We start from the raw sequence: 54,822 nt of genomic DNA, 5'->3' as shown, positions 1-54,822 counted from the left end.
ATCAAGGAGGAGCCTATGCCCCTGACCAAAGAGCAAATCCTCGAAGGCATCTTGCAACTGCCCGTGATGGATGTGGCGTGGCTGGCCAAGCAGTTGGAGGAGAAGTTTGGCGTGAGCGCGGCGCCGGCGGTAGCGGTGGCCGCCCCTGTGGACCCAGCCGCCCCCGCCGCCGCTCCTGCGCCTGCGGCCGCCCCCGCTGCGCCCCCCGCCGAGGAGAAGACCGAGTTCACCGTCGTCTTGAAAGAGGTGGGCCCCAACAAGATCAACGTCATCAAGGCGGTGCGGGAGGTGGTGCCCGGCTTGGGCCTGAAGGAGGCCAAGGACCTGGTAGAGGCGGCCCCCAAGCCCGTCAAAGAGCACGTCTCCAAAGAGGAGGCCCAGAAGATCAAGGAGAAACTGGAGGCTGCGGGCGCCAAAGTGACCCTGGAGTAGGGCTGTTCAGACCACTCCCTGCGCCCTGCTGAAGCCCGTGCGCGGGCGCTGGCCCTATACCTTCGTCGGCTCCTTGGACCGACGGCGTGCGCGGGGGGCGGACTGCTCCTCCTCGCGGGCGGCCTTGCGGAAGGCCTTCACGGCCCTGCCCATGGATTCCGCCAACTTGGGCAGGCGGGTCGCCCCAAACAGGAGCAGGACAATTACCAGGATGATGATAAGTTCAGGAAGCCCGATACCGCCCCGAAACATGGCCCCTCCTGTGGGTATCTGCTTCCAGAATACCCCAGGGGAGCCCAAGGTGCAAGGGCGACGCACCTCCTGCCCTGTGGGCCTCTGCGCACACGGCGCGTGGGGCCAGGTAATGGAAGGCCTTTAGGCTGACACACGGTATTCGTGGGGGCTGACCAGGGGCTGCCCTTCGGCGAAGCGGGTGGGGCGGAAGGCGGTAATGTCCACCGTGTGCGCCCGCCCCTCCACAATCACCTCCGCCATGCACAGCCCCACCGCCGGCCCTGTCTTGAAGCCGGTGCCACTGCTCCCCCCCGCCACATACAGACCCTGCACCTCTGGCACCGCCCCCAGCACCATATGCCCATCGGGCGTATAGCCGTCCACCCCGCACCAGGTGCGCTTCCAGTAAGCATCGGCCATGCCAGGGATACGGCGCACCAGCCGTTGGATGGTCAACTCTACCTCCTCGTACGTCGGCTCACGGCGGAAGGCGTCGGGGTCGGCAGGGGTGCGGTGCTCCCGCCCGTGCACCCCCACCAGGGTCAAGCGTGCCTCCTGCACCCCGTCGGGGCGAAAGTAGAACCCGATGGAGCGGTCAATGACGACGGGGTGGAAGGGCACCTGCGCCGGACGCACCACGATCCCCGCCCCGATGCGCATGGGCGTAATGGGCAGGGTGACGCCGGCCGTGGCCAGCAGGGGAGCGGCCCACGCCCCCGCTGCGACCACCACTGTCCCTGTGGCGATGGGGCCCTGAGGCGTCTCCACACCGGTGATGCGCCCCTTCTCCACCAGCAGGCGCAGGGCGGGGGTGCCCAGGCGCACCTCCACCCCCTCCCGTCGCGCCGCCCGCAGGAGGCTGTGGGTGGTATCGGAGCCGTCGGCGTATCCGCTCTCCGGCTCGTAGGCTGCCCCGGCCAGGTCGTCAGTGACCATATACGGGTAGGCCAGGCGCACATCCTCCGGGGGCAGGTAGCAGGTGTTCACCCCTATTGATTGGAGCATCTGGATGTTGGCCAGCAGGTGCTCCCGGTCGTGGTGGGCGGCCAGCAGAAGGAACCCCGTCGTGCGGAAGCCACATTCGCCCCCCACCAGGTCGTTCCAGTGTTGGAACATCTCCCAACTGCGCAAGGCCAGCAGGGCGTCCCAGGGGTTGGTATAGTGCATGCGCACCAGGGCAGCCGAGCGCCCCGTGGCCCCCGATGCCACCCCCTCCCGCTCCAGCAGAAGGACGCGCTTCACCCCCTTGCGTGCCAGGAAATAAGCCGTGCTCACCCCGTTCACCCCCGCCCCGATGACCACCACATCACGCCTTTCGCTCATACCATCCTCCTGATAGGGCTATTCTATCCCAAAGGCTCCCCCGTATACTGAGAGTGGGGGGCACCCTATGGATGATGCCGAGTTCCTGCGCCGACTACAGGAGCGCATCGAGCGCTCCACCGGCCGGAGCATAGCGTTAGAGGTGGACTACGACCACCCTGGGCGCATCGCAGTGGAGTTGGACAAGCCTATCCCCCGGGTGGTCATCGGTTCCCATGCCCTCAAATACCCTGGCCTGGCCCGCATGTTCATGCAATACGCTATCCTCGCCTTACGGCGGGGCCGTCCTGTGGAGGAGCAGGAGTTTCTCCTCTACCTGCGGCGCAACTAGGTGCCCGCCAGAAGCCCCGCCAGGGAAGATATGTCCCCCTCTGCCTCCAGGTGAGCCACCTTCTGCACTACGGCCTGGGTCCTCTCCTCCCCGAGCACGGGCACCGCACACGCCCGAAACTTCTGCACCACCCCCTCCCAGGGCAAAGGATGCCCCGGCGCACCGGGGAAGGGCCACCCGCAGAAGCGCCGCACGCCGAACGCGGTCTCCACCGTAACCTCCGAGCCGAGGAAGGACAAGGGAGGCGTGGCGAAGGCTTGGGCGTCCACCTCTATCTCCACCCGCTGGGCCAAGCCCAGGTAGGCCGGCTCCGTGAGCAGAGCCTCGGTCAATGACCACGGGTCCTCCGGGTTGCCCAGCAGCGCCCACGCCACGCAGAAGGGGAGGCTCTCCTGGGCAGCCAGGAGGGTGCGGGGGGTCTTTTCGGCGTGGCGGTGGAGCAGACGGGGCGGCCCCACCACTCGCACCCGCTCCACCTGCTCCGCCCGCAGGCCCTCCCGCCGCAGGCGCACCAGCCCCTCCACCACCCCCTGGATGCTGGCGTGGCAGGGGTAGCGCTTCACAAAAATGCCCTCCAAACGCCACACCGTCCCCAAGCCCTCGGTAACCTGCTGGGGGCGGGGAGTGGGCGAAAAGGCGTGGAAGAAGCCCCGTGCCCCCTCCAGCACCTGACTGGGGCCGGTGAACCCCTCCTGCGCTAGCAGGGCACACTCCAGCCCCGTCTGGGCCGACCGCCCGTGGTGCAGGCGCTTGGTCATGGCCCCCTCGGCGGCGAAGGCCATCAGCCCCGCCCCGTGGGAGCCGGCGTTCCCCAGTGCCCAGGCCATCTGCTGGGGCGTCAGGCCCAGCAGAACCCCCGCTCCCACGGCCGCCCCCAGGGGGCCGTTGGTGCCGGGGCCGTGGAAGCCCCGCTCGTCCTCCACCCCCCGCCCGACCGCCAAGCCGATGCGGCACTGGGCCTCATAGCCCAGCACCAATGCCCGCACAACCCGCTCCCCCGATGCCCGCAAGGCCTGCCCCAGGGCCAGCACCGCCGGCCCCACCGCACTGCTGGGATGGGCCGACGCCTCCCCCAGGGCGTGGTCCAACTCAAACCCTCCCACCGCGCACCCGTTCACCAGCGCCGCCAACGAGGGGGCCGTCGTCCAGGGATAGCCCACCACCGTGCACGGCCCCTGCGCCCCCATCCCCCGCACCATCTGGGCCACCTTCTGCGTCCACCGTTGGCGGCTCCCAATGCAGGCACACGCCAACGCATCCAGGAAAAGCCCCTTCACCCGCTCCCGCACCGCCGGCGGGAGAGCCTCCCCTCGGCATGCCGTTACCCACTCCACCAGCGTCGCTGTAACGCTCATAGCCTTTGTAGTGTAGCAGAGAAAGGGTCCGGATACAGACGAGAGCGGAAGGGCAAACCGCCGAGGGGAAACAGCCTGCACCTAACGGCCCATCCCAGAGGGGGGGTGGACACGCCCCCGCCCGTTATTCCTCCCCCAGTTCCACCAACAGGTCGCCCGCCTGAACGGTTTGGCCGGGCTGGATGTGGACAGCCTTCACGACGCCCCCGTGGGTGCAGCGGATGCTCTGCTCCATCTTCATGGCCTCAATGACGCAGACCTCGTCCCCCGCCTGGAGACGGTCGCCCACCCGCACCGACACTCCTACCACCCGCCCGGGCATGGGGCTGACGATGCGCCTCTCCTGGGGGGGATGAGGGGCAGGGCCAGAGCCAGGGGAGGCCACCGGCATCCCCCTGGGGGACACGCTCCCTTCGGGGAGCACCTCCACCTCCACGGGCTGTCCCTCCACCCACACCAGGGGTTGGCCGGCAGGGCCGCGGCGCACCTCTACCGTCAGCCACCGCTGGCCCACCCGCACGCGGAAGCGGCGCGGGGGGAAGGTCATAGCCCCACCCCCAGACGCGTCAGCATCTGGTGCATCTTGCCCTGCTCCCGCCACGCCGAAGGCGCCGGGGCGGAAAACCCCTCCCACGCCCAGGCCACGGCCAACGCTGCCGCCACCGCCTCTGCTCTGCCATCCCAACGGGGGTCCAGGAAGGAACGGCGCTCCGCCTCGTGGAGCACCGCCTCGGGGTCAGTGGACACCGCCGCAGAGGTGGGTGTGGAGGCCACGCGCCGCTGGGGCACCGCCGTCAAACGGGCCAGCACCTGGGTGGTATAAGTGCCCAGGAGGAAGGTCGGATCCCCCAGCACCGCCCGCAAGGTGGGGATGTTGGTGCGCACCCCCTCCACCACGAGGCCCTTCAGGGCGGCGTCCAGGCGCGCAATGGCCTGCTCCCGCGTGGGTGCCCAGGCGATCACCTTGGCCAGCATAGCGTCGTAAAACAGGGGCACCTGGTACCCCGGCACGAGGGCGCTATCCACCCGTATCCCCTCCCCCTGGGGCTCCACCACTCGCTCCACTGTTCCCCCCGTGGGGACGAAGGTGTCGGGGTCCTCGGCATACACCCGCCCCTCCACACTATGCCCCCTCGGCACCACGTCCTCCTGGCGGAAGGGGAGAGGCTCTCCCATCGCTATGCGCACTTGCAACTCCACAATGTCCAGCCCGGTTACCATCTCCGTCACGGGGTGCTCCACCTGCAGGCGGGTGTTCATCTCCAGGAAGTAGAACTCGCCCTCGGGCGACCAGAGGAACTCCACGGTGCCGGCGTTGGTGTACCCGATGTGGCGGGCCAGGGCCAAAGCAGCCGCCACCAGGCGCTGGCGCTGGGCGTCGTTCAGTTTGGGACTGGGTGTCTCCTCCACGATTTTCTGGTTGCGCCTCTGCACCGAGCACTCCCGCTCCCCCAGGTGCACCAGGGTGCCGTGCTCATCCCCCAGCACTTGCACCTCAATGTGGGCGGCGTCGCGAATGTACCGCTCCACATAGACCTTGTCCGATCCGAAAGCGCCCTGGGCCAATCGGCGCGCCCGAGGGAGCAGGTCGCGCAGGTCCGCCAGGGAGGTAGCCACCCGAATACCCACACCCCCACCCCCCGCCGCCGCCTTGATCATCACCGGGAAGCCGATGGCCTGGGCGATGCGCACCGCCTCCTCGTCGGTCACAGCCTCGGGGCTACCAGGGGCCAGGGGTAAGCCGGCCTCCCGTGCCAGGTGCCGTGCCAGCACCTTATCCCCCATACGCTCCATCACCTCGGGGCGGGGGCCAATGAACTTCAGCCCCGCCTGGGCGCAGGCGCGGGCGAAGGCGGGGTTCTGGGCAAGGAAACCCCACCCAGGGTGCACCGCCTGGCATCCTGTCGCCCGTGCCGCCTCCACCAGGCGGGGGATGTTCAGGTAACTCTGGGCAGGCTCGGGGGGGCCAATGGGCACCGCCTCGTCGGCCATCTGCACATGGCGGGCGCGGGTATCCGCCTCCGAGTAGACGGCAACAGCGCGTATGCCCATCCGCTTCAAAGTGCGGATGATGCGGCAGGCGCACTCCCCACGGTTGGCAACAAGCACCGCACGGAACATGGCTGGTGGTGTCTTCTCCCTTACCATACCCAAAGAGCGCAGGGGTGTCAAAATGCCCGTCCCCCGACGGGGGGGTATCCTCCCACCCGCTCCCCGAAGGCGGCAGCCCGCACCTCCCGCTCCAGATGCCAGCGGAAGGTCTCCCGCAAGAGGCGCTCCACCTCGGCCCCCACCGGCCCCAAGCGCAGGGTGCGCACCTGGGCGTAGTCGTGGCGGGCCAGCCAGCGCAGCACCTTCAGCCCCTCCAGAGAGAGGGATAAGAACGCCCCCCCGTGGGAGGTGCATCCCCCACACACAACCCCCACCGGCACGCGAAAAGTATACTGGGGCTGGGGGAAAAGGGGTGCCCCACACTCTGCGCAGGCGAACAGGTGGGGCACTACCCCCAGGGCATCCAGCATCTGCACCTCATACCAGCGCAGGAGCACTTCCCCCTCCCCTGCCTCCAACCCTTCCAAAGTGTGCAAGAGGAGGTGGTAGATGCGGGGATTGGCCTGCTCCTCGGCGGTGAGGCCCTCCACCACCTCGGCGCAGGCTAAAGCCTGGGCCAAGCGCCGCAAATCCCCCCGCAGGCCAGGGAAGGTGTGCAGGGCCTCCGCCTGGGAGACCACATCCCGCTCCCGCCCCCGCGCGAGGAGCACGCGGCTGTGGCAGAGGGGTTGCAGGTGGCCCCCCAGCCGGCTGGTGGGCTTGCGCACGCCGGCGGCCCGTGCCCACACTTTCCCCCGTTCCAGGGTGAACAGACACACCAGGCGATCCGCCTCGCCCACCTCCCTGTCCTTCAGGATGATGGCCTGCACCTGGGTCAGACGGGGATTCCCCATAGGAGACCTCTACCCTATGCTAGCAGACGCCTCACGGGGGCGGGGTATGGTTTCCGGGGGGAAAGGGCCTGGGCCCGCATGCCCGTGCCTTTCAAAGCACCGCGCACATCTGCTACAATAGAATTGTGCGCGAGACGCAGAGCGCCCCAGCGGGGGCCATTGACTCTTTGGGCTTGGGGTTTGCGTTGGTGGCCCGTCGCCCCTATTTGGTCCTGCTTCCTGTAGGTGTTGCCGCCGCCCTGATGCTTCTCCCCGCGTGGACCGCCCCCACCCAAACCCGACAGGTGTTGAGCGTGGTGGAAGATGTTCTGCTCACCCGCGCCCCAACCCCCGATCACGTTCTTGGCATCTTCACCCAGGCCGACACCCTGGGAAGGGGCCTCTCCCAGGCGAATATCCTGCGCCTGATAGTGTGGCAACTCCCCATGCTGAACATCCCCGCCTCGGGGGCAAGCGTCCTGTGGGGAGGGGGTCTGCCCCTTCTGGTGGGGTTCATGGGGGGGTTGGCCCTGGCGGGGCTTCTGCTGGCCTCCTGCTACCTGGCCCCCCTGGGCCAGGCAGTGGTGGGACGCCCTCGGCCCTTGGCACCCGCCATCCTGAAGGGGTGGCTGGCCCTGGTGGGGTATCGGCTTTTGCTGGGGACGCTGGCAGTGGTGGGCCTGCTGGGAGGAGGCCTGCTGGTGGCGGTGGCCCTCCTCCTCTCCCCCTTCGTGGCCGCCCTGCTGGGGGGGCTGATCATTGGGGGTGCCTTCCTGGTGCTGTTCTACCTCTTCCTGGTGGAGGAGGCGATCTTCATCGACGGACTGGGGCCTGCCCAGGCCATGCTCCGCAGCGCCCAGGTGGTGTTTGGCCACTTCTGGGCTTGCGTGCGCTTTTGGCTGTTGACGGCCATCATCAGCCTGGGGGCACGTCTGCTCCTGGAGCGCTTCACCGAGACGCTCCCCGGTGCCCTGGCGGCCAGCGCAGTCTATGCCTTCATCGCTACGGGCATCACGGCGGCGGGCATGGTCTTCTATAGGGAACGGGCGAGCCGTCTCCCCGTCCGAGCGTGAGGAGGCCCCACGCACCCACAGGCACAGCACAGGGGATATCCCCCTCATCGCACGATAAGGGCGCTGCCCTTCGGAAGGAGGTAGATATGGTCGACCTGAAGGATAAGGCGGCAGGCGTGCAGGAGTATACAGCCGAGTCCATTCAAGTGCTGGAGGGTCTGGAGGCGGTGCGCCGCCGCCCGGGCATGTACATAGGGAGCACCGACCAGCGAGGCCTCCACCACCTGGTCTACGAGATCGTGGACAACGCCGTGGACGAGGCCCTGGCGGGCTACTGCAACCGCATCCTCGTCACGCTCGGAGGGGACGACTCGGTGCGGGTAGAGGATAACGGGCGGGGCATCCCTGTGGAGCCCCACCCTGTCACGGGCAAATCGGCCCTGGAGACGGTCATGACCACCCTGCACGCCGGGGCCAAGTTCGGCAACGGCACCTATAAGGTCGCGGGGGGGCTGCACGGGGTCGGGGCCTCGGTGGTCAACTTCCTCTCCGAACGCTTTCAGGTGGAGGTGCGCCGCAACGGTCGCCTCTACCGCCAGGAATACCAGCGGGGACGCCCCATCACCCCCGTTCAGGATATCGGCCCCGCCGAGGGCACAGGCACCACCGTCACCTTCCTGCCCGATAGCACCATCTTCGCTAAGCGGGATTACGACTTTGACACCCTTGCCCAGCGCTTTCGGGAGGTGGCCTACCTGGTGCCCGGCCTGGAGATCACCCTGGCCGACCAGCGCACGGGGGAGGAGAAGACTTTCTACTTTGAGGGGGGCGTGGCCAGCATGGTGGCCCACTATAACCGCACCCGCCAGCCCTTGCACCCCGTGCTGGCCTTCTCCCGCACGGTGGAGGGGGTGCAGGTGGATTGCGCCCTGCAGTACACCGACGAGGTGAACGAGGCCATCTTCACCTTCGCCAACTGCATCCCCACCCCCGAAGGGGGGAGCCACCTCACCGGCCTGCGCTCGGCCCTCACCCGCGCCATCAACGACTACGCCCGTAAGCAAAAACTCCTCAAGGACGACCAGCCCAACCTCCAGGGGGAGGATGTGCGGGAGGGCCTCACGGCGGTGCTCGCCGTGCGCCTGCCCAACCCCCAGTTTGAGGGGCAGACTAAGACCAAACTGGGCAACCCCGAGGTGAAGGGCATCGTGGACTCGGTGGTGGGGGAGGCCCTCACCATCTACCTGGAGGACCACCCCGCCGACGCCGCCCGCATCGTGGGCAAGTGCATTACTGCCGCCAAGGCCCGCGAGGCGGCGCGGCGCGCCCGGGAGATGGTTTTGCGCAAGAACGCCCTGGACGGCACCTCCCTCCCCGGCAAACTGGCCGACTGCTCCGAACGGGACCCCGCCCTGTGCGAACTGTTCATCGTGGAGGGGGAATCGGCCGGCGGCTCCGCCAAAATGGGGCGCGACCGGCGCTTCCAGGCCATCCTCCCCCTCAAGGGCAAAATCCTCAATGTCGAGAAGGCCCGCCCCGACAAGGTCCTCTCCCACGAGGAGATACGCGCCCTGGTGGCCGCCCTGGGCGTGGGCATGGGCGAGGACATCAACCTCGCCAAACTCCGCTACCATCGCGTTATCATCATGACCGACGCCGATGTGGACGGGAGCCACATCCGCACGTTGCTGTTGACCTTCTTCTTCCGCACCATGCGCCCCCTTATCACCCACGGCCACCTCTACATCGCCCAGCCCCCCCTCTACCGCATCCAGGCGGGCAAGCAGGTGGAATACGCCTACAGCGAGGCCCAGAAGGACACCATCCTCAAGCGCCTGGAGAAGGCTAAAGGGGTGGTCATTCAACGCTATAAGGGCCTGGGGGAGATGAACCCCGAGCAGTTGTGGGAGACCACCCTCAACCCCGCCACCCGTTCCATCCTCCAGGTAACCCTAGAGGACGCCCGTCGCGCCGACGAACTGTTCACCATCCTGATGGGCGACCAGGTGGAGCCCCGCAAGAACTTCATCTTCGCCTATGCCCGTCAGGTGCGCAACTTGGATGTGTAATCGCCCTGGGGATCGAGGGGGCGAGGTTCTGCACTGCAGAGAGGGAGCACCATGCGCATCATCTTATTCACCGGCAAAGGGGGAGTAGGCAAGACCAGCATCGCCGCCGCCACTGCCGTGCGCGCCGCCGATATGGGCTACAAGACCATCGTGATGAGCACCGACATCGCCCATTCCCTGGCCGACTCTTTTGACCACCCCCTCGGCCCTGACCCCACGCCTATAGCCCCCAACCTGTGGGGACAGGAGATAGATGTCCTCAAGGAACTGGAGCGCTACTGGAGCACCGTGCGGGATTGGCTCACCGCCCTGCTCCAATGGCAAGGGGTGGACGAGGTGGTGGCCGAGGAAATTGCCATCTTCCCTGGCATGGATGAACTGGTGGGCCTCCTGTACATCACCCGCCACGCCCAAGCGGGGGCGTGCGATGTGCTGGTGGTGGACTGCGCCCCCACAGGGGAGACCATGCGTCTGCTCAGTTTCCCCGACATGGCCCGCTGGTATATGCGGCGCCTTTTCCCCATCGGCAAGCGCACCGCCCAGACCTTGGGGCCGTTGGCCAGAGTAACCCTGGGCCTCCCCGTGCCGGGGGAGCCGGTGTTCGCCAGCATTGAAAGCCTCTACCAGCAGCTGGAAGCCATGCAGGCCCTCCTCACCGACCACCAGCAGGCCTCGGTGCGCCTGGTGGTCAACGCCGAGAAGATGGTGGTCAAGGAGACCCAGCGCTCTTTCACCTACCTCAACCTCTACGGCTACAATGTGGACATGGTGGTGTGCAACCGCCTCATCCCCCCCGATGTTACCGACCCGTACTTCCAGACCTGGCGTTCCAGCCAGGCCAAGTACTTCCAAATGATTCAGGAGGCCTTCTCCCCCGTCCCCATCTTCACTGTCCCCCTGTTCAGCCGGGAGGTGGTGGGGATAGAGGCCCTGCGGGAGATGGCCCGCGTCCTTTACGGGGATAAGAACCCCATCCACATCTTCCACCTGGGCAACCCCCAGGAAATCCGCCGGGAGGGGGAGGACCACCTGCTCTTGCTGAAACTGCCCTTCGCCGCTCGGGGCGACATCGCCCTTCTGCAGAGCAGTGTGGAGGAACTGGTGGTGCAGGTGGGGTCGTATCGGCGCACTGTGTTCCTGCCCCGCATGCTGGTGGGCCTGGGGGTGAAAGACGCCACCTTGGAGGGCGACACTTTGCGCATCCGCTTCCAGGGGCGCGCCTCGGCCCACGCCCCGCAAGCCACCAAAGGCCCACACCCGCATACCAGAAAGGAGGGGACATGAGCGAGCGTTTGGTGGAGGTGCAGCTCGGCCCGGGGGGAGAGGTGTGGGTGCGCTTCCGCACCCGCCGCCTACGGGAGATGGTGCCCCCTCAATCCCGTGCCCACTGGCGCGCCGCCGGGCGCGAGTTTCTCCTGGGTTTGCGCGCCTTGCTGGACCGCGCCATTGAGGAGTTGGAAATGGCTGAGCGGGAGGCGGCCCCGCGCCAGCGCAAGCGCATCGAAGTGAAGGAGGAGCCCCCTCCCCAGCAACCCGCCAAGGAGGGCTAGGTGTCCGACGCCACCTATAAGGCGGCAGGGGTCGACCGGGATGCCGCCACTTTAGCCAAGGAGCGCATCCGCAGCCTGGCCCGCTCCACTTTCACCCCCGGCGTGGTGGGCGACATCGGCTTCTTCGGGGGGTTCTTTCGCCTGGAGGGCTTCCGCCGCCCCATCCTGGTGGCCCACACCGACGGGGTAGGCACCAAACTGAAAATTGCCGCCCTCCTGGGGCGCTACCAGGGCGTAGGCCAGGATGTGGTCAACCACTGCGTGAACGACATCTTCACCTGCGGGGCACGCCCCCTCTTCTTCCTGGACTACATGGCCTTCGGACGTCTGCGCCCCGAGCGGGTAGAGGCCATCACCCAGGGGATGGTGGACGCCTGCCGCGCCGCCGGGTGCGCCCTTATCGGCGGCGAGACGGCCGAAATGCCAGGCGTCTACCAGGGCGACGACTTTGACCTGGTGGGTTTCATCGTGGGGGCGGTGGAGGAGGAGGCCCTCCTGACCGGTCAGACCATCCGCCGAGGCGATGTGCTCCTGGGCATCCCCTCCCACGGCCTGCACACCAACGGCTACTCGTTGGTGCGCCGTCTGTTCCGCATTGACCAAGACCCGTCGGTGCTGGGGCGCTGGTTCCCCGACCTGGGCACCACCCTGGGGGAGGCGCTTCTTGTGCCCCACCGCCCGTATTATCCCCTGCTGGTTCCCCTGCTCCCCTATGCCAAAGGCATGGCCCACATCACGGGCGGGGGGCTCATAGAGAATGTGCCCCGCATCCTTCCCCCGGGGCTGGGGGCCCGTTTCCACCGGCGAGCGTGGGAGGTGCCCCCCCTCTTCCGCCTCATCCAGCAGCAAGGCCCCGTGGAGGAGGGGGAGATGTTCCGTGTGTTCAACATGGGCATCGGGATGGTGGTGGCCGTGGCTCCCGAGGCCGTAGACGCCGCCCGTCGTGCCGTTCCCGAGGCCATCCCTGTGGGGGAAGTGGTAGAGGGCGAGGGGGTTACTGTGGCCCCATAGGGGGTGCCAGCACCATGCCCAGGGCGCGCCACCCGTGCGCCAGGGGAGTGAGGGCATAGAGCACCCGCACCCCCCGTGTGGCCACCACCTGCCTCTGCACCAGCCCCAGAGCCTCCAGCTTGGCCAACCGCTCCGCCAGCACCTTGTTGCTGATACCCCCCAGGGCGCGCTTCAGTTCGCTGGGGCGATACGGACGCTCCCGCAACAGGCGCAAGATGCACCCCATCCACTTACACTTGAGCACCTCCGCCACCACCGCGGGGGGGATGCCGTCCCCGAGCAGAGCCTCCACCACAGGGCGCAGGGCCATCCCCCGCTCGGTGGGGTGATACTCCACCCGCAGGGGATATCCTCCTCCCGTTACGGCCACCACCAACCCCTCCCCCTGCAGTTTGCGCAGGCGGTCGTAGAGCACCTTGCGCCTCAGGCCGGGGATGTGCCGTTGCAGTTCCGACGGGCGGTGCCGCCCCTGGAACAACGCCCACAGGATGGTCAGCGTCCACCGACACGCCAGCAGGGGCGTGGCTACCCTATCCTGACCAACACCCACAGGCACCGAGACACCCGACAGCAGGGTCATGGACGGTCTCCTTTTGGTAACCAGGTTACCGAAAAGTGCGGAATTGACCTTGGGAAGCTCGGCTTTTGCAATAGGAATTGTAGCCCTTCCCCAAGGAGGTGGCCATGACCGGCACGGCTATCCCCGGCTATACCTACGGCACCCCCGCTGTGGCCAAGTCGCCCATCACCCTCAAGGAGTTTGACGACCTCAAAAAGGCCGTCATGTTCACCGAGGAGGACGAGCGCTACCTGCGCATGGCGGGGCAGGTGCTGGCCGACCAGATTGAGCAGGTGCTGGACCTGTGGTATGGCTTCGTGGCCTCCCATCCGCACCTCGTGTACTACTTCACCGGCCCCGATGGGAAGCCCCTGCCCGACTACCTGGGGGCGGTGCGCAAGCGCTTCGGCCAGTGGATCCTGGACACCTGCAACCGCAAGTATGACCAGGCCTGGCTGGACTACCAGCACGAAATCGGCCTGCGCCACCACCGCACCAAAAAGAACCAGACCGACAAGGTGCAGTCGGTGCCCCACATCCCCCTGCGGTACCTAATCGCCTTCATTTACCCCATCACCGCCACCATCCGCCCCTTCCTGGCCAAGAAGGGGCACCCGCCCGAGGTGGTGGACAAGATGCACCAGGCGTGGTTCAAATCGGTGGTGCTGCAGGTGGCCCTGTGGAGCCACCCCTACGCCAAGCCGGGCGACCATTAAAGGGGGGCGCGCCTCTTACGGGGGGACGATGAGCGCCGGCAAAGCCTGGGGCACCTCAACCGCCGCCGGGCGGGAGAGGTGTATCTGCCCGATGGTGGCGGAGGCCTCCAGGGCGATGCGTCGGCTCTGCTTCTCGTAGTCGGGGGTGCGCAGGGTCAGGGAGCGGTTGATCCCCTCCCACCGCTGGCCAAAGGCCACAATCTCCCCCAACCCCACCCGACACGACACGGCGACCCCCACATCGGCGGGGAGCACCACCCGCACACTGCCCAGAATGCAATCCACCAGCAGGTGGTGCTCCCCAGGGGGCACCCGTGCGCCCGTCAAGTCCAGGCGCACCTGCCCGATGCCCACAGCAAACTGGGCCGAGGTAACCTCCCACTCGGAGCCCCGCCGAATGCTCCCCATTAGGATGTCCACGAAGGGCTCCCGTCGCACCCAGCGGGAGCGCCGCAACAGGCGCAACCCCATAATGATCAACACCACCGCCCCCGCCCCGATAAGCACATCCACCACCGCCACCAACGCGATGCCCAAGGCGTTGAGGAGGAGCACCATCCCCACGGCGATGAGAAACACCCCCGCCAGTTGCGCCCAGAACGGCGGCCGCATCCCCGTCTACCTCCGCAAAAGACCACCCAAGAGCACAGCTACCCCAAGCACGATGAGCAGGGCGGGCCACCCGATACTCCACGCCCCTTCCACGATCCCCAACCGCTCCAAGAGCAGGAGCGTGCCCAAAGCCACTAATGCCAGGCCGATGAACAGACGCACCACGGCCCTCGCTCCCCTGGGTTGTGGGGGTCAAGGGCGGGGGCCCCTTACCGCACCCCCGCCTCCACGTCCAGCACACGGCGCAAAAACTGGCCCGTTGCGCTCGCCGGGTGGCGTGCCACTTGTTCGGGGGTGCCCGTGCACACCACCCTGCCCCCCCGCTCCCCTGCCCCCGGCCCCAGGTCAATAATCCAGTCGGCGTTCTTGATCATATCCAGGTGGTGCTCAATCAGGATGACCGTGTTCCCCCGGTCCACCAGGCGGTGGAGCACCCGCAACAGGTAGGCGCAGTCCTCAAAGGAGAGGCCAGTGGTGGGTTCGTCCAGGATGTAGAGGGTGCGCCCCGTGGCCCGGCGGGACAGTTCCGCCGCCAGTTTCACCCGCTGGGCCTCGCCCCCCGACAGGGTGGTGGCGGGCTGGCCCAGGCGGATGTACCCCAGCCCCACATCCCGCATGGTCTCCAGTTTGGAGCGGATGCGGGGGATGTCCTTGAACACCTCCAGGGCCTGCTCCACCGTCATGTCCAGCACATCGGCGATGGAGTAGCCCTTGAACTTGACCTCCAGGGCCTCACGGGTGTAGCGTCGCCCCTTGCACACCTCACAGGGAACCGTCACATCGGGCAGGAACTGCATCTGGATCTCGGTGTAGCCCTCCCCTTCGCAGGCCTCGCAGCGCCCGCCCCGCACATTGAAGGAGAAGCGCCCCGGCCCATAGCCCCGCATCTTGGCGTCTGGCAACTGGGCGAACAGTTCCCGAATGGGGGTGAACACCCCCACATACGTCGCAGGGTTGGAGCGGGGCGTCCGCCCGATGGGGGACTGGTCCACCAGCACCACCTTATCCAGGTGCTCCATCCCGATGATAGCCCGATGGGGGCCGGGCTTGTCCTTAGCGCGGTAGAAGTGCTGGGCCAGGCGCTTGTAGAGCACATCGTACACCAAGGTGCTCTTGCCCGACCCGGACACGCCCGTTACGCAGGTCAGAGTGCCCAGGGGGAAACGGACGGTGATGTCTTTCAGGTTGTTGGCTTGGGCCCCCTGCACCTCCAGGAACAGGCCGTTGCCCGGCCGCCTCTTGGAGGGGAGGGGAAGGCGCCGACGCCCCGACAGATACGCCCCCGTGATGGACTCGGGGGAGGCCATAATGTCCTCCACCGTCCCCTCGGCCACGATGCGTCCCCCGTGCTCCCCCGCGCCGGGGCCCAGGTCAATAATCCAATCGGCAGCGCGGATGATGGCCTCGTCGTGCTCCACCACCAAGATGGTGTTGCCCATATCCCGCAGGCGCTTCAGGGTGGCGATGAGGCGATGGTCGTCCACAGGATGCAGGCCAATGGACGGCTCATCGCACACATACAGCACCCCCGTCAGGCCCGAGCCGATTTGGGTGGCCAGGCGGATGCGCTGGGCCTCGCCCCCCGACAGGGTGCTGGCCATGCGGTCCAATGTCAGGTAGTCTAGGCCGATGTCTAACAGGAACTGCAGGCGGGTGGCGATCTCTTTCAGCACCTGGCGGGCGATGAGGCGCTGGCGGGGGGTGAGCACCTCTCCCCGCACCTCCCGCTGGGGGTCCTCCTGCTGGATGGCCTGCACCCAACGGCTGGCCTCCTCGATGGTCAGGGCGCACACCTCCATAATGTTCTTGCCGCACACGGTTACTGCCAGGGCTTCGGGCTTCAGGCGCTTCCCCTGGCACTGGGTGCACGGGCGCTGGGCCATGTAGCGCTCAATCTCCGAGCGGATATAGTCGGACTCCGTCTCCTTGTAGCGGCGCATTAAGTTGGGTATGACCCCTTCAAAGGTGGTCTCCCACTTGTACACCTTCCCCTGCTGGGTGCGGTGGCGCATGGTGAAGGAGCGTTCGTTATCGCCGTAGAGCACCAAGTCCTGCACCCAGGGGGGAAGGTCCTTCCACGGGGTGTGGAGGGAGAAGTCGTAGGCCCGCGCCAGGGACTCCAGCAGGCTCCGATACCAGGGACTGGAGGCACCCATGCGCGTCCAGGGGATGATGGCCCCCTCGGCCAGGGTCAGGTCGGGGTTGGGGACGATGTAGTCAGGGTCCAGTTCCAGGGTGAAGCCGAGGCCCGTGCACGCCGGGCAGGCCCCGTGGGGGCTGTTGAAGGAGAAGGTGCGGGGCTCCGGCTCGGGCATGCTGATGCCGCAATAGGGGCAGGCAAACTGTTCGGCGAAGATGAGCTCCTCTTTGCGGTCCACCAGGGAGATGCCCACCACCCCATCGGCCAGGCGCAGGGCCGTCTCCAGCGAGTTGTGCACCCGCCCCCGCTCCAGCCCCTCCCCCGTAACTAGGCGGTCCACCACCACCTCTACCGTGTGGCGCTTATCCTTGTCTAGTTCAATGCGCTCCCCCAGGTCGTACAGCACGCCGTCCACCCGCACCCGCTGGTAGCCCTTCTTGCGAGCCGATTCCAGCACATCCTTGTGCTCCCCCTTGCGGTCACGCACCACAGGGGCCAGCACCATCAGGCGGGTGTTCGGGGGCAGGGCATACAGGGCATCCACGATCTGGTCTACGGTCTGCTTCTGGACGGGGCGGCGGCACTGGGGGCAGTGAGGCACCCCCACGCGGGCAAACAGCAGGCGCAGGTAGTCGTAAATCTCGGTGATAGTGCCTACCGTGGAGCGCGGGTTGTGGGAGACGCCCTTCTGGTCAATGGAGATAGCGGGGGAAAGGCCGCGAATTTCCTCCACATCGGGCTTCTCCAAGCGTCCCAAGAACTGGCGGGCATAGGAGGAGAGGGATTCCACATACCGCCGTTGAGCCTCGGCATAGATGGTGTCAAAGGCCAGGGAACTTTTGCCCGACCCCGAGACCCCCGTGATGACCACGAACCGGTTGCGGGGGATGGTGACATCAATCCCCTTCAGGTTGTGCTCCCGCGCCCCGCGCACGATGATGGCGTCCATGCGTAGCGCCCCGCTCGTTGGTAATCCCTCCATGGTAGCCCATCACCCCCCTGTTGCCCAGGATCAGAGGGAGAGGGTTATCCCGTTTTCGGCGGGGTCTGCAGGTTGTGCGAAAGGCGTCATCGGTGCAGATGCTCCCGTGCAGGGTGCTCGCACGCCCCAAGCGTTACACTGAGGGGGGAGGGGTCATGCGTCTGGTCTTCATGGGAACCCCTGCCTTTGTCATCCCTGTGCTGGAGACGCTGGCAGAGGCTGGGCACGAGGTGGTGGGGGTGGTCACCCCGCCCGATAAGCCTGCCGGCCGGGGCCAGCGCACCGAACCCTCGCCGGTGAAGGTGTGGGCAGTGGAGCGGGGGCTCCCCGTCTTCCAGCCCCCCACCCTGCGCCGCGCCGAGGCTCAAGAGACCCTGCGCCGCCTAGCCCCCCAGGTCATCATCGTGGCCGCCTATGGCAAACTCCTGCCCCCCGAGGTGTTGGCCATTCCCCCTTTGGGTTGTTTGAACCTGCACCCCTCCCTGCTCCCCAAATATCGGGGGCCGTCGCCTGTGGCCACAGCCATCCTCAACGGCGACGCGGTTACGGGGATAACGCTTATGCTGCTAGACCCGGGGATGGACACCGGCCCCATCCTGGCCCAGGTGGAGGAGCCTATAAGGGACGAAGATACGACCCGCACTCTGACGGAGCGCCTGTTCCGTCGGGGGGCGTCTCTGCTGGTGCAGACCCTGGAGCGTTGGGCGCGGGGGGAGATCTCCCCCCGCCCCCAAGACCCCACCCAGGCCAGCACCACCCGCCTGCTTACCAAAGAGGACGGCTGGCTGGACTTCACCCAGTCGGCGGTGCAGTTGTGGCGGGCGGTGCGGGCCTATGACCCCTGGCCGGGCACCTTCACCCGCTGGAAGGGGCAGGTGCTGAAGGTGCTGGAGGCGCGACCCTGGCCGCAGGACACCGCCCACCCCCCGGGCACTGTGGTCGCCCTGCCCACCCACGCCCCCGCCCCCGTGGGCCTGCAAACGGGCCAGGGCGTTCTGGCCCTTCTGCGCCTGCACCTGGAGGGGAAGCGCCCTATGGGGTGGCGGGAGTTCCTGGCGGGCTATAGGGACTTTATCGGCTCCCGCCTGCCCTCATAGGCGGGCGTGCCCCTGGTGGGGCGTGTGGTAGGATGGTAAGGCAAGCAAGCCCACTCCCCCCAAGGAGGCGTGTATGGCGCAGATGGCAGCGTCCGTGGCACCCCCGTTGCAGGTGCCCCAGCGCCTGCTGTTGGGGCCCGGCCCCAGCAACATCAACCCCCGCGTCCTGCGGGCTATGAGCGCCCCCGCCCTGGGCTACCTGGACCCCACATGGATGCAGACCATGGACGAAATAGCGGCGATGTTGCGCGCCCTGTTCCGCACCCGCAACGACCTGTGCATCGCCATGCCCGGCACAGGCACCGCCGGGATGGAGACGGCCATCGCCAACCTGGTGGAGCCGGGGGATGTGGTGGTGGTGGGCACGCACGGCTTCTTCGGGGAGCGCTTGGCGGAAATTGCCCGCCGCTACGGGGCCACGGTGGCCACCGTCCCAGGGGAGTGGGGACGCCCCCTGGACCCGGACGCCGTGGAGGCGGAACTGCGCAAACACCCGAAGGTGAAGGCGTTGGGCGTTGTCCACGCCGAGACCTCCACCGGTGTGCTGCAGCCCCTGGAGGCCTTATCCGCCCTGGCCCGTCGCTACGACTGCCTGCTCATCGTGGATGCTGTAACCTCCCTGGGGGGAAGCCCCGTAGAGGTGGATGCCTGGGGCATTGACTTCTGCTATAGCGCCTCCCAGAAGTGTTTGGGATGTCCGCCGGGTTTGGCCCCGGTCACCGTTAGCCCCCGGGCGGAGCAGGCCATCGCCCGCCGCACCCAAAAGGTGCGCTCCTTCTACTTGGATTTGACCCTCCACCGCTCCTACTGGGGCGGGCCGCGCCTGTACCACCATACGGCACCCGTCAACCTCCTCTACGGTCTGCACGAGGGCTTGCGCCTCATTTTGGAGGAGGGCCTGGAGGCCCGCTGGGAACGGCATCGGCGGGTGGCCCGGGCGCTGTGGGCGGGCCTGGAGGCTTTGGGCTTGCGCCTGCTGGTGGCCGAAGCCCACCGCACTCCCCAGTTGACCACCGTTGTCCTCCCCGAGGGGGTGGACGAGATGAAACTGCGCCGCACCCTGTTGGACGAATGGGGTATTGAGGTGGGGGGCGGGCTGGGGGCCTTGCGGGGCAAAATCCTCCGCATCGGCCTCATGGGGGAGAACGCTACGCCGTCGGCTGTGCTCACCCTCCTGTGCGCCCTGGAGGCCCTTCTCCCCCGTCTGGGCTACGAGGTGCCCCCCGGAGCCGGCACGGCGGCGGCGGGGCGGGTCCTGGCGGGGGGCGGGTAACCTAGCGGTCCAGCCACACCTCCTCCATGCGGGAGCCGTGCTGGAGATAGTAGAGGGGTGTGGGAGTGTAGCCCTTCACATAGCCCCACCAGGCGGGGTGACGCACTTCCCATACCAGCGTCATTTTCCCCAGCACCTCCTGGTAACGGCGCTGGAAGGCCCGCACCACCTCCCGCCGCCGAGCGGGGTCCATCTCCTCCTGCTGGCGACGGAACAGGTCCTCCAGAACAGGGTCGCACACGCCCGGGTAGTTCTCGGGCCCCCCGCACAGGGCGTGGGAGGCGAAGACCAGGTCGGGGTCAAAAAGGGGCAGGGTGTGGATGTGGGCCAGGAGCACAAATTCCCGGCGCGCCAGCGCCTCCCAGTAGCGGGGCCCCTCCAGGGCCACCAGATGTACGCCCACGCCTATCGTTTTGGCCTGCTCCTGGAGGGCGGAGGCTAGAGCAAGGGGTGTGGGAGCGCTCCGCACCAGAAGGGGGACATCCAGCCCTTCGGGGAAACCCGCTTCCACCAGAAGCCGACGGGCCTGAACACGTTCCGCCTCTTTGGCGGGGCCGGTGGGGGCCATCCCGGGCAGGCGGGCCACCTCCTCCTCGGTGAGGCCCCAGGGGGAATAGGGGGGTAAAAGGCCCCCCAAAGCCCCCAGCCCCCCATAGACGGCGGTGCGCACCTCGTGGCGGTCTATGGCCAGGTTGAGCGCCTGGCGCAGGCGCAGGTCGCCCCAGTCCACCACCCTCCCCGTGCGGGGGTCGCGGTGAGCCGCGACGGTGTTGATCTGCAGGGTCGCCACGCTGTTGGCGTAGTGGGTGTGCACGATGATCTGCTCCCGCAAACGGGGGTGGGCGAGCAGTTCCGCCACATCCTCCCGGCGCAGGGCATCGGCGGAGAGCATGTCTATCTGGCGGGTGCGCAGGGCGGCCAACCGGCTGGTGGCGTCGGGCATGATGTAGATGGTATAGCCGTCCACATAGGGGCGGTCTTTGAGGAAGTAGTGAGGGTTCCTGGCCAGTTCCACAAAGGAGCCCGGGAGCCACCGCCGAAAGGTGAAGGGGCCGCTGCCCACCACCAGGTCGGGCGTCTTGGGGCTGGGGGGGACCAGGTGCATCAGGTGGTGCCGCGGGAAAATGGACGCGTACACCAACGCCAGGGTGGGCAGGAAGGAGGGAGCGGGAAACTTCAAGCGGATGACGACGGTCTTGGGGTCGGGGGCGTCCATCTGCTCTATGTAGCGTTGCAGGGCACCCGCCCGCCCCACACGCATCCCCGCCGGGGGATGGAGCACCGCTTCCAAGGAATACAGGACATCGGCGGAGGTAACGGGCAGTCCGTCGTGCCAGCGGGCATCCCCCAGGCGGAATACCCATGTCCTCCCCCCGTCCTGCACCTCCCACGCCTGGGCTAGGTCGGGCACAACCTTCTCGTATCCCCCACCCTCGTACTTCACAAGTTGGTTGAGCATAGGGCTACACGCGAAAACGGCGGCGTAGGCACGCCCCTCTTCCATGCGCAGGTCGCAGGAGGGGGGCGTATCGGCTTGGGCGTTGCGCAGAATACCCCCATACTTCAGGGGCGGACCCGGGGGAGGCACGAGGGTGGGTGTGGGGGTGGGTTCGGCAACAACCGGGGGGAGGGCAACAGGTGTCGGGGTGGGCAGCACCGGGGGCGGTTCGGCACTGGGCGGTGTCGGCACACGGGGAGGCACGGGCTGGCTGGGCTGCGGCACACCCCGGCACGCCCCCAGCAGTGCCCCCAGGGCAACCAGGAGGCCCACCAGCGCACAAACCCTCCGCCGCATAAGCCCTCGTGACCGTCGGGGGGCAACGAGGCGAAAGGAGTGGCCCCTCTGGCTCAAGCCATCATAGCGCCTTGTGGGATATCCCTGTCAAGGGGGAGAACAGCCCCACAAATCTGGGGTAGCGCTCCGTCCTTGACAGGCATGTCCCCTCGGGCCACCATGGGGGCAAGGCCTGCCCCGGCTTACAGCCCCTGGCGATGGATAGGAGAATTGACGCATGGGCGCCACAATGGCAGAGAAGACCCTCGCCCGTGCCTCGGGCCGCCCCCAGGTCAAGCCGGGGGCATATATTTGGGCCAAGCTGGACGGCACCGCTGTCATCGCAGGTGCCCTTGTTACCCATAGCATCTGCGGGCCCTGCCCTGGCCTCCACATGGGCGTCCTGGGGGATGGGGAGGTGTGCATCTCCTCCTCCAACCGCAACTTTCAAGGGCGCATGGGAAGTCCCAAGGCCTTCGTCTACCTGGCCAACCCCGCTACGGTGGCCGCCTGGGTGGTACCGGGCTACATCACCGTCCCCCGCCAGTTCCTGTAGAGGAGGGGCCCATGCGCTTCACGGGCAAGGTGTGGAAGTCCGGCGACCACATCAGCACCGACCTGATGATGCCCGGCACGCGGATGCTGGCCCGCCCGGGCATCTCCGACAAGGAGGCGGCCCAGTTCTGCATGGAGGCTAACCGCCCCGGCTGGGCACAACAAGTAACCCCCGGCGACATCATCATCGCGGGGCGCAACTTCGGGTGCGGTTCCAGCCGGCCGGCGGCGCGCATGCTCAAGGCCTTGGGCATCTCCTGCGTGACGGCCGGCTCCGTCTCCCGCCTCTTCTTCCGCAACAGCACCCACATCGCCTTCCCCGTGCTCATCTGCCCGGGGGGCTCCAAGGCCTTTGACGAGGGAGATATGGCGGAGGTGGATGTGGAGACAGGGCATGTTTGCAACCTGACCAAAGGCCTCACCCTGCAGGCCGAGGCCCTGCCCAAAGATAGCCCGCCCTATCAAATCCTTATGGCCGGCGGGCTCAACAACTACCTCAAAGCGCGCCTGGCCCAAGGGAAGACGCTATCCTAGAAGGAGATGTCCATGAAACCCACCACACGCTTCCGCCGGCTTCTGCGACGCCCCGGGCTGATCCTTGCCCCCTTCGTGTTTGACGCCTTCCAGGCCAAAATTGCCGAGGCGGTGGGCTTCCCCCTGCTATATATGACAGGCTTCGGCACCGCCGCCGCCCGGGGCTATCCCGATGTGGGCCTGGTTACCCAAACGGAGATGGTCCAGAACGCCCGTTACATCGCCGCCGCTGTGCGCACCCCCGTGCTGTGCGACGCCGACACGGGCTATGGCAACCCCATCAATGTCTGGCGCACGGTGCGGGAGTATGAGGATGCGGGGGTGGCCGGCATCCATCTGGAAGACCAGGTGTTCCCCAAGAAGTGTGGCTTCTTTGAGGGCAAGCAGGTCGTCCCCCTGGAGGAGCATGTCCAGAAAATCCGCGCCGCCTTGGACGCCCGCCGGGATAAGGACTTCGTCATCATTGCTCGCACAGATGCCTTGGCCGTGCACGGCTGGGAGGAGACCATCCGCCGCTGTCGCGCCTACCGCGCAGCGGGGGCCGACCTGGTGTTCGTGGACGGCATCCGCACCCAAGAGGATCTAGAGACCTATGCCCGCGCCCTGCCCGACATCCCCAAACTCTACAACGGCATGCTCCGCCCCGTCAAAGAGGTGGAGCGCATGGGGTTCAAGATTATGATCGCTGGGGCCACCATCGGCGTGATCTACCGGGCGCTCAAGGACGCCTTCACCCACCTGAAGCGTAAGGGCACGGTGGACACCCCTTGGATGGACATCATCCGCACCGAAGTCGCCGATGTACTGGGCTTGCCCCAGATTTACGAGATGGAGCGGCGCTACGGGGTGTCCGACATGACCCTTCCCTCCCGCAGGTAACTTTCCCGTGGCGCTCACCTACGATGTGGTCGTGGTCGGGGCGGGGCCGGCAGGATCCACAGTGGCCCGCCTGCTGGCCCAGCGCCATTTTCGGGTGCTTCTGGTGGAGGAGCACCTGCAGGTGGGCGTCCCCTGCCACTGCTCGGGCCTGGTAACCCCCCGCACCCTGGAGGCTGCCCACGCCCCCGCCACCCTGGTACGCAACGCAGTGCGGGGTGTGCTGACCTTCGGCCCAGAGGGGACGGCCCTGCCCCTGGTGGCTTCCCATCCCAAAGCCCTGGTCATTGACCGAGTGGGGCTGGATGCTTTCCTGGCCACACAGGCCCAGGAGGCGGGGGCCGATCTCCTCCTGGGTGCCCGCGCCCTGGGGATAGAGCGCAACGGCAACGGCTCCCTGCATCTACGCCTGCGGCGCAACGGCCACGAGGAGACGGTGGCGTGTCGCCTGGTGGTGGGGGCCGATGGCTCCCGCTCGGTGGTGGCCCAGGCGTTGGGCGTCGCCCCGCGGGAGGTGGTCTACGCCCTGGGGGGCGAGGTGGCCATCCAGGGGCTGGACCCCTCCCTGGTGTATGTGGCCCTGGACCCCTATACCTATCCAGGCTGGTTTGGGTGGGCCATCCCCCTGGGGGATGGGATGGCGCGCATTGGGGTGGGCACTTCCCAGCGGGGCGTGAGCCCCCGTCGGCTCCTCCAGCACCTGCTGGACACCTTTCCGCCCCTGCGGGGGGCGCGGGTGGTGCGCCTGCAGGGGGGCGTCATCCCCCTGGCGTCGGGGCATCCCCACCGCTTGGTGGGGGATGGCGTTCTGCTGGTGGGGGACGCTGGGGGCCAGGTGAAGCCCTCCTCGGGCGGGGGGATTTACACAGGCATCGTGGCAGCCCATTGGTGCGCCGCCGTGGCCCAGCGCGCCCTGGAAAAGGACGACTGTTCCGCCCGCGCCCTGGCCCCCTACCAGCGGTGGTGGCACTCCCCCATAGGGCGGGAAGTGCAACGGGCCAGCGTGCTCCGCCGTCTGTTGCTGGGCCTGACCCCGCGGGAACTGACAGTGGCCCTGCAGATGCTGGGCCATCCCCGCATCGCCCGCGTTATCCAAGAGCATGGGGACATTGATTTCCCGGGGAGGGCGTTTGCGCGCCTGTTGGCCCCTGGCCCGTTGTGGACGGCCTTTCGCACCCTGCCCCTGTCGTTGTGGCCCAAGGGGATGCGGGTGGCATGGGCGTGGGCCTTTTCCCAGGGGCGGGCGGGGATAGGCCTGGGGCCTTTCGTGCCTTGACACCCCCCTGGGGCATGGTTACGCTACTCGTAAGCCCCACTTAGGAGCCGTAGGTGAGCCCGTCTCCTCCTTCCCTCTTGCGTACTGCCCTTTACGCTGAGCACCTGGCACAGGGGGCCAAGATGGTGCCCTTCGCCGGCTGGGAGATGCCCCTCCAGTTCGCCGGCATTTTGGCCGAGGTGCGGGCGGTGCGCACAGCCAGCGGCATCTTTGATGTCTCCCACATGGGGCGCATACGGGTAGAGGGGCCGGGGGCGGGGCCTCTTTTGGCCCGCTTGCTTACCCACGACGCCCGCGCCTTGCGCCCCGGCCGTGCCCGCTACGGCTTCCTGCTCAACCCCCAGGGGGGCATCATAGACGACACCATCCTCTACCGCCTGGGGGAGGAGCGCTACCTGCTGGTATGCAACGCCGCCAATCGTCTGGCTGTGGGGGCGTGGCTGGCCCAGTGGGGGCGGGAGTTCCCCCCCCTGACCCTGACAGATATTACCCTGCAGACGGTGATGGTGGCTTTCCAGGGGCCCGACGCCTTTGGGAAGATGGCCTCCCTGGCCCCGGTGGAGGGCCTGCGCCCCTTCGGGGCTTGGGAGGGCACCCTAACCCTGGACGGGAATACTTTCCCCGCCCTGGTGGGGCGCACGGGCTACACGGGCGAGGACGGGGTGGAGGTGGTTGTGCCTGCCGAGGGGGGGCCAGCCCTATGGCGACGGCTTGTGGCCCTGGGTGCCCAGCCCTGCGGCCTGGGGGCGCGGGACATCCTGCGCCTGGAGGCGGGGCTGATGCTCCACGGCACCGACATTGACCCCTCCACCACGCCCCTGGAGGCGGGCTTGGAGCGCTTCGTGGATTTGCAACGGGAGGGGTTCATTGGGAGGGAGGCCCTCCTGGCCCAGCAGGCCCAGGGCTTGCGACGGCGGCTGGTGGGGTTTGTGCTTCACCAGCGGGGGGTGCCCCGCCACGGTTACTCCATTCTCTATGATGGAAAGGTGGTGGGCAGTGTTACCAGCGGGGGCTTCTCCCCCACCCTGGAGAAGGACATCGGCATGGGCTATGTGGAGCCGGCCTGCGCCCAGCCCGCCACGCCTCTGGAAGTAGACATTCGCGGACGGCGCGTGCCTGGGGAGGTAGTTGCCCTCCCCTTCTACAGCCGGCGGCGCGCCGAAAGCCGATAAAGGAGGATACGCCTATGCCCAACACCCCGCGCACACCCTACTACCCCTCCAACCTCCGCTACACGAAGGAGCACGAATGGGTGCGCCTGCTGGACGACGGCACCGCCCTGGTGGGCATCACCTACTTCGCCCAGGACCAGTTGGGCGATGTGGTGTTCCTCAACCTGCCCAAGCCGGGCGACCGCGTTGTCCAGATGAAGAAGATGGGCGAGGTGGAGTCGGTGAAGGCGGTGTCGGACCTGTTCTCGCCCATTAGCGGGGAGGTGCTGGAGGTGAACCGGGAGGCGGTGGAGCACCCCGAGGTGATTAACCAGGATCCCTATGGGAAGGGGTGGCTTCTGAAGGTGCGCCCGTCTGATCCGAAGGAACTGAACGCCCTTCTGACCGCCCAGGAGTATGAGGCGTATGTGGCAGGGAAGGGATAGTTTCTTTCAAGGAGGCATCCCATGACCACCTTCGCCCACCCCTACTTGCCCCTCACCCCCCAGCAGCGCCAGGAGATGCTCCAGGCCATTGGCGTCGCCTCGGCCGAGGAGTTGTTCGCCGACATTCCCCCCGCCTATCGTAACCCGCCCCTTCATTTGCCCCCTCCCCTGGCCGAGATGGACCTGCGCCGCGAACTGGAGGCCCTGGCCAACGAGAACATCACCCCCACCTCCTACGCCTGCTTCCTAGGAGCGGGGGCCTACCGGCGCTACATCCCCTCCATCGTGCGGGCTTTGACCAGTCGGGGCGAGTTCCTCACCTCCTACACCCCCTACCAGCCCGAAGTGGCCCAGGGCACCCTTCAGGCCACCTACGAGTTCCAGAGCATGGTCTGCCTGCTCACGGGTATGGAGGTGGCCAACGCCGGGATGTACGACGGGGCCACCGCTCTGGCCGAGGCGGCCCTTATGGCCTGTCGCGTCACTGGGCGCACCCACATCGCCCTCCTGGACACCCTCAACCCCCGCTACCGTGAGGTGGTGGAGACCTACACCCGCCCCCAAGCCCTCACCGTCGCCACCGTCCCCGTCTCCGCCCCCCAGGTGGACGAGCGCACCGCCTGCCTCATCGCCCAGTGGCCCAACTTCTTCGGCTACCTGGAGGACCTGGAGCGCCTGGCCCAGGTTGCCCACGCCCGCGGGGCCCTGCTGGTGGTCAGCGCCGACCCCCTGGCTTGCGCCCTGTTCAAGCCCCCCGGCCACTACGGGGCGGACATCGTCACCGGGGAGTGCCAGGGGTTGGGGGTGCCCCTCTCCTTCGGCGGGCCGTATGTGGGCCTGTTCACCTGTCGGGAGCGCTACCTGCGCCAGATGCCCGGGCGCGTGGTGGGGAAGACGGTGGACGCCCAGGGGCGCATCGGCTATGTCCTGACCCTTCAAACACGCGAACAGCACATCCGTCGGGAGCGGGCCACCAGCAACATCTGCACCTCCCAGGCCCTTATCGCCACGGCGGTGGCTATCTACCTGGCCGCCCTGGGCAAACAGGGCCTGCGCACGGTGGCCGAACTGGTATGGCACAAGGCCCACTACGCCGCCCGCCTCGTGAGCGCCATCCCCGGCTATCGCCTCCCCCTGCAGGGTGTGTTCTTCCAGGAGTTCGTCGTCCAATGCCCCATCGCCCCTGCCGAGATCAACCGTCGGCTCCTGCAGCGGCGCATCATCGGCGGGCTGGACATTAGCCCCCTCATTCCCAACGGCATGCTGGTGTGCGTAACGGAGATGAACACCCGCCAGGAGATAGAATCCTTCGCCCACGCCCTGGCTGAGGTGGCCCAGCAGGCCCCCGCCCGCCACGGGGGATAACAGCATGGACACCTTCCAATGGTACCTGGAAGGTGAAGGCCTTACACCAGAACAGAAGAGCATTGTAGGAGCACGGCCATGACCACCACACCCGCTACCCCGCGCGACGCCCTCCTGGCCCACGCCCGACGGCTTCTGATGGAGCGCTCGGTGCCCGGGCGCATCGGGGCGAGTATCCCCCCTTTGGATGTGCCCCCTCAGGAGGCTCCCCCTACCCACCTGATGCGGGACGACCTCCCCCTCCCCGAGGTGTCCGAGGCCGAGGTGGTCCGCTACTTCTCCACCCTCTCCCAGATGAACTTCTCGGTGGACACCAACTTCTACCCCCTCGGCTCGTGCACTATGAAGTACAACCCCAAGATCAACGAGGAGGCGGCCGCCCTCCCCGGCTTCTCCGCCCTGCACCCCCTGCAGCCCGAGGAGACGGTGCAAGGGGCGTTGAAACTGCTGTGGCGCTTGCAGACCTATCTGGCGGAGATCACGGGGATGGCGGGGTGCTCCCTGGCTCCCCTGGCAGGAGCACACGGGGAACTGGCGGGCGTCCTGATGATGCGCGCCTACCACCACGCCCGCGGCGACACCCACCGCACCGTCATGCTCATCCCCGACTCGGCCCACGGCACTAACCCCGCCTCGGCAGCTATGGCCGGCTTCCGCGTGGTAAGCATCCCCTCGGATAAGGACGGCAATACCGACCTGTCGGCCCTGCGGGAGGCGTGTGGCCCTGACCTGGCAGGGCTGATGATCACCCTCCCCAGCACCCTGGGCCTTTTCGACCGCCACATCGTGGAGGTCTGCGACATCGTCCATCGGGCGGGGGGCTTGGTGTATGGGGACGGGGCCAACATGAACGCCCTGCTGGGGCGGGTGAAGATTGGCCAGTTAGGGTTTGATGTCTGCCACCTCAACCTCCACAAGACCTTCAGCACCCCTCATGGCGGAGGCGGCCCTGGCGCCGGCCCCGTCTGCGTGGCCCAACGCCTCCTCCCCTTCTTACCCACCCCTGTCGTCCAGCGGCGGGACGTGGACGGCAGAGAGGTCTACACCTTCACCCGTCCCTCCCAGTCCATAGGGCGCCTGGGGGCCTTCCAGGGCAACTTCGGGGTGCTGGTGCGCGCCTATACTTACATCCGCGCCCTGGGTGCCCCGGGCCTGCGCCAGGTGAGCGAGGACGCCGTCCTCTCTGCCAACTATATCCTGGCCCGCCTGCGCCCCCTCTTCCACCTCCCCTACGAGCGCCACTGCATGCACGAGGTGGTGTTCTCCGCCCGTCGGCAGAAGGCCTCTGGGATCAAGGCCCTGGACATCGCCAAGCGCCTCCTAGACTTCGGCATCCACCCGCCCACCATGTACTTCCCCCTGATCGTGGACGAGGCCCTGATGATTGAGCCGACGGAGACCGAGGGCAAGGAGACCCTGGACTACTTCATTGAGGTGATGCACCGCATCGCCCGGGAGGCCGAGGAGAACCCCGAGGTGCTCCGCTCGGCCCCCCATACGACCCCGGTGGGGCGCCTGGACGAGGCCCGCGCCGCCCGCCAGCCCGACCTGCGCTGGAAACCCACTCCCTAGCACGAGTTGCTCCCCGTAGAGATAGGGTATATGCTTGCGGGTGAGAAGGTATGGCCGCCATAGAGGAACGGGTCTCCCGCCTGGAAGGGATAGCCGAGCAACTCACGGAGCGCCTGGAGGCTCTGCACCAGGAGGTGCTCGCCCTCCGCCAGGAGATGCGGGCGGAGTTCAGCGCCTTGCGCCAGGAGACGGACACCAAATACGAAGCCCTGCGCGTCGAGGTGCGCCAGGAGATCAGTGCTTTCCGCCAGGAGATGGACGCCAAATACTCCGCCCTGCGCCAGGAGATGGACGCTAAACACGACGCCCTCCGCACCGAGGTGCGGGCCGAACTGGGCGGGATGCGCGCCGAGATCGCTACCTTCCGCCAGGAGATGGACACCAAATACTCCGCTCTGCGCCAGGAGATGGACGCTAAGTACAATGCTTTGCGCACCGAAGTGCGGGGCGAACTTACATCCAGGCGGGCCGAGATCAGCGCCCTTCGCACCACCCTGGAAAGCAACAGCCGGTGGATCATCGGCCTCATTATCGTGCAAGGGATTACGATCCTGGGGGCGATTATCGGTGTCCTGCTGGCCCGCTAAACCCGCAGGTTGGGGAACTGCGCCAGGGGGAGTACCTCCCCCGTCGCCTCAAAGTGGCTAATGAGACGCCGTAGGTCCTCCGGAACGGGCTTGGTGCGCTGGGCCGCCCCGTCCCACCCTGCATACACCACCTCCACCCGACACAACAGCCGCTCCTCCCCCTGCCGGTAGATTTCCGACAGCATAGTGATGCTCTTCACCCCCAAGCGGGAGACGCGGGTGTAGATATCCAAGAGGTCGTCTACCAGGGCGGGGGCAAAATACTCAGCGGTAACCTTCACCACGATGGTGTCAAAATAGCCCTTCTGGGCCAGGCGGTAGATGCTGGTGCCCAGATTGCGGTAGTACTCCCCTTGCGCCTGCTCGGTGAACTCCAAGTACCGCCCGTGGAACACGTGCCCCAGAGGGTCGCAATCGGCCCAGCGCACCCGCAAGGGAAAGTGGAAGCGGAAATCGCCTTTGGGCATACGCCCTCGCCTGCCTACACGGGAAGGGCCACCACAGCCCTCCCCGTAACCAGGCGCTCCCCATCCGCCCGCTCCAGGAACACATCCACCTCCACCAGGCCCTGGCCGTTTTCGGTGCGCACATCCGTTACCGTCCCCACCATGCGCAGGGGCTGGTGGTGGGGCACAGGCTGGCGGAAGATGACATCCAGGGAGCGCAGGCTTCCCCCCTCGGCCCAGTCGGTGAGCAGGCGGGAAAGCACCGCCATGCTCATAATCCCTGGCACGATGGGGCCGGGTAACCCCTCCTGTTGCGCCACCTGGGGGGAGGTGAAACGGCTCTCCCCCGGTTGCCCCCACAGGGTGCAAAAGGCGCGCACCCTTTCAGTGGTGAAAGTATACTCCACCGGCCCGATGGTATCGCCCATGTGCACATCGGCCACGCGGCGCATGCCCCCTCCTACAGGCGTGCCATGAAGGACTCCCGCACCCGTGCCACCTCTTCCCCTCGCTGATTGGTGAAGGTCGTCTCCCACACGATGAACACCATACTGCCGGTGCGCCCCGTCTTGGTGTAGACATCCTTCAGGCGGGTGGTGGCAGTGAGGGTGTCCCCGGCGTAGATGGGGCGCAGGGGCTCCACCGCCTGGCCCGCATGAAGGCGCTGGCGTAGGGGCACCGCCACCACCTCTGGCCGCCCCAAGTGGCGAATGAACAGGTTGGGATAGGTGGGTGGGGCCAGTAGCCCCGGAAGCCCTTGCCGACGGGCATACGCCTCGTCGGTGGAGAGGGGGTTGGTCTCCCCCACGGCGCGGCAGAAGGCCAGAATCCCCTCCGCCGTAACGGGGAAGGTGCCCGCCGGGAGGGGTTTCCCCAACAGGGAGCGGTCAAAGTCCACCTGGGGGGTAGGCATAGACCTCCTTTACTGAGCAGCGGGGGACACCGGCGCGGCGAGGGTCTCCTCCAGGCGCAGGGGGCGAAACTCCCCTGCCAGGAGCGCCTCCACCACCTCGCTCTCCGTGCGCAGAGGCGCAGGAAACGCCGTCAGACAGGTGGCGATGGTGGAGGCGAAGTGGGCGTCGCTTCCAGCGATGCCCTTCAGATTGCGCTGACGCAAAAGCTCCTCGGCCCGCTCGTTTTCGCCGCGGCGGGAGCCCCCGTTGAGCACCTCAATGATGCGCAGGTCGGGCAACTCGGCCCCCTGCGCCAGGAACTCCACCAGACCCACACCATATCGCCCCGGATGGGCGGGGATGGCGAGGGCCCCGTGCCTCTGGGCCTGCTCCATCAGCCGGCGGGCATCCATGCGCACATCGGTGAAGTCCACCGCCCGCAGAAGGGCCTCGGTTACTCCATACACCAAGAAATGCCCCCAGCGGGTGTCCACCTCCGAGCCTTTCAACACCACCACCCCATACTGGCGGGCCAAGGGCGTGTAGTCTACGTGGAGGTCAAACTTGCGATGCTCCGTGAGGACGATGCCATCCACCTGATACCCGCGCCCGCGCAGCACCTGAATCCACTTCAGATACTGCTCCACGGTGGCGCGGGCGTCGTCGGAGGAGACCGAATGGCTATGCATATCCAGCAGAAACACGCCTCTCCCTCGCTGGGACACTGGGTCTTAGTATAGCGCATGCCTGGGTGTAGCCATGGTCTAGGTGGTGTGCTATGATGAGGCTGAAAGGCGTGGGTATGTGAGATGGGTATGCTCAACGCTCCAGTGCTGGTGCTCAACCAGAACTACGAGCCGTTGAACATCTGCACGGTGCGGCGGGCCATCGTTCTGCTGGACCGGGGCAAGGCGGAACTGCTGGTGGATGGGCGGGGAGTGCTCCACACCCCCGGCACCACCGTGCCGGTGCCCTCGGTCATCCGGCTGCACTATCCCGTGCGCAGGCCCTTCGTCCACCGGCGCCTCTCCCGGCGGGAGGTGTTCCAGCGGGACAACTACATCTGCCAGTACTGCGGACGGCCCGCCAAGGACTTGACGGTAGACCATGTGATTCCGCGCCATCGGGGAGGCCCCAACACCTGGGAGAATGTGGTAACGGCGTGCATCCCCTGCAACCATAAGAAGGCGGGGCGCACCCCCCAAGAGGCGGGCATGCGCCTGTTGCGCAAGCCCCGCTCCCCCTACGCCCACCCCTATGTCATCTTCTTCAACCGCCACCTGCAGGAGGAGTGGAAGCCCTTCCTGCCCTGGCTGGTTTAGAGGAGGCGCAAGGGCTGGGCGGGACGCCGCCGAGGCGGACGGGTGAGGCCCCGCGCCTTCCGCTCCCGGAAGGGTAAAGCCACCTGGTGGCGTCGCACCTCCTCGTCCAGGCGGGGGCGCTCCTCCTCGGCACGGGCCAGGCGCTCCCGGGCGATGGCCACATAGCGGGGACTTATCTCTATCCCCAAGTAGCGACACCCCAACAGGCGCGCCGCCACAAGGGTGGTTCCCACACCCGCATAGGGGTCAATGACCGCCCCGGGGCGTCCATCCAAAGCCGACAGGATACAGCGGGCTGGCAGTTCCAGGGGAAAGGGATTGGGGTGGCGGGGGTCCCGTTCGGGGCGGATGTCCCATACCGAGGTGAGCAAGGCGTGGCGCGGGGCCAGTTCTGCCCCAATGGTATCGCCGGGGAAGCGGGGCTTGCACAGCCAGTAGATGCGCTCCTCCACCTGCCAGAAGCGCCACCCTCGCAGGTTGGCGGCGATGCCCCGGTTCCAGATAATCTCCTGGCGCACGATCCACCGGCTACGGCTTACCCAGGTATAGGGATGCAGGAGCCGTCCCCGCTCCCAGCGCAGTTTGTGATTGTAGAAGAAGGAGCCCCCCGGCTTGGTAACCCGATACAGTTCATTGAGCACCGCCACCTGCCCCTCCTGGTACACCTCTTCGGGGACGGCGTCGGGGGCGGTATCGTAGAGGACGCGGTCCACCAGCCAGCCCTTGTGGCGCTCCCCCTTGTTGTAGGGGGGCGAGGTCACCCCCACATCAAAGACAGAGTCGGGGAGGGTGCGCAAGACGGTGAGGGCATCGCCCACAACGATGGTGTCCCATTCCATTAGGGGCCTCCAATACGGATCTGATGTAAGTATTGATACAACTCCCGCGTGAGGTAGCGTTGATAGGTTTCCACCTGCGGGTTACGCCAAATGACTTTCAAGTCGGGACAATCCTTATAATGCTTGAAGGAGAAGGAAGCGCTCCGATAGTATTCGCCTGGGGAGCGGCGGCCAGTGGGCCATCGCTTGTGTAAAAGTGTGCGCAGGTGTCCAATGAAGGTTGGACAGGAAAAGGGAAACTCTAAAACATATACCATACGACCATCGACAAACCCTGATACGAGTAAATGAAGGTTGGCTCCCTCTGCCTCTAACTTAGCGAGCCGTTCGGGGGTCAGATCAGAGAAATTGCCCCCGCCATTGAGTTTGTCTTTACCATGGGAGCGTATATTGACCGGTTTCACCTCCACTTTGATTTGCCCTTTTACTCCATTGTAACCGAGTTTCTTATCACTTGGCTCATATCCCGCCACCAATAGCGTAACCCTCTCCCGTAGTGTGGAGGAGTTGAGGTCTTCCATATACATGGACAGGAGCGCCTCCACAGCCTGCCGCAGCCTTTCCCCTTGCAAGTTGCCCAAAAAAGACTTGAATCTTTGAGGGACGGTGGCAAACTCTAGCAATAAGGCATCCAACAAGTTTTCATCACTATGGGTGATCAAGCGAGACCCCTTTCTGCGCCTTCAGGCGCTCTACCACCTCTATGCTGAAGGGCAAGTCCAGGTGCGGGCGTGGGGGCTCCGCCAGGGGCTTCACCCCCAGCGGCAACGCCCCCGCCAAGCTGTTATACACCCGCACCGCCAGCCCCTCCAGCACCACCACATCCTCGGCGTTGTAGCGCACTAGGGTATCCAGCGCCTCCCGATGGCCCCGCTGGTATTCCTCCCACATGCGCACCGCATCGTAGCCGTCCAGCCCCTCCAAGGCACTGGGGCGCGCCAAGCCTGCCTCCTGCTCCACCTTCTTCAACCCCCCCCTCAACCCCAGCCGACGCAGAGGATACATCAGATCAATATGGGCCATGTGGCGGACCACCGGCCCCAGTTCCGCCTCCAGGAAGGGCACATCAAAACGCGCCCCGTTGTAGGTTACCAACAAGCGGTAGCGTTCCAGTTCGCGCGGGAGCTGGTGCAAGTTCTTGCCTCGGATGAAGGCCCGATACTCCCGCCCGTCGTAGGTGCCCACCACCGTAAGGTATCCGCCCGAGGCGGGGGAGAGGCCGGTAGTCTCAATGTCCAGGAAGAGGGCCCGCTCGCGGAAGTCGGCGAACAGCCGCCAGCGCTCCGAGGGGGGTAGGCGGGCGTGGAACCAGTCGGCATCCCCCCGGGCCAGGCGGTCCCGGCTCGCGTATAACTCGGCCGACAGGGACACCGGAAACCCCAGGCGCGGTAGGGTCTTGGCCAGGTGCTCCCAAGTGGCGATGCCCCGCTCCCAGAGGGCCCATTCCGTGGCGGGGCCGATGCCCGGCAGGTGCAGAAAGGTGTGGATCAGCATCGCCCCCATTATAACCCGGGGGCCTACTCCGCTAGGCTGGCTCCGCCTCAATCAGACCATAGTCGCCGTTCTCGCGCCGGTAAAGCACCGACCAACGGCCGGTGTCCAGATTTTGGAAGAGGAAGAACTGGTGCCCCAGAGCCTCCATCTGCAGGGCCGCCTCCTCCACCGACATGGGCTTCATGGGGAAGCGCTTAATGCGCACCAGGCGTTTGCCCGTGGGCAGATCCAAGGGCAGGGGTTGGGCAATGCTGGGCGGGGGCGGAGCAGGGGGCGGCACCGCCTCAGGACCCCGCCCCGCCTTGCCCCCCACCTCACCCCGATGCACGAAGGCGCGGTGGGCTGATACCCGACGGTCTATGGTGTCCACTGCTGCGTCCACAGCCGCCTCCAAGGTGCCCGCGCGCTCCTCGGCGCGGAGCACCCGCCCATTCAGGTCCAGGGTAATCTCCGCCCGATAGCGGCGGTCGGCCTGGCGGGTATCTTCGTAGGTTACCTCCAGCAGGGCGGAGAGGACACGCAAGCCGTTCAGCAAACGCTCTAAACGGCCTATTTTCTTGTCCAGGTAGGTCTGCATGGCCGGGGAGAGGGTGATGTTACGGGTCTGCACGCGAATGTCCATCGCCAGCCTCCACAAGCATCCCCGCCCAGGGACGGAGCGGGATATCTGCCTCCATTGTAGCCCATGCCCGCAGAACAGGCGTTTGCCTGAACGGCTGCCGTCTGCTACAATCATTTCGGAGGTGTGCATGACGGAAGCGGCCAGCCGCGTCGCCTCTGCCTGGCCTCAGGCAACGCCAGCATCCCTTGTCCCCCCCAACGGTCGCCCCAGCATCTCCCATCTCCAGCGCATCGCACGCCTTATCCGGCGGGATATCGTCCAGATGACCGCCCGCGCCGGCAGTGGCCACCCCGGTGGCTCGCTGTCGGCTGTGGAGATTCTTGTGGCCCTCTACTTCGGGGTGATGCGCCACGACCCCGCCAACCCCTCCTGGCCCGATCGGGACCGCTTCATCCTCAGCAAGGCCCACGCCTGCCCCGTGCTCTATGCGGTGCTGGCGCGGTGTGGCTATTTCCCTGTGGAGGAACTGGCTACCTTTCGCCGCATCAACAGCCGCCTGCAAGGCCACGCCCACATCATGACCCCCGGGGTGGAGTTTTCGGGAGGGTCGTTGGGACAAGGCCTCTCCTTTGGCCTGGGGTGCGCCCTGGCGGGACGCCTGGACGGGCGCTCCTTCCGCGTCTATGTGCTCCTGGGCGACGGGGAGTGCGACGAGGGGCAGGTGTGGGAGGCAGGTATGGCAGCCGCCCACTATAAGGTGGACACCCTCACCGCCATCCTAGACCGCAACCGCATCCAAAACGACCGCTTCACTGCAGAGGCCATGGAACTGGAGCCCCTGGCCGATAAGTGGCGGGCCTTTGGCTGGGCGGTGCGCGAGGTGGATGGGCACGACTTTTCGGCCCTTATGGACGCTCTGGAGTGGGCACGCCATGTGCAGGGGCGCCCCAGCATCCTCATCGCCCACACCGTCAAGGGTAAAGGGGTGAGTTTCATGGAGAACAACCCCGACTTCCACGGGCGCGCTCCCACCCCGCAGGAACTGGCCCGCGCTTTGGCTGAACTGGAGGACCCCGCATGAACCGTCCCACCCCTAGCACCCGCCTGCGCCTGTGGAGAGAGATCCTCCCCTTCCTCGGCATCGCCTTTTTGCCCTCAGCCCTGATCGGCGTCATCAGTGGGGCTTTGGGCTGGCACTGGGCGACAGTTCTGGTGTGGGGAGCGGTCATCGCCATCTCCTACCCCATCCAACGGCGTCTGCGCAACCAGGTGGTAGACCGCGTCGTCCTTCGCTGGGCGCTCGTGTTAGGAGTGGCCAACGCCCTGTTGGCCCTGGTCTTCTATGGCTTCGGGGGGCTGGCCCGTCCCTAGGGGGAAGGATGAGCCGGTGGACTTTGGCCTCCACGCGCGAAGCCTACGGTAAGGCCCTGGTGGACCTGGGTCGGGAGGATTCCCGTATCGTGGTGCTGGGGGCCGACCTGAACAAGTCTACCCAGACCGTTCACTTCGCCAAGGCCTTCCCCGAGCGCTTCTTTGACCTCGGGGCTGCCGAGGCCAATATGATGAGCATCGCCGCTGGCCTGGCCGCCAGTGGCAAAATCCCCTTCTGCTCCACCTTCACCGTGTTCGGTGTGTGCCGTGCCTATGACCAACTGCGCATCAGCATTGCCCAGCCCGCCCTGAATGTGAAGGTGGTGTGCTCCCACGCCGGCATCATCACCGGCGAGGACGGCATGTCCGCCCATGGGATTGAGGACCTGGCCCTGATGTTGGCTTTGCCCACCTTCACCGTGGTGGCTCCCTGCGATGCCCCCGAAACGATGGCCGCCGTGCGCGCCATCGCCCAACACCCCGGGCCGTGCTATATGCGGGTCTATCGGCCCGCTACGCCCGTGGTGCACACCAACGGATGCTCCTTCACTTTGGGGAAGGCCGAACACCTGCGCCCCGGCCGGGACGCCACCATTATCGCCTGCGGGAGCATGGTGCCCTGGGCCCTGGAGGCCGCCGCAACCTTGGCCACCCAGGGGGTGGATTGCCGTGTGCTCAATATGCACACCCTGCGCCCCCTGGATACCGAAGCCATCGTCCAATCTGCCCGCCAGACAGGGGCCCTCGTTACCGCCGAGGAGCACCTAGTCTACGGCGGGCTGGGGGCGCTGGTGGCCCAAACCCTGGCGCGCACCTACCCCGTGCCCCTGGAGATGGTGGCCCTCACCGGCTATGCTGAGTCGGGAGCGCCCCAGGATCTGCTGGAGAAGTATGGCCTCGCCCCCCGCTACATCGTGGATGCGGTGCACCGTGTCCTGCGCCGAAAGGGATAGGGGCATCCCCTGCACCCCCGCCCTCCCTGTGGTATCCTCTAGGCCAAAGATGCATCCTTTGCCGTGGCACATGGGGGGAAGGGGGCTACGCACCCCGCTATGACTACCGTTCTGGTGCTCTCCACACGCGACCGTCGGGATACCCTGTGCGCACCCTTGCGGGAGGCGGGGTGGGCGGTGGCCTTCCTGGCTGACCCCCAGCGCCTGGCTTCCCTGCCCTCCGAGGAGACCCCCGACCTGCTGGTGGCCGATGCCATTGCCCTGGACGAGGAGCCCCTCATCCCCGCCCTGCGGCACGCCAAGAGCATGCGCCTTCCCATCGTGGCCATCGTGGGCGCAGAGACGGGGGCACGCCTTTTGGAGCAGGGGCTAGCCGACGACTTTGTGTGGGAGCCCGTGCGCCCCCCGGAGATGATCCTGCGGGTGCGCCACGTCCTGCGCCGCACCCGCGGTCACGCCCTCTCCACCCTTATCCGCGTGGGGGACCTGGAGATTGACCAGGAGCGCTACCTGGTGCGGGTGGCGGGGCGCAAGGTAGACCTCACCTTCAAGGAGTATGAACTCCTGCGCCTTCTGGCCTCCAACCCCGGGCGGGTGTTCACCCGGGAGGCCCTCCTCTCCCAGGTGTGGGGGTACGACTATTTTGGGGGCACCCGCACCGTGGATGTGCACATCCGTCGCCTGCGCAGCAAACTGGAGGATGCCCACCATACCTTCATTGAGACCGTCTGGAATGTGGGCTACCGCTTCAAGGCCCCCGAAGGGGGGCCACCCGAGGCCTAACATTGCGGGGGGTCCGCCCCCGTAGACGGAGGTGGCTATGCCCATCCTGCGTGACGCCGACCGCTCCTACCTGCAGGGTCTCTTCTCCCGCAACCTGCGCGATCCTGTTACCCTGACCCTGTTCACCCAACGGGAATCGCCCCTGGAGACGCCCATCCCCCCTTGCGCCACCTGCCGTGAGACGGAGGAGGTGCTGGGGGAACTGGCCAGCCTCCACGACAAGGTGCGCCTGGAGGTGAAGGACATGGTCTCCAGCGCCAGCGAGGCCCAGCACTATCGCCTGGACAATCGCCTCCCCGTTGTGGTGCTCCACTCCCCTTCCAGCAAGGGGCTCCTGCGCTACTTCGGCGTCCCCGCCGGCTACGAGTTCGCCGCCTTGGTGGAGACCATCGTGGACCTCTCTAAAGGCACCACGCGCCTGTCGCCCGCCAGCCGGGGCAAGGTCGCCACCCTGACCAAACCTGTGCATATCCAGGTCATGGTTACACCCACCTGACCCTACTGCCCCGCTATGGCCAGGCTGGCCTACCAAGTCGCCCAGGAGAGCGCCCAGGTGACCGCCGATGTGGTGGAGGTGCTGGAGTTCCCCTACCTGGCGGAGCGCTACCATGTGCACGGGGTGCCCAAGACCATCATCAACGAGACCGTAAGTCTAGAGGGGGCGGTGCCCGAGCCCCGTTTCATCGATGCCCTGCTGCGCGCCGTGCACGGGGGGTAGCCATGGCCCCGCCGGTAGACCCCCTTGCCACCCAGGCTTACGCCGACAGCCTGGTCCAGCGCACCGCCCAGGAACTGGCCCGTTTGGTGAAGGAGGTGGCCAGCGCCCTCGAGCCTTTCCCCTCCTTTTTAGGCATGGCCACCCTTCAAGCCCTGGAAGTGGAGGGGGGCAAGGCCGACCCCGAGCGGGGATGCGTGGTGGTCTGCCCCGACGGGGAACTGTATGAATTAGTGCTCCGCCTGATGCCCGGGCCGGGGGACATCATGCCTATAGACCAGGTGGAGGAGTTCAAGCCCCTGGACCTCCCCCCCGCCGATTACATCCCCTACGCTTATCGGGCGGTGCAGGCGCTTATCCAGGAACTGGCTCGCCGCCGTTCGCCCCCCTAGAAACTAGAAAGGAGAAGCGTGCCCCCCCTCTTTGTGCTCTGCATCGATGGCCTGGACATCGCCTACTTGGATGCCAGTCCCACCCCCACCTTGGACGCCCTCAAGCGCGCCGCCGCCCATCCGGGTGATGACGCCTACTTTCGCATGGGCCGGGGCATGCTCCCCTCCGTGACCAATGTGAACATGACCTCCATCCTCACGGGGCTTTACCCCCGAGGGCACGGCATCGTCTCCAACTTCTGGCTGGACGGGGGCGCCGAGGTCTACATGGAGGATGCCTCCTACCTGCTGGCACCCACGCTCCTGCGTCGTGTGGCCCAGAGGGGCGGCCGCAGTGCCCTGCTGGTGGCCAAGCAGAAGCTGCGCACCCTGCTGGACGACGGGGCCACCTTCGCCACCTCCGCCGAGCAACCCGCCCCGTGGGCGGTGGAGGGGGCCGGCCCGCCCCCCGCCATTTACACCGCCGAGGTGAACCTGTGGCTGTTTGACGCCGCCCTGGCCCTCCTGCGCCGGGAGGCGCTAGACCTGTGCGTCATCATCACCACCGATTACCCCATGCACGCCTGGCCCCCAGAGGATGCCCGCGCCATCGCCTACATTCAGGGGCTTGACCGCAACATCGGGGCCCTGCTGGAGGCCTTCCCGTCGGCCACCCTTCTGCTCACCGCTGACCACGGCATGAACGCCAAGACGGTGGGGGTAGACCTGGGCAAACTGCTGGCGCGTGGGAACATCCCCTGCCGGGTTTTACCCATCATCAAAGACCGCTATGTGGTGCACCATCAGAACCTGGGGGGTGCCGCCTATATTTACCTGGAGAACCCCGCCGACCGGGAGCGGGCTCTGGAGGCCCTGCGGGAGTGCCCCCATGTGGAGATGGCCCTCCCCCGGGAGGAGGCGGCCCAGCGCTTCCGCCTCCATCCCCAGCGCATCGGGGATATCCTGGTTCTGGCGGACCGGGAGGCGGTGTTCGGCCCCTTGCACAAGGAGGTGGAGAGGGTGGCGGTGCGCTCCCACGGCTCCCTGCACGAGACCTTCGTGCCCCTTTTGGCCCATAATGCCCGCGGTTTCCGCGCCCAGGAGAACCGCCAGCTAGGGGAGTGGGTGGCCCAGCGGTTGGGGCTGTAGCCTCGCCCTGCCCACCAAAGGGGAAGCCCCCCGCCTGAAGGGGGGCTTCCTTATTGCTGCAGCGGCGGAGGCGCGCCGCCTAGGGCGGAGGCGCAGCGGTGCTCACCCGCACCGTGACGCGCACCTGGGTGCCCGCCACGGGGGCCACGCTGATGGTCAGGCCCCAGCGGGCTACCGACACGCTGTCGGCAGTGGTGGTGGGGCTTTCGCCCCGCCCGGTGAGGATGGTGTTCAGCCCGCTCACCACCTGGGCCTGGGGCACACGGGCGTCCGTGAGGGCCACCAGGGTCAGGAACCCGCCCTCCTCCCGCAGGGACTCGGGCTGGAGCACCGTCCGCAGGGGCGCCTCTTGGAACAGGAGGGCCGCCCAGTTCAGCCAGCGCACGGCGTTATCCGACAGGGTGCCCGTAACGGGCGGGACCACCGGCGTGGGCGTTGGGGTGGGCGTAGGCGTCGGAGTCGGCGCGGGAGTGGGGGTAGGTGTCGGCGTGGGCGTCGGAGTGGGGGTAGGCACAGGTGTCGGAGTGGGGGTCGGTGTCGGGGTCGGGGTCGGCGTCGGCACGGGAGTAGGAGTCGGGGTGGGAGTAGGAGTGGGTGTAGGCGTCGGAGTCGGCGCGGGAGTGGGGGTGGGTGTCGGCGTGGGCGTCGGAGTAGGCGGAATGGGGGTCGGTGTTGGCGTGGGAGGAACTGGGGTGGGTGTCGGGGTGGGCGTCGGCTGAGTGCACGCCCCCATCACTAGCATCCCGACTAGGATCACAATACCAACGAGCCAGCGCATCGCTCTCCTCCAGTCAGCGATATGTTCCAACTCTGCTAGCATACCACACACGGGCGATCTACGCATGGGGAAAAATCGCCCCTCTCCTGTGGAAAACTCCCTGCACCTGTGGATATCCCCACGCATCATCGCTCGTCTAACCTCCAGCCTTGGAAGCCGTTTTCCCCTGGCCTTCGTCTATCTAGACACCCTCCTTGCAAGCCGGCTATCCCCATTCCACACATCCTCACCACAGGTTTGGTCTAGCCTATCCTCGTCCGTCTCTCCAATTTGCACACTGTTACCATGGGCTTTGTGGCTCTTATGCCATGCTGGATGTTGTAGAGATTACTGTGGTCGGGGGTACAGGCGGAGACGGATGCGTGAGCTTCCGCCGTGAGCGCTATGTTCCCAGGGGCGGGCCGGACGGTGGGGATGGAGGGAATGGGGGAGATGTGTGGCTGGTGGCGGATGCCTCGCTGGCCACGCTGGCGTCTTACGCATATGGGAAGGTTTACCGGGGGGAGGATGGGGAACATGGGCGGGGGAAGACCCAGCGGGGGAAAGATGGGACGCCCCTTGTGCTCCCGGTGCCGGTGGGCACGGTGGTGTTCCGCCAGGTGCAGGGGCGGTGGAGACAGGAGGCTGACCTGGCTGTGCCGGGTGCACGCTATCTGGCTGCGTACGGGGGGAGGGGGGGACGGGGCAACCGCTGGTGGGTGTCGCCCACCAACCAGGAGCCCCTGTTGGCCGAGGCAGGGGAACCGGGGGAGCAGGTGCGCCTGCGCCTGGAGGTGAAACTGCTGGCCGATGTGGGGATCATCGGCAAGCCCAACGCCGGCAAGTCCACTCTTATCGCCCGTGTCTCTCACGCCCGCCCCAAGATCGCCCCTTACCCCTTCACCACCTTGCAGCCGGTGTTGGGTGCTGTGTCCTGGAAGGGGCGGGAGTTTATCGCCATGGAGGTGCCGGGCCTTATCCGGGGAGCCCACGCCGGCGCCGGCCTGGGCACGGAGTTTTTGCGCCACGCCGAACGGGCGCGCCTGCTGGTGCACCTGGTGGACGGCTCTGGCTCCGACCCCCTCCAGGACTGGCAGGAGGTGGAGGAGGAGGTGCGCCTGTATGGCAAGGGGTTGGCGGACAAACCCCGCCTGGTGGCTGTCAACAAGATGGACCTTCCCGAGGCCCAGGCCCAGAAGGAAAAGATCGCCCTGGCCTTTGCCCAGGTGGGCCATACCCCTCTTTTCCTGTCGGCGGCCACGGGAGAAGGGGTGGACGCCCTGCTGGACCGCCTGGTGGCTGACCTGGAGCGGCTTCCTCCGCCGGTGCCCCCTGCGGGAGAGCCCCCCCCTGTGTTCCAGCGTCCGCGCCCCCGCGAGCGGCGGCGGATCGTTCGCGAGGGGTCGGTGTGGAGGCTGGAGTGGGAACGGGCGGAGCGCATCGCTTCCCTCTTGGTGAAGCAGAAGCGCCTCTCCTGGAAAGAGAAGGCCCAGCTACGGGTGGAGCTGGAGCGCATGGGGGCGGGGCAGGCGTTAGCCCATGCGGGCGTCCAGCCCGGGGACACGGTTCTGGTGGATGGCCTGGAACTGGAATGGTAGGCTGCGGGCAGGGGTACTCGTGCTAGAGTGCGCGCCTGCGCCGCAGGCGTAAGGCCAGCACCCCCAACCCCACCACCAACATACCCCCCGCCCCTAGGCCCACTGCCCACCTGCGCCCCGGCGTCCACCATTCCTCCCGCTCCACCAGGGAGAGGACGATGGGGGCATCGGGCTCCTGGGGGGTGAGGCCGTTCTTGGGGGGTGCACCCTCCCGCACCTCCTTATGGCGCACCTGTCCCAACCCCTCCAGGGCCGTGAGGAGGCTGGAAAAGTCCTGGCGGAACACCCGCAGGGACATCTCCGCCCGCTCCTGGCCGTCCTGCACCACCAGGAACACCCCCTCCACCACGCCCCTGCGGGCGACGACCAGGGCCTTCACCTGCTCCACCGTGGGGGCGACCCGAGACACGGCCACTCCCAGGGAGGCCGAGGGGGGTGTGCCCACATCCCGCCGCGGGGAGGTCAGGGTGAGGGTGATGGTGGCCAACTCCACCCGCCGCCGCAGGGCTTGCAGTTGGCCTTGCAGGCGCTCAATCTCCCCCCGGATGCGGGAGAGTTCCCGCTCAATGGCCAGGATGTCTCCAACGCTGTGGGCGCGCCCCAGCAGGGCCAGCAGGCTCTGCTCCTCCCGCTGCAGGGCCCGCAGGCGGGCGTCCAGGTCAATCACCTGCTCGGTTACATCCTGGCTCCCCAGGCTTTGGGCCAGCAGGGTGCCCAACCCCCGCAGGCGCTCCAAGGCCGTGAACACCTGCTCCTGGGGCACCCGCAGGGTCAGAGTGGCCTGGGGGTTGTCCTTCCCCCCTGTGAGGGACAACTGCTGCACAAAGCCCCCCAGCCCCTCGGCAATCGCCCGCGCCTCGGCCACCGCCCGCTCCACCGAGGACACCTCCAAGCTCATGGAAGCGGTCAGGATGACCTGGCGCTGGGCCGTTTCCAAAACGCCGGTGGGGGCGGGAGAAGAGGGCACCCCCTCGGCCCCCTTTCGCTCGGGGGCCAGGGCGGGGGCAGGAGTGGCTACCTCGGGGAGGATTGCCCCAGGGGGCAGGGGCTTCATCCCCCCCACATCGGCGGGTAGGGCAGATGGGGTGGCTGGCACCCCCTCCCTCCAGGGGGCGGAGAGGACGAGCCACGCCAGAGAGGCTCCCACCACCACAAGCACGACGCCGGCGACGGCGGGTGCCAGCCATCCCAGGCGTGGGCGCTGGGCTACCTGCGCGTGTGAGGGGGCCAGACGGGGCTCCAGGCGGGGGGCCAGGCGTGCCCACAGGTTCGCAGGGGCGCGCCGCCCCGCCACAGCACGGTGGAAAAAGTCCCGCACCGCCCGCTCCACCTCGTCCAGGGGTTGCTGTTGCTGTGTCATGCCTTTGTCCCCTCCTCTCCCAGGCGTGGGCCCAGCACCTCCCGCAGGTGTGCCAACGCCCGATGCAGACGAGATTTCACAGTGCCCTCCCGCCAGCCCAATGCGTGGGCTATCTCGGGCACCGTGAGGTCGGTATAGTAGCGGAGCAGGAGGGCCTGGCGGTGCTCGGACGGCAGGGTGGCCAAGGCCTCCCGCAGGGCGTGGTGGCGCTCCCGCCGAAGGGCCACCTCGGTGGGGTCGGCGAGGGCGCTGTGGGTGGTCGCCGCGTCCAGGGGCACCGCCGGCTGGCCACGGCGGCGCAGGGTGTTCAGAGCCTTGTTGACCAGGATGCGCACCAGCCAGGGCTTCAGGGGGCGGCGGGTGTCAAAGCCTCCCATCCCCTGCCACGCCGCCAGGAAGGCCTCCTGCACCAGGTCCTCGGCCAGGGCGGGGTCGCCGGTCATCAGCAAAGCGGTGCCCAACAGGATATCCTGGTAGCGCTCCACGAGGGTGCGGAACGCCTCTCGATCGCCCTGCTGGCAGAGGCGGATAGCCTCCTGCTCGTCCACTGGCCCGCTCCTGGTGTAGGCTTCACCACAAGAGGATACTCTTCCCCCCGCCGAATCGTTCCGTGAGGGTTTCCCCTCTGGCTTTTCGGAGGGCCGGTGTCTAGCGGTCCATCTGGAAGGGGGGTGGAAGGGTGGGGATGGGCACCTCTATGACCACGGGGCGGGTGGCCTTCAGGGCGGTCTGAAGGGCTTGCCCCACCTCCTCGGGACGGGCGCGGATGCCCACCGCCCCGTAGGACTCCGCCAGGCGCACGAAATCGGGGTTATATAGGTCGGTGCCCAGGTAGCGCCCTCCGTAGCGGGTGCGTTGGTCGTTCTTGGAGGCGCCGAAGGCCCCGTCGGCGAACACCATGGCTACCACTGGCAGGCGCTCCTTCACCGCTGTGGCCAGTTCCTGGGCGTTGTAGAGGAACCCCCCATCCCCGTTGATGCTCACCACCTGGCGGGTGGGGTGGGCCACCTTGGCCCCCAGGCTGGTAGGGAAGGCGTAGCCCAGGGTGGCGAAGTAGGAGGAGGTGAGGTAGGTGTTGGGAAGGCGGGCGGGATAGGCCAGGTTGGCCCAGTAGGCCACATTGGTAACCCCCGCCACCAGGATGGCGTCGTCAGCCAGGGCGGAGCGGAGGGCCTCCAGGATGCGCACCTGAAGGGGGGCGGCCTCCCGCACCTCGTAGAGGGCGCGCTGGCGGGCCTGCTGGGCGATGGCCTCCCCCTGGCGGTCGGGGCGGGCATCCCCCAACTCGGCCACAAGGGCCTGCAAGCCCAGGCGTGCATCCGCCACGATGCCCACCTCGGCGGGGTAGTTGCGCCCGATTTCCTGGGGGTCGGCGTCTATCTGCACCAGGCGCTGGGGGGGCTTGGGTGCCCACCGGCGGAAGGTGGGGAGGAGGAAGCGCGTCCCCACCCCCAGGAGCACATCGCACTGGGGCACCACCCATTGGGCGGGGCCGAAGCCGTAGTAGTTGGCGCCGGCGCACAGGGGATGCTCCTCGGGCACGGCCCCTTTCCCCTCGGGGGTGAGCAGGATGGGGGCCTGCAGGATGCGGGCCACCTCCAGCAGGTCGCGGGCGCAGGGGGAGCGCACCGCTCCGCCCCCCGCCCAGATAGCCACCTGCTTGGCCCCTTTCAAGAGGGCGGCGGCACGGCGCACCGCTTGGGGGTCGGGGTGGGGAAGCGCCGGGGGGGCGGGCTCGGGGATGTGCATGGGGGCGGTGGCAACCAGCACATCGGGGGGGATTTCCACCGCGGTGGGGCGGGGGCGTCCGCTTTGGGCTTGGCGGATGGCCTCGGCCACCAGACCCGGCACCTCCTGGGGCTTCAGGGCACGGGCGCACCACTTGGTCAGGGGGCGCAGGATATCCAACTGCTCCCGTATCTCGTGCAGGAGGCCCTTCTCCTTCCCCAGGCCCCAGGACTCAATCTGCCCCGCCAGCAGGACCACAGGGGAGGAGCAGGCGTAGGCGGTGCCCAGGCCGGCCGAGGCGTTGAGCACCCCCGGCCCCGGCACCACCAGAGCCACCCCCACCTTCCCACTGGTGCGGGCGTAGCCGTCGGCCATATAGGTGGTGGCCTGCTCGTGGCGGGTGGTGATGAGGCGGATGCCGGGCAGACGGGCCAGGGCGTCAAAGGCGGGCATAATCTGCACGCCCGGCAAGGCGAACAGCACCTCTACCTTATGACGCTGGAGGGTGTGCACCAGGGCGTCGGCGCCGGTGAGGGTGGGCATGGCCCCCTCCTTGGTGGGGTGCTGGGGCCATTATAGCGCCCCCTCCCCCAGGTGCTCCCATGCCAGGCGCGCCGCCCCCAAAAGGCCGGCGTCGTCCCCCAGCACCGAGGGAAGGAGGGGCACTTTCCCCTTCAGCCCCCCGATGAGGTGCCGATGCACAACCCTACGCAAGGAGGGCAGGACACGGTGCAGGGAGCGGGATACACCCCCGCCCACAACGATACCCTGCACATCTAGGGTGTTGGCCAGGCTGGCCAGGGCTTGCCCCAGCCACACGGACGCCTCTATCAAGAAGGCGCCGGCGGGGCGTTCCCCTTGCAAGTCGGCGTCCTCTAGAACCTCGGGCGTGATGGCTTGGGCATCCCCTCCGACGAGGCGGGCCAGGATAGGGAAGGCATACGGGACGAAGCGGGCGCGGGCGGTGCGGGCGATGGCGGGGCCAGCGGCCAGGGCCTCCACACAGCCGTAGCCCCCACAGCCACACGGGGGGCCGAAGGGGTCTACGACGATATGCCCCACTTCCCCGCCCCAGCCATGCGCCCCCCGCACCAGTTTCCCCTCCAGCACCAGCCCCCCACCGATACCCGTTCCCCAGATGATAAAGGCGAAGGTGTGCCACCCTCTGGCGATGCCGTAGGCGTGCTCCCCCAGGGCGGCCAGGTTGGCGTCGTTGTCGGCCCAGGCGGGCAGGCCCACGCTGCGCTCCACAGCGGGGGCCAGGGCGAAGCCGTCCCAGCCGGGCAGGTTAGGGGGATGGGTCAATGTCCCCTCGGGGTGGTGGATGGGGCCGGCCGAGGCGATCCCCACACCCCGCGGGCGCACCCCTGTTTCGTGCACTAGGCGCAGGAGGGCGTCGGCCAAGCGGTGCATAGCGGCGTAGGGGCCCTGGTCGGGGAGGGTGGGGAGCACCACCCGCCCAAGGATATCCCCCTGGCGGCTGACCAGGGCGAGGCGGATCCGGGTGCCCCCCAGGTCTACGGCGGCGACGGCGTCCATCCCCCTACCCTTCAAAGCGGTAGCCCACGCCCCGTAGGGTGATAATGCGCACGGGGTTGGCGGGGTCCTTCTCGATCTTCTCCCGCAGCCAGCGGATGTGCACATCCACCGTGCGGCTCTCCCCCGTGTAGTCGTAGCCCCACACCTCCGTGAGCAGGTGTTCGCGGGAGAAGGCCTTCCCCTTGTGGGCCATCAGATACGCCAGCAGGTCAAACTCCTTGGGCTTCAGGGGGAGGGGTTGGCCCCCCTTCGTCGCCTTGCGCCCCTCCAGGTCCAGCACCAAGTCTCCGCTCTCCAGGCGACGGGGAGGCATCTGCTGGGCCATGCTCGCCCGTCGCAGAAGGGCCTTCACCCGCGCCACCAGTTCCCGCATGCTGAAAGGCTTGGTGACATAATCATCGGCCCCCAGTTCCAGGCCCAGCACCCGGTCCACCTCCTCATCCCGCGCCGTGAGGATGAGGATGGGGACGGTCGACTCCCGCCGGAGGATGCGACACACCTCAAAGCCATCCATCCCCGGCAGTATGAGGTCTAGGATGACCAGGTCGGGGTGCTGGGAGCGGGCGGTCTCCAGGGCCGAGGGGCCGTCGGCGGCGGTCAGGACGCGGTAGCCCTGGCGGGTAAGGGTATAGCGCAGGCTCTCCCGCAGGGTGGCCTCGTCCTCCACCACAAGGATGGTGGCTGCTGGGGCGGGGGCTGTGGACGCCATGGGCACTTTTATGGTAGGGCATGCGCGGGCACGCCCACCTGTGGTCTGTGGCGCACCCTTGACCGCCAGTATACTAGAAGGCGATGGAAATTGCCCTTGCCCTGGTGGGGGCGTATCTGTTGGGGTCGGTGCCCTTCGCTTATCTCGTGGCGCGAGCGAAGGGGGTGAACATCTTCGCCGTGGGCACCGGCAACCCCGGGGCAGCCAATGTGTTCCGCATGGTGAGCAAGCCCCTGGGGGTGCTGGTGTTGATTTTGGACATCCTGAAAGGGATGGGGGCGGTGGGCATGGGGGTGCTCCTGGGGCTGGGGGAGTGGGAGCGCATCGCCCTTGGAGGGCTGGCCATAGGGGGCCACCTCTACCCTGTCTTTTTGCGGTTCCGGGGAGGGGCAGGGCTGGCCACCGCCATCGGGGTGGCGCTTGCCCTCGCCCCCCGTACGGCGTTCCTGGCCTTCCTGGGGGCCCTTCTGCTCCTGCCCCTCATTCGGAGCATCGGCCATACCACCGGGCTTGGGGTGAGCCTGTTCGTGTTCCTGGGCCTTCTCCTGCGGGAGAAGCCCGTCCCCCTGTGGGGCACGGTGCTCCTGTTCACCCTGCTGTTGGTGCACACCTTCCTGGCGCGGCGCTTCCTGGGGCGACGGTAGGCTACTTCAGCAGGTTCTGGCGCATCTGCTCCTACTGCTTGGCCTTCACCTGTGCAAACTGGCATGGGAGAGGATACACCATCCCCCCGCCAGGGGGAGGGGGTACACCCGTCGTGGATGCCTGGCGATGCGCCTGGAAACGTTACTCCAAGGGATATTCGCCCCTAGCCTGGAAGGGGAGGGACATGTCCTCGGCGGGGAAGCGAAGGGCGGCCTCCCCCTCTACCGCCAGGGCCACGGCGCGTCGCTGGGACGCCTCGGCAAACACTGCCCCCGCCTTGCCCGCATCCCGCACCACCACCTCCAGGGCCACCTCGGTGGGGCCGTTGGCCTTGAGGCGGAGGGCCTTCTTCTCCCCCTCCCCCAGGAGCACCCGCGCCCCCCCCTGCTGGTGCCACACCTGGTAACGCACCTGGCGGATATTCGCCCCGAAGGGGTTGGGGTTGTTCAGGCGCAGGGTGGCTGTGATGCGCACCTGGCTGGGGGAGAGGTCGCTTACCCGCACACGGGACACCTGGGCAGTGGGGCGCTCCACCTTGGAGAAGGTGCCCAGCACATCCCGAAACTCCTCGGGGAGCATGGCCATCACGAACGGCATGTTGTCGGCCATCCAGCGGGCGGCGGCGGAGCCTTTCAGGATGGAGGCGCTGGGGCCGATGGGGTGGCTCCCCACAGCGATGATAAGGGCCGTGAGGAACAGGGCAGCGGTGAACACCCCCAGCACCATCCCCCCGATGGTGTCCAGCCAGCCCAACATGAAGGCATGGGCCAGAGTGCGCAACAGCACCCCCACCAGCCACGCCGCCAGCAAGGTGCCCCCGAAGATGACAACGAAGGCCGCCACGGTGGCCACCGAGGGGTCGCCGATAAAGGTCAAAGCATCCCGCACCTGGGGGCTAAAGCGCCCGGCGAGGTATGTCCCCCCCACCACACCCCCCAGCATCACCACGCTCCGCACCAGGCCCGTGCGCCAGCCATTCCACGCCGCCAGCACCAACAGGACAAGGATAACGATGTCTAGCCAGTTCATCGGCCCCCCTTTCTGGGGCGTCCGCCGAGCCCCGGGGCACACCTTATCTTACCCGATACGGAAAAACAACGCTCAGAAGGCAGGGTGTCCCCTTACGGCGGTTGCGTAGGGTGGGTGTCCACCACTACGCGGTAAACCCCCTTCGCCCGGGGCAGAAGGGAGGTGTAGTAGTCGTAATGGGTCTGCAGGAAGACCATGACCCGCCCCTCCCCAACCTGGTGGAGGGCGAAGGGCACGGGGTTCCATCCCACCATGCGCATCAGGCGCTCCCGTCTCTCCACCTGCCCCCCGCCCTCTGTCAAAGCGATGCGCACCACATAAGCCGTCATGGCGAAATCGTCCCGTACCTCTTTGGCCGTCAGCAGAAGGGTCAGGGTCGGGGGAGATGGCCGATAATCCAGGGGCAAAAGGGTGAGAGAGTGGTCCCAAGGCTGGAGGTAGGTGAAGGCGGAGGGGTTGGGGGGTGAGGTGGGTGTGGGGAGGGGCAGAAGCCACAGCCCACCCCCTTCGTCGGTAAAGCCATACAGAGATGCCAGGAGCATCCCCTGCTCGCGCAGAACGATGCCCGACGACGCCAGCAGACGGCGCGTCTCGGTGCGTGGGGTTACCCCATAGCGCCCGAAGGGGAAGTCCACCAGCACATAGCGGGAGGGGTCGTTGCCGTGCATCAGATACAGGGAGGACCAGCGGGGGTCGGGGGCCTTCCCCGGGGCGGGGCCGTCCCACCCCTCGTTGCTGACCACCCACCACGGGGGCGCAGCAGGATGCGGAAAAACCAACAGGGGCATCCCAGGGAGGATGAGAGCATCCCTTCCCATCCCATCCTGGGTGAGGGCGACGACACGGAACCGCCGTTTCCTATCGGGCTCTAAAGACCTCCGCAGGACGATGTAGGTGTCCTGCTGGGGGGTGCGCCATGCCGGGGGGAAGGGGCGAATGGCTCCTGCGGCGTCGCACTCCTGGGCCGGCCCCCCCATCTCCCGCAGGCGGGCGCCGATCCACTCCCCCTCCATGCCGAAGTACTGTTTCCCCGCGCCGGCCCCCTCCCACACCAGCAGGGCCAGGCGGTCGGCGAAGGTGGACGCCTCCCGCCCCCGCCACACATGGGCGGGGGTGAAGCGGTAGCCCACCTGGGCCAGGATGCCCCGGTAGGCGGGGCTCTGCACAGCCTCCTGGTACACCTGGCAGTCCTTACGGGCCAGGGGTGCGGGGGGATAGCGTTGGTCGTCAAAGGGCAAGGCTCGTATCTCCCGCTCCCACTCCTGGGCCAGGCGGGAGGTGCGGGTGATCAGGGCGCGGGGGTCCACATGGAGATGGGAGGGGGTGGTCAACCCCTTCCCACCCCCCTGCCACTCGGGGGGCATGCGAAAGGGGATGACCAGAAAGGTGCCGTCGGGGAAAACCTCGGCGATAACCCCTTCCGCTTCTTTGCCGGGGAGATACTCGAAACGTAGGCGGGGGAAGAGGTGGTGGGGGAAAGGCTCCGTCCGCAGGCGCTGGGCCAGAGCAGGTTCCACCGGGATGCCCATCCCCTGCAGGCGGTAGACCTTGTGCACGGGATGCTCCCCCCACTCCTGGCTGTCCAGGGCTAGCAGGCTCACATATAGCGTCTCCTGCCCGTTCCGCAGGCGCACCATCACCTGGCCGTCGTGTTCCACGATGCGCTCCGGCTCTCCTTCTATCTCCCGCCACTCCCCGCGGGGGGTGCGGGCGTAGAAGTGGGGGCGCACCAGGTCGGCGAAGGAGCGGGAGGTGTCATACGACGCCCGGGGGCGTATCCAGGAGCGATCCAGCACGATGGTCTGCGTCGGGGCACTGCGCAGGAGGAAAACCCACGCCCCCGCAATGAGCAGGGTGGCCAGGACGGCCACCGCGCCCAGGAACATCCGCAAGAAAAACTGCAGCCCGCTCATGCCGTGTGTAAGCCCCTACGAGGGGCAAAAAATGCGGAAGCAGGGGGAAAGGGCAGGGCCATTGTATCATGGCGGTGGAATGTCTGCATGCTGAAGGGGCCGGGGTGCGACGCCGTCGGGGTAAGCTTGTCCTTGCCATTGTGCTGGTGCTCCTGGCCCTTCTCCTGCGCACCGACACCCGCCTCATTGGGCCCGTGCAGGCGTTAGCCCTCCCCTACCAGTTCAGCCTGGAGGTATGGGAGGCCCGCAACCTGCTGGAGAAGTGGCTCCACTGGCCCCGGGAGGCTCTGCCCTGGCGACGCCTCTCGGCCCAGGAGCGGCGCGCCTTGGTGCGGGACTACTTCGCCACGGCGCGGGAGGTGGCGTGGCTGCAGGCTATGGCCCAACGGGGGCTCGCCCCTCCCACGGCCGAAGAGGCGCGCCAGGCCCGCCAGCGCCTGGAGACCCTCCAGCGCAAAATGGACTCCCTACGCCCCCGTGTGGAGGAGGCCCTGGAGGCCGAGTTGAGCACCCTGCTCCGAGAGGAGGGGCTGGTGCGGCGCATGGGCCCTCTTTCTCTCCTCTGGCCCCCGGTGGACATCCGCTTTGACCAGTTGCCCAAGTTCCTGGCCCTTTCCCCCCGCGACCGTATCCTCCTGCAGGGGGGTGTCCTCCTGCGAGGGGATACGCCCCTGGACGCTATCACCACCTTGGAGACGCACATCCACCAGCGCTACAACCTCTCGGCCCTGGTGGTGGATCTGGGCGGGATAGCCACTTATCCTTCTATCCTTTCCCCCTTTTATAGTCCCGCCCAGGTTACGGAGGCTATGGCTCACGAGTGGGTGCATCAGTACCTCTTTTTCTTCCCCCTGGGGTGGAACTACTACCGCGACCCGGAGGTGCGGGCTTTGAACGAGGCGGTGGCCGACCTGGCAGGCAAGGAACTGGGGGCGCGCTTGATGGTCCGCCTGGGATATGCGCCCCCCACGCGGCACCCCACACCTCCCCACGCAGAGGACTTCGTTACCCAAACCCTGCGGGAGACGCGCCGCCAGGTGGAGGCCCTCCTGGCCCAGGGGCAGATAGAGGAGGCGGAGGACTACATGGAGCGGCAACGGGCAACCTTGGCGCGCCGGGGCTACTACATTCGTAAACTCAACCAGGCGTACTTCGCCTTCTATGGTCTTTACCCCGAGCATCCTGCGGCCGTCAGCCCCATGGGGGAGCAGGTGCGGCGGGTGCGGGAGGCCAGCCCCTCGCTGGGTGCTTTCCTGCGGACGATGGCCGGTTTCGGATCCTACCGGGAGTTTTCGGCGTTTTACCAGGCCCAGGTGCGTCCTTAGCCCCCCTCCAGCACCACATCCCCGCTCTGGCCCCCTGTCTTGCGCACCACCCGCAGGTCGGTGATGCGCACCCCCCGCTCCACTCCCTTCACCATATCGTACAGCGCCAAGGCTGCACACGCCGCCCCCGTCAACGCCTCCATCTCCACCCCCGTGTGCCAGACCGCCCGTGCCGTCGCCGTGATGTGCACCGCACTCTGCGCCTCGTCCACCTGGATGTCCACCTCCACTCCCGTCAGGGGGATAGGGTGGCACAGGGGGATCAGGTGGGGGGTCATTTTGGCCCCGGCGATACCCGCCAGGCGCGCCACCGCCAAAGCATCCCCCTTCTCCAGCCCCCCCCGCCGCACCAGGGCCAGCGTCTCGGGGCGCATGCGCACGGTAACTTTGGCCACCGCTTCCCGCAGGGTCTGGGGCTTGTGCCCCACTTCCACCTGGCGGGCGTGCCCCTGGGCGTCCAGGTGGGTCAGGGTGGGGGATGGCTCGGCCCCGCCGGGTGGTGTGGAGCGGACCCCCGCCTCATACTCCGCCCAGGCGTTCACCTCCTCGTTCTCTGGCTGGCCGGCGTGGCCCTTTACCCACTCCCACCGCACTTGCACCCTGCTGGCCACCTCGTCCAGGCGACGCCAAAGATCCAGGTTGGCGTTGCGTCGGCGGGGTTTCCCTCCAGCCTGCCGGCTCTGCATATCCTTCACCAGATACTCGCTATCCGAGCGGACGATCACGGTGGAGCCAACGGGAAGGGCCTCCAGGGCTTTGATGGCCGCTGTCAGTTCCATGCGGTTGTTAGTGGTATTCTCCTGGTGCCCGTGCAGGAGGCGGCGCTGGCCGTCCTGGAGAATCAAGGCGGCCCACCCGCCCCGCTTCTCGGGCATCTTGCACGCCCCGTCGGTGTAGACCACGATGGGCTGGACCATCGCCCCCATGATACCGACGGCAGAGGCGGGGGGACTATACCCCCTTGGCCCCGTTGGTGCACAATAGGGGCCAACGGCCTAGCGAGGAGGCAGAAGATGGCCCGTTTGCCTTACATCACCCGTCGGGAGGACCTGCCCCCCGAGCACCGGGGGGCGTGGGACGCCATCGCCGCCAAGCGGGGGCACGTGGCCCGCCCCTTCCAACTGCTCCTGCACAGCCCCCAGATGGCGGCGCGGGTGGCCTCCATTGGGGAATATGCCCGTTTCCTTAGCGGCGCCCTGGACGGCATAACGCGGGAACTGGCCATCCTGGCCACCACCCGCTACTGGAAGGCCCAATACCCCTTCACCCACCATGTGCACCTGGCCCGTCTGGCGGGCGTGCGGGAGGAGGCCATCCAGGCCATCAAAAACGGCACCGCCCCCAAGGGGTTGACCCCTGTGGAGGCCCTCCCCGTTCGCTTCGCCCAGAGCCTCCTGCGCCGCCGCCAGGTCAGCGATGCCCTCTGGCAGGAGGCCGTCCGCCGCCTGGGGACGCAGGGCGTTGTGGACCTCACCGTTACCATCGGCTACTACACCCTGCTCTCCCTCTGGATGCTAGCTGCCCAGGTGGAACTGGAGCCCGACATGCCCCCCGAACTGCCCGA

At 67.2% G+C, this 54,822-nt stretch carries 59 protein-coding genes and 3 pseudogenes; 32 read left to right on the top strand and 30 right to left on the bottom strand.

The features are described from left to right. Positions 1–21 precede the first annotated feature (21 nt). Positions 22–432, top strand: coding sequence for a 50S ribosomal protein L7/L12 (gene rplL, locus NZ951_06775; protein ID MCS7207614.1), 411 nt, complete (start codon positions 22–24; stop codon positions 430–432). A 54-nt stretch (positions 433–486) separates the two neighbouring features. Here the strand turns inward: rplL and tatA are convergent, their stop codons facing one another. Beyond that, a complete protein-coding gene (tatA, locus tag NZ951_06770; protein MCS7207613.1) occupies positions 487–684 on the bottom strand; it encodes a twin-arginine translocase TatA/TatE family subunit in 198 nt (65 codons plus the stop codon). 123 nt (positions 685–807) lie between these two features. Next, a complete protein-coding gene (locus NZ951_06765) occupies positions 808–1,989 on the bottom strand; it encodes an FAD-binding oxidoreductase (protein ID MCS7207612.1) in 1,182 nt (393 codons plus the stop codon). A 67-nt stretch (positions 1,990–2,056) separates the two neighbouring features. On the opposite strand from NZ951_06765, the gene NZ951_06760 reads away from it, so the two are divergent. After that, positions 2,057–2,320, top strand: coding sequence for a hypothetical protein (locus tag NZ951_06760; GenBank protein ID MCS7207611.1), 264 nt, complete (start codon positions 2,057–2,059; stop codon positions 2,318–2,320). Here NZ951_06760 and NZ951_06755 read toward each other — a convergent pair. The 4 genes from NZ951_06755 to recO form a co-directional block, all read right to left on the bottom strand. Further along, on the bottom strand, positions 2,317–3,675 hold the full coding sequence (locus tag NZ951_06755) for an MmgE/PrpD family protein (protein MCS7207610.1): 1,359 nt from the start codon (positions 3,673–3,675) through the stop codon (positions 2,317–2,319). The two genes, NZ951_06760 and NZ951_06755, sit on opposite strands and share 4 nt — an antisense overlap. Before the next feature lie 124 nt (positions 3,676–3,799). Continuing rightward, complete coding sequence (locus tag NZ951_06750; GenBank protein ID MCS7207609.1) at positions 3,800–4,222, bottom strand: hypothetical protein; 423 nt, start codon at positions 4,220–4,222, stop codon at positions 3,800–3,802. Beyond that, positions 4,219–5,796, bottom strand: coding sequence for an acetyl-CoA carboxylase biotin carboxylase subunit (locus NZ951_06745; protein ID MCS7207608.1), 1,578 nt, complete (start codon positions 5,794–5,796; stop codon positions 4,219–4,221). The genes NZ951_06750 and NZ951_06745 overlap by 4 nt, the downstream gene beginning before the upstream one ends. Before the next feature lie 47 nt (positions 5,797–5,843). Beyond that, positions 5,844–6,620 carry a DNA repair protein RecO gene (gene recO, locus NZ951_06740; GenBank protein MCS7207607.1) on the bottom strand — a complete coding sequence of 259 codons (777 nt, stop codon included), beginning with the start codon at positions 6,618–6,620 and terminating at the stop codon, positions 5,844–5,846. 125 nt (positions 6,621–6,745) lie between these two features. Here recO and NZ951_06735 point away from each other — a divergent pair, with 125 nt between their 5' ends. The 5 genes from NZ951_06735 (at position 6,746) to purM (ending at position 12,242) form a co-directional block, all read left to right on the top strand. Then, the gene (locus tag NZ951_06735; GenBank protein MCS7207606.1) at positions 6,746–7,672 is read left to right on the top strand and encodes a hypothetical protein; all 927 of its coding nucleotides are present in this window, start codon (positions 6,746–6,748) and stop codon (positions 7,670–7,672) included. Between the two features lie 86 nt (positions 7,673–7,758). Continuing rightward, the gene (gene gyrB, locus NZ951_06730; protein ID MCS7207605.1) at positions 7,759–9,681 is read left to right on the top strand and encodes a DNA topoisomerase (ATP-hydrolyzing) subunit B; all 1,923 of its coding nucleotides are present in this window, start codon (positions 7,759–7,761) and stop codon (positions 9,679–9,681) included. A gap of 51 nt (positions 9,682–9,732) precedes the next feature. After that, the gene (locus tag NZ951_06725) at positions 9,733–10,965 is read left to right on the top strand and encodes a TRC40/GET3/ArsA family transport-energizing ATPase (GenBank protein MCS7207604.1); all 1,233 of its coding nucleotides are present in this window, start codon (positions 9,733–9,735) and stop codon (positions 10,963–10,965) included. After that, positions 10,962–11,231 carry a hypothetical protein gene (locus NZ951_06720; protein ID MCS7207603.1) on the top strand — a complete coding sequence of 90 codons (270 nt, stop codon included), beginning with the start codon at positions 10,962–10,964 and terminating at the stop codon, positions 11,229–11,231. Before NZ951_06725 ends, NZ951_06720 begins: the two co-directional genes overlap by 4 nt. Next, positions 11,232–12,242 carry a phosphoribosylformylglycinamidine cyclo-ligase gene (gene purM, locus NZ951_06715; GenBank protein MCS7207602.1) on the top strand — a complete coding sequence of 337 codons (1,011 nt, stop codon included), beginning with the start codon at positions 11,232–11,234 and terminating at the stop codon, positions 12,240–12,242. It begins immediately after the preceding gene. Here the strand turns inward: purM and NZ951_06710 are convergent. After that, the gene (locus NZ951_06710; GenBank protein MCS7207601.1) at positions 12,226–12,822 is read right to left on the bottom strand and encodes a helix-turn-helix transcriptional regulator; all 597 of its coding nucleotides are present in this window, start codon (positions 12,820–12,822) and stop codon (positions 12,226–12,228) included. The genes purM and NZ951_06710 overlap by 17 nt on opposite strands. A 104-nt stretch (positions 12,823–12,926) precedes the next feature. Here NZ951_06710 and NZ951_06705 point away from each other — a divergent pair, with 104 nt between their 5' ends. After that, entirely contained in the window at positions 12,927–13,517 is a 591-nt protein-coding gene (locus NZ951_06705; GenBank protein ID MCS7207600.1) for a protoglobin domain-containing protein, read from the top strand. Positions 13,518–13,532: 15 nt separating this feature from the next. Here NZ951_06705 and liaF read toward each other — a convergent pair whose 3' ends face one another. Genes liaF through uvrA form a run of 3 tightly spaced genes read right to left on the bottom strand, consistent with a single transcriptional unit; the run spans position 13,533 to position 17,251 of the window. Then, on the bottom strand, positions 13,533–14,129 hold the full coding sequence (gene liaF, locus NZ951_06700) for a cell wall-active antibiotics response protein LiaF (protein MCS7207599.1): 597 nt from the start codon (positions 14,127–14,129) through the stop codon (positions 13,533–13,535). A 6-nt stretch (positions 14,130–14,135) separates the two neighbouring features. Continuing rightward, complete coding sequence (locus NZ951_06695; GenBank protein MCS7207598.1) at positions 14,136–14,294, bottom strand: DUF5668 domain-containing protein; 159 nt, start codon at positions 14,292–14,294, stop codon at positions 14,136–14,138. Between the two features lie 44 nt (positions 14,295–14,338). Continuing rightward, a complete protein-coding gene (uvrA, locus tag NZ951_06690; GenBank protein MCS7207597.1) occupies positions 14,339–17,251 on the bottom strand; it encodes an excinuclease ABC subunit UvrA in 2,913 nt (970 codons plus the stop codon). A 155-nt stretch (positions 17,252–17,406) separates the two neighbouring features. Between uvrA and fmt the strand changes: the two genes are divergently transcribed. After that, positions 17,407–18,348 carry a methionyl-tRNA formyltransferase gene (fmt, locus tag NZ951_06685; GenBank protein ID MCS7207596.1) on the top strand — a complete coding sequence of 314 codons (942 nt, stop codon included), beginning with the start codon at positions 17,407–17,409 and terminating at the stop codon, positions 18,346–18,348. A 73-nt stretch (positions 18,349–18,421) separates the two neighbouring features. Beyond that, positions 18,422–19,621, top strand: coding sequence for an alanine--glyoxylate aminotransferase family protein (locus NZ951_06680; protein ID MCS7207595.1), 1,200 nt, complete (start codon positions 18,422–18,424; stop codon positions 19,619–19,621). A 1-nt stretch (position 19,622) separates the two neighbouring features. Here the strand turns inward: NZ951_06680 and NZ951_06675 are convergent, their stop codons facing one another. Next, positions 19,623–21,416, bottom strand: a complete 1,794-nt coding sequence (locus NZ951_06675; protein MCS7207594.1) for an ABC transporter substrate-binding protein — start codon at positions 21,414–21,416, stop codon at positions 19,623–19,625. A gap of 322 nt (positions 21,417–21,738) precedes the next feature. Between NZ951_06675 and NZ951_06670 the strand changes: the two are divergent. From NZ951_06670 to NZ951_06630, 9 genes and pseudogenes are all read left to right on the top strand, one after another. Then, a pseudogene (locus NZ951_06670) lies at positions 21,739–21,951 on the top strand (aconitase family protein). Between the two features lie 11 nt (positions 21,952–21,962). Further along, positions 21,963–22,484 carry a 3-isopropylmalate dehydratase small subunit gene (gene leuD, locus NZ951_06665; GenBank protein ID MCS7207593.1) on the top strand — a complete coding sequence of 174 codons (522 nt, stop codon included), beginning with the start codon at positions 21,963–21,965 and terminating at the stop codon, positions 22,482–22,484. 12 nt (positions 22,485–22,496) lie between these two features. Next, positions 22,497–23,363: an isocitrate lyase/PEP mutase family protein gene (locus NZ951_06660; GenBank protein MCS7207592.1), complete on the top strand. Its 867-nt coding sequence runs from the start codon at positions 22,497–22,499 to the stop codon at positions 23,361–23,363. A gap of 7 nt (positions 23,364–23,370) precedes the next feature. Beyond that, complete coding sequence (locus NZ951_06655; protein MCS7207591.1) at positions 23,371–24,636, top strand: NAD(P)/FAD-dependent oxidoreductase; 1,266 nt, start codon at positions 23,371–23,373, stop codon at positions 24,634–24,636. A 53-nt stretch (positions 24,637–24,689) separates the two neighbouring features. Continuing rightward, on the top strand, positions 24,690–25,808 hold the full coding sequence (gene gcvT, locus NZ951_06650; GenBank protein ID MCS7207590.1) for a glycine cleavage system aminomethyltransferase GcvT: 1,119 nt from the start codon (positions 24,690–24,692) through the stop codon (positions 25,806–25,808). A gap of 14 nt (positions 25,809–25,822) precedes the next feature. Further along, the gene (gene gcvH, locus NZ951_06645; GenBank protein MCS7207589.1) at positions 25,823–26,233 is read left to right on the top strand and encodes a glycine cleavage system protein GcvH; all 411 of its coding nucleotides are present in this window, start codon (positions 25,823–25,825) and stop codon (positions 26,231–26,233) included. 21 nt (positions 26,234–26,254) lie between these two features. Next, positions 26,255–27,598 carry an aminomethyl-transferring glycine dehydrogenase subunit GcvPA gene (gcvPA, locus tag NZ951_06640; protein ID MCS7207588.1) on the top strand — a complete coding sequence of 448 codons (1,344 nt, stop codon included), beginning with the start codon at positions 26,255–26,257 and terminating at the stop codon, positions 27,596–27,598. Positions 27,599–27,676: 78 nt separating this feature from the next. Then, positions 27,677–29,170 (top strand): aminomethyl-transferring glycine dehydrogenase subunit GcvPB, encoded by a 1,494-nt coding sequence (gcvPB, locus tag NZ951_06635; GenBank protein ID MCS7207587.1) that lies wholly within the window; start codon positions 27,677–27,679, stop codon positions 29,168–29,170. Between the two features lie 50 nt (positions 29,171–29,220). Next, a complete protein-coding gene (locus NZ951_06630) occupies positions 29,221–29,757 on the top strand; it encodes a DUF1640 domain-containing protein (GenBank protein MCS7207586.1) in 537 nt (178 codons plus the stop codon). On the opposite strand, the gene NZ951_06625 is transcribed toward NZ951_06630, so the two are convergent. The 4 genes from NZ951_06625 to NZ951_06610 are packed head-to-tail and all read right to left on the bottom strand — an operon-like array spanning position 29,754 to position 31,800. Then, positions 29,754–30,224: an acyl-CoA thioesterase gene (locus NZ951_06625; GenBank protein MCS7207585.1), complete on the bottom strand. Its 471-nt coding sequence runs from the start codon at positions 30,222–30,224 to the stop codon at positions 29,754–29,756. The genes NZ951_06630 and NZ951_06625 overlap by 4 nt on opposite strands. Before the next feature lie 14 nt (positions 30,225–30,238). Then, the gene (locus NZ951_06620) at positions 30,239–30,655 is read right to left on the bottom strand and encodes a MaoC family dehydratase (protein ID MCS7207584.1); all 417 of its coding nucleotides are present in this window, start codon (positions 30,653–30,655) and stop codon (positions 30,239–30,241) included. A gap of 8 nt (positions 30,656–30,663) precedes the next feature. Continuing rightward, positions 30,664–31,116 carry a MaoC family dehydratase N-terminal domain-containing protein gene (locus tag NZ951_06615; GenBank protein ID MCS7207583.1) on the bottom strand — a complete coding sequence of 151 codons (453 nt, stop codon included), beginning with the start codon at positions 31,114–31,116 and terminating at the stop codon, positions 30,664–30,666. A 9-nt stretch (positions 31,117–31,125) separates the two neighbouring features. Then, positions 31,126–31,800: a hypothetical protein gene (locus tag NZ951_06610; protein MCS7207582.1), complete on the bottom strand. Its 675-nt coding sequence runs from the start codon at positions 31,798–31,800 to the stop codon at positions 31,126–31,128. Positions 31,801–31,911: 111 nt separating this feature from the next. Between NZ951_06610 and NZ951_06605 the strand changes: the two genes are divergently transcribed. Beyond that, positions 31,912–32,418: an HNH endonuclease gene (locus tag NZ951_06605; GenBank protein MCS7207581.1), complete on the top strand. Its 507-nt coding sequence runs from the start codon at positions 31,912–31,914 to the stop codon at positions 32,416–32,418. Here NZ951_06605 and NZ951_06600 read toward each other — a convergent pair. The 4 genes from NZ951_06600 to raiA are packed head-to-tail and all read right to left on the bottom strand — an operon-like array spanning position 32,415 to position 35,373. Beyond that, positions 32,415–33,257: a site-specific DNA-methyltransferase gene (locus NZ951_06600; GenBank protein ID MCS7207580.1), complete on the bottom strand. Its 843-nt coding sequence runs from the start codon at positions 33,255–33,257 to the stop codon at positions 32,415–32,417. The genes NZ951_06605 and NZ951_06600 overlap by 4 nt on opposite strands. Next, entirely contained in the window at positions 33,257–33,919 is a 663-nt protein-coding gene (locus NZ951_06595) for a hypothetical protein (protein ID MCS7207579.1), read from the bottom strand. The genes NZ951_06600 and NZ951_06595 overlap by 1 nt, the downstream gene beginning before the upstream one ends. Further along, positions 33,906–34,751: a ribonuclease H-like domain-containing protein gene (locus tag NZ951_06590; protein MCS7207578.1), complete on the bottom strand. Its 846-nt coding sequence runs from the start codon at positions 34,749–34,751 to the stop codon at positions 33,906–33,908. Before NZ951_06590 ends, NZ951_06595 begins: the two co-directional genes overlap by 14 nt. A 31-nt stretch (positions 34,752–34,782) precedes the next feature. Beyond that, positions 34,783–35,373 carry a ribosome-associated translation inhibitor RaiA gene (gene raiA / locus NZ951_06585; GenBank protein MCS7207577.1) on the bottom strand — a complete coding sequence of 197 codons (591 nt, stop codon included), beginning with the start codon at positions 35,371–35,373 and terminating at the stop codon, positions 34,783–34,785. A gap of 127 nt (positions 35,374–35,500) precedes the next feature. Between raiA and NZ951_06580 the strand changes: the two genes are divergently transcribed. The 8 genes and pseudogenes from NZ951_06580 (at position 35,501) to NZ951_06545 (ending at position 40,655) form a co-directional block, all read left to right on the top strand. Further along, positions 35,501–36,394, top strand: coding sequence for a transketolase (locus tag NZ951_06580; protein ID MCS7207576.1), 894 nt, complete (start codon positions 35,501–35,503; stop codon positions 36,392–36,394). Beyond that, the gene (locus tag NZ951_06575; protein ID MCS7207575.1) at positions 36,391–36,684 is read left to right on the top strand and encodes a hypothetical protein; all 294 of its coding nucleotides are present in this window, start codon (positions 36,391–36,393) and stop codon (positions 36,682–36,684) included. Before NZ951_06580 ends, NZ951_06575 begins: the two co-directional genes overlap by 4 nt. Positions 36,685–36,692: 8 nt before the next feature. Further along, positions 36,693–37,637: a transketolase family protein gene (locus tag NZ951_06570; GenBank protein ID MCS7207574.1), complete on the top strand. Its 945-nt coding sequence runs from the start codon at positions 36,693–36,695 to the stop codon at positions 37,635–37,637. Between the two features lie 471 nt (positions 37,638–38,108). Further along, a pseudogene (locus tag NZ951_06565) lies at positions 38,109–38,420 on the top strand (winged helix-turn-helix domain-containing protein). Positions 38,421–38,457: 37 nt separating this feature from the next. Next, a complete protein-coding gene (locus NZ951_06560; GenBank protein ID MCS7207573.1) occupies positions 38,458–38,916 on the top strand; it encodes a hypothetical protein in 459 nt (152 codons plus the stop codon). Between the two features lie 15 nt (positions 38,917–38,931). Next, entirely contained in the window at positions 38,932–39,138 is a 207-nt protein-coding gene (locus NZ951_06555; GenBank protein ID MCS7207572.1) for a thioredoxin family protein, read from the top strand. 2 nt (positions 39,139–39,140) lie between these two features. Further along, complete coding sequence (locus NZ951_06550; GenBank protein MCS7207571.1) at positions 39,141–39,527, top strand: hypothetical protein; 387 nt, start codon at positions 39,141–39,143, stop codon at positions 39,525–39,527. A gap of 18 nt (positions 39,528–39,545) precedes the next feature. Continuing rightward, positions 39,546–40,655, top strand: coding sequence for an alkaline phosphatase family protein (locus NZ951_06545; protein MCS7207570.1), 1,110 nt, complete (start codon positions 39,546–39,548; stop codon positions 40,653–40,655). 79 nt (positions 40,656–40,734) lie between these two features. Here NZ951_06545 and NZ951_06540 read toward each other — a convergent pair whose 3' ends face one another. Both NZ951_06540 and NZ951_06535 read right to left on the bottom strand, forming a co-directional pair. Then, entirely contained in the window at positions 40,735–41,040 is a 306-nt protein-coding gene (locus NZ951_06540; GenBank protein ID MCS7207569.1) for a hypothetical protein, read from the bottom strand. 4 nt (positions 41,041–41,044) lie between these two features. Then, positions 41,045–41,380: a hypothetical protein gene (locus tag NZ951_06535; protein ID MCS7207568.1), complete on the bottom strand. Its 336-nt coding sequence runs from the start codon at positions 41,378–41,380 to the stop codon at positions 41,045–41,047. A gap of 361 nt (positions 41,381–41,741) precedes the next feature. Here NZ951_06535 and obgE point away from each other — a divergent pair, with 361 nt between their 5' ends. After that, a complete protein-coding gene (gene obgE / locus NZ951_06530; GenBank protein MCS7207567.1) occupies positions 41,742–43,010 on the top strand; it encodes a GTPase ObgE in 1,269 nt (422 codons plus the stop codon). A gap of 22 nt (positions 43,011–43,032) precedes the next feature. On the opposite strand, the gene NZ951_06525 is transcribed toward obgE, so the two are convergent. From NZ951_06525 to NZ951_06505, 5 genes are all read right to left on the bottom strand, one after another. Beyond that, positions 43,033–44,370: a DUF4349 domain-containing protein gene (locus NZ951_06525; protein MCS7207566.1), complete on the bottom strand. Its 1,338-nt coding sequence runs from the start codon at positions 44,368–44,370 to the stop codon at positions 43,033–43,035. Then, the gene (locus NZ951_06520; GenBank protein ID MCS7207565.1) at positions 44,367–44,918 is read right to left on the bottom strand and encodes a sigma-70 family RNA polymerase sigma factor; all 552 of its coding nucleotides are present in this window, start codon (positions 44,916–44,918) and stop codon (positions 44,367–44,369) included. Before NZ951_06520 ends, NZ951_06525 begins: the two co-directional genes overlap by 4 nt. A 100-nt stretch (positions 44,919–45,018) precedes the next feature. Further along, positions 45,019–46,641, bottom strand: coding sequence for a thiamine pyrophosphate-binding protein (locus tag NZ951_06515; GenBank protein MCS7207564.1), 1,623 nt, complete (start codon positions 46,639–46,641; stop codon positions 45,019–45,021). 30 nt (positions 46,642–46,671) lie between these two features. After that, entirely contained in the window at positions 46,672–47,637 is a 966-nt protein-coding gene (locus NZ951_06510; GenBank protein ID MCS7207563.1) for an ROK family protein, read from the bottom strand. A 4-nt stretch (positions 47,638–47,641) separates the two neighbouring features. Further along, a complete protein-coding gene (locus tag NZ951_06505) occupies positions 47,642–48,346 on the bottom strand; it encodes a response regulator transcription factor (protein MCS7207562.1) in 705 nt (234 codons plus the stop codon). An 83-nt stretch (positions 48,347–48,429) separates the two neighbouring features. Between NZ951_06505 and NZ951_06500 the strand changes: the two genes are divergently transcribed. Continuing rightward, positions 48,430–48,990, top strand: a complete 561-nt coding sequence (locus NZ951_06500; protein ID MCS7207561.1) for a glycerol-3-phosphate acyltransferase — start codon at positions 48,430–48,432, stop codon at positions 48,988–48,990. A gap of 142 nt (positions 48,991–49,132) precedes the next feature. On the opposite strand, the gene NZ951_06495 is transcribed toward NZ951_06500, so the two are convergent. Together NZ951_06495 and NZ951_06490 are read right to left on the bottom strand one after the other, a co-directional pair. Next, on the bottom strand, positions 49,133–50,020 hold the full coding sequence (locus NZ951_06495; protein MCS7207560.1) for a CvpA family protein: 888 nt from the start codon (positions 50,018–50,020) through the stop codon (positions 49,133–49,135). A 92-nt stretch (positions 50,021–50,112) separates the two neighbouring features. After that, complete coding sequence (locus tag NZ951_06490; protein MCS7207559.1) at positions 50,113–51,933, bottom strand: hypothetical protein; 1,821 nt, start codon at positions 51,931–51,933, stop codon at positions 50,113–50,115. A 68-nt stretch (positions 51,934–52,001) separates the two neighbouring features. Between NZ951_06490 and NZ951_06485 the strand changes: the two genes are divergently transcribed. Next, on the top strand, positions 52,002–53,258 hold the full coding sequence (locus NZ951_06485; GenBank protein ID MCS7207558.1) for a hypothetical protein: 1,257 nt from the start codon (positions 52,002–52,004) through the stop codon (positions 53,256–53,258). On the opposite strand, the gene moaC is transcribed toward NZ951_06485, so the two are convergent. Together moaC and NZ951_06475 are read right to left on the bottom strand one after the other, a co-directional pair. Beyond that, positions 53,255–53,728 (bottom strand): cyclic pyranopterin monophosphate synthase MoaC, encoded by a 474-nt coding sequence (gene moaC / locus NZ951_06480; protein ID MCS7207557.1) that lies wholly within the window; start codon positions 53,726–53,728, stop codon positions 53,255–53,257. The genes NZ951_06485 and moaC overlap by 4 nt on opposite strands. Positions 53,729–53,794: 66 nt before the next feature. Continuing rightward, positions 53,795–54,175, bottom strand: a pseudogene (locus NZ951_06475) (ribonuclease HI). A 96-nt stretch (positions 54,176–54,271) separates the two neighbouring features. Here NZ951_06475 and NZ951_06470 point away from each other — a divergent pair. Next, positions 54,272–54,822 (top strand): carboxymuconolactone decarboxylase family protein (locus NZ951_06470; protein MCS7207556.1); only part of this gene is annotated, 551 nt, incomplete at its 3' end.

It is taken from the genome of Dehalococcoidia bacterium (genome assembly GCA_025060295.1).
Classification (GTDB): domain Bacteria; phylum Chloroflexota; class Dehalococcoidia; order Lucifugimonadales; family HRBIN23; genus HRBIN23.
Note: the sequence above shows the minus strand (reverse complement) of the source record. Positions and strands in the feature narration are given on the sequence as shown.

Excerpts from the sequence above, each read along its gene's own strand:
- NZ951_06625 (MCS7207585.1), bottom strand. The coding sequence starts at position 30,224 with ATGCCCAAAGGCGATTTCCGCTTCCACTTTCCCTTGCGGGTGCGCTGG.
- NZ951_06605 (MCS7207581.1), top strand. The coding sequence starts at position 31,912 with ATGCTCAACGCTCCAGTGCTGGTGCTCAACCAGAACTACGAGCCGTTG.
- NZ951_06485 (MCS7207558.1), top strand. The coding sequence starts at position 52,002 with ATGGCGGTGGAATGTCTGCATGCTGAAGGGGCCGGGGTGCGACGCCGT.
- gcvH (MCS7207589.1), top strand. The coding sequence starts at position 25,823 with ATGCCCAACACCCCGCGCACACCCTACTACCCCTCCAACCTCCGCTAC.
- NZ951_06590 (MCS7207578.1), bottom strand. The coding sequence starts at position 34,751 with ATGCTGATCCACACCTTTCTGCACCTGCCGGGCATCGGCCCCGCCACG.
- NZ951_06760 (MCS7207611.1), top strand. The coding sequence starts at position 2,057 with ATGGATGATGCCGAGTTCCTGCGCCGACTACAGGAGCGCATCGAGCGC.
- NZ951_06555 (MCS7207572.1), top strand. The coding sequence starts at position 38,932 with ATGGCCAGGCTGGCCTACCAAGTCGCCCAGGAGAGCGCCCAGGTGACC.
- NZ951_06720 (MCS7207603.1), top strand. The coding sequence starts at position 10,962 with ATGAGCGAGCGTTTGGTGGAGGTGCAGCTCGGCCCGGGGGGAGAGGTG.
- NZ951_06765 (MCS7207612.1), bottom strand. The coding sequence starts at position 1,989 with ATGAGCGAAAGGCGTGATGTGGTGGTCATCGGGGCGGGGGTGAACGGG.
- uvrA (MCS7207597.1), bottom strand. The coding sequence starts at position 17,251 with ATGGAGGGATTACCAACGAGCGGGGCGCTACGCATGGACGCCATCATC.
- obgE (MCS7207567.1), top strand. The coding sequence starts at position 41,742 with ATGCTGGATGTTGTAGAGATTACTGTGGTCGGGGGTACAGGCGGAGAC.
- NZ951_06630 (MCS7207586.1), top strand. The coding sequence starts at position 29,221 with ATGGCCGCCATAGAGGAACGGGTCTCCCGCCTGGAAGGGATAGCCGAG.
- NZ951_06495 (MCS7207560.1), bottom strand. The coding sequence starts at position 50,020 with ATGAACTGGCTAGACATCGTTATCCTTGTCCTGTTGGTGCTGGCGGCG.
- NZ951_06710 (MCS7207601.1), bottom strand. The coding sequence starts at position 12,822 with ATGACCCTGCTGTCGGGTGTCTCGGTGCCTGTGGGTGTTGGTCAGGAT.
- NZ951_06505 (MCS7207562.1), bottom strand. The coding sequence starts at position 48,346 with ATGGCGTCCACAGCCCCCGCCCCAGCAGCCACCATCCTTGTGGTGGAG.
- NZ951_06745 (MCS7207608.1), bottom strand. The coding sequence starts at position 5,796 with ATGTTCCGTGCGGTGCTTGTTGCCAACCGTGGGGAGTGCGCCTGCCGC.
- gcvPA (MCS7207588.1), top strand. The coding sequence starts at position 26,255 with ATGACCACCTTCGCCCACCCCTACTTGCCCCTCACCCCCCAGCAGCGC.
- NZ951_06705 (MCS7207600.1), top strand. The coding sequence starts at position 12,927 with ATGACCGGCACGGCTATCCCCGGCTATACCTACGGCACCCCCGCTGTG.
- NZ951_06725 (MCS7207604.1), top strand. The coding sequence starts at position 9,733 with ATGCGCATCATCTTATTCACCGGCAAAGGGGGAGTAGGCAAGACCAGC.
- leuD (MCS7207593.1), top strand. The coding sequence starts at position 21,963 with ATGCGCTTCACGGGCAAGGTGTGGAAGTCCGGCGACCACATCAGCACC.
- NZ951_06560 (MCS7207573.1), top strand. The coding sequence starts at position 38,458 with ATGCCCATCCTGCGTGACGCCGACCGCTCCTACCTGCAGGGTCTCTTC.
- NZ951_06600 (MCS7207580.1), bottom strand. The coding sequence starts at position 33,257 with ATGGAATGGGACACCATCGTTGTGGGCGATGCCCTCACCGTCTTGCGC.
- NZ951_06525 (MCS7207566.1), bottom strand. The coding sequence starts at position 44,370 with ATGACACAGCAACAGCAACCCCTGGACGAGGTGGAGCGGGCGGTGCGG.
- liaF (MCS7207599.1), bottom strand. The coding sequence starts at position 14,129 with ATGCGGCCGCCGTTCTGGGCGCAACTGGCGGGGGTGTTTCTCATCGCC.
- NZ951_06620 (MCS7207584.1), bottom strand. The coding sequence starts at position 30,655 with ATGCGCCGCGTGGCCGATGTGCACATGGGCGATACCATCGGGCCGGTG.
- NZ951_06510 (MCS7207563.1), bottom strand. The coding sequence starts at position 47,637 with ATGGACGCCGTCGCCGCCGTAGACCTGGGGGGCACCCGGATCCGCCTC.
- fmt (MCS7207596.1), top strand. The coding sequence starts at position 17,407 with ATGCGTCTGGTCTTCATGGGAACCCCTGCCTTTGTCATCCCTGTGCTG.
- NZ951_06680 (MCS7207595.1), top strand. The coding sequence starts at position 18,422 with ATGGCGCAGATGGCAGCGTCCGTGGCACCCCCGTTGCAGGTGCCCCAG.
- NZ951_06550 (MCS7207571.1), top strand. The coding sequence starts at position 39,141 with ATGGCCCCGCCGGTAGACCCCCTTGCCACCCAGGCTTACGCCGACAGC.
- gyrB (MCS7207605.1), top strand. The coding sequence starts at position 7,759 with ATGGTCGACCTGAAGGATAAGGCGGCAGGCGTGCAGGAGTATACAGCC.
- NZ951_06660 (MCS7207592.1), top strand. The coding sequence starts at position 22,497 with ATGAAACCCACCACACGCTTCCGCCGGCTTCTGCGACGCCCCGGGCTG.
- NZ951_06490 (MCS7207559.1), bottom strand. The coding sequence starts at position 51,933 with ATGAGCGGGCTGCAGTTTTTCTTGCGGATGTTCCTGGGCGCGGTGGCC.
- NZ951_06500 (MCS7207561.1), top strand. The coding sequence starts at position 48,430 with ATGGAAATTGCCCTTGCCCTGGTGGGGGCGTATCTGTTGGGGTCGGTG.
- tatA (MCS7207613.1), bottom strand. The coding sequence starts at position 684 with ATGTTTCGGGGCGGTATCGGGCTTCCTGAACTTATCATCATCCTGGTA.
- NZ951_06580 (MCS7207576.1), top strand. The coding sequence starts at position 35,501 with ATGACGGAAGCGGCCAGCCGCGTCGCCTCTGCCTGGCCTCAGGCAACG.
- NZ951_06750 (MCS7207609.1), bottom strand. The coding sequence starts at position 4,222 with ATGACCTTCCCCCCGCGCCGCTTCCGCGTGCGGGTGGGCCAGCGGTGG.
- NZ951_06515 (MCS7207564.1), bottom strand. The coding sequence starts at position 46,641 with ATGCCCACCCTCACCGGCGCCGACGCCCTGGTGCACACCCTCCAGCGT.
- raiA (MCS7207577.1), bottom strand. The coding sequence starts at position 35,373 with ATGGACATTCGCGTGCAGACCCGTAACATCACCCTCTCCCCGGCCATG.
- recO (MCS7207607.1), bottom strand. The coding sequence starts at position 6,620 with ATGGGGAATCCCCGTCTGACCCAGGTGCAGGCCATCATCCTGAAGGAC.
- NZ951_06755 (MCS7207610.1), bottom strand. The coding sequence starts at position 3,675 with ATGAGCGTTACAGCGACGCTGGTGGAGTGGGTAACGGCATGCCGAGGG.
- gcvPB (MCS7207587.1), top strand. The coding sequence starts at position 27,677 with ATGACCACCACACCCGCTACCCCGCGCGACGCCCTCCTGGCCCACGCC.
- NZ951_06615 (MCS7207583.1), bottom strand. The coding sequence starts at position 31,116 with ATGCCTACCCCCCAGGTGGACTTTGACCGCTCCCTGTTGGGGAAACCC.
- NZ951_06570 (MCS7207574.1), top strand. The coding sequence starts at position 36,693 with ATGAGCCGGTGGACTTTGGCCTCCACGCGCGAAGCCTACGGTAAGGCC.
- NZ951_06675 (MCS7207594.1), bottom strand. The coding sequence starts at position 21,416 with ATGCGGCGGAGGGTTTGTGCGCTGGTGGGCCTCCTGGTTGCCCTGGGG.
- NZ951_06575 (MCS7207575.1), top strand. The coding sequence starts at position 36,391 with ATGAACCGTCCCACCCCTAGCACCCGCCTGCGCCTGTGGAGAGAGATC.